The organism is Luteibacter sp. 3190 (genome assembly GCF_031456385.1).
Taxonomy (GTDB): Bacteria; Pseudomonadota; Gammaproteobacteria; order Xanthomonadales; family Rhodanobacteraceae; genus Luteibacter.
The window spans coordinates 2,048,775-2,106,445 of record NZ_JAVDUO010000001.1 but is presented as its reverse complement, the minus strand read 5'-3'; the positions used below and the strand labels follow the sequence as shown (position 1 = coordinate 2,106,445).

General features: G+C 67.1%; 47 protein-coding genes (2 of these 47 cut by a window edge). 24 read left to right on the top strand and 23 right to left on the bottom strand.

Going from position 1 to position 57,671, the window contains the following annotated elements; translation table 11 throughout:
• The 7 genes from J2X58_RS09515 to J2X58_RS09485 all read left to right on the top strand — a co-directional run.
• Nucleotides 1-1,408: the 3' portion of a chemotaxis protein CheA gene (locus J2X58_RS09515; protein ID WP_310047789.1), read on the top strand. The gene continues 635 nt to the left of window position 1, outside the view; only the last 1,408 of its 2,043 coding nucleotides appear in the window; its start codon lies beyond the left edge, outside the window; it ends in the stop codon at nucleotides 1,406-1,408.
• A 1-nt stretch (nucleotide 1,409) separates the two neighbouring features.
• Complete coding sequence (locus tag J2X58_RS09510) at nucleotides 1,410-2,150, top strand: flagellar motor protein (RefSeq protein WP_090176706.1); 741 nt, start codon at nucleotides 1,410-1,412, stop codon at nucleotides 2,148-2,150.
• Nucleotides 2,147-3,151, top strand: a complete 1,005-nt coding sequence (gene motD, locus J2X58_RS09505; protein ID WP_310047787.1) for a flagellar motor protein MotD — start codon at nucleotides 2,147-2,149, stop codon at nucleotides 3,149-3,151. Before J2X58_RS09510 ends, motD begins: the two co-directional genes overlap by 4 nt.
• Nucleotides 3,151-3,939, top strand: a complete 789-nt coding sequence (locus J2X58_RS09500) for a ParA family protein (protein ID WP_310047785.1) — start codon at nucleotides 3,151-3,153, stop codon at nucleotides 3,937-3,939. Before motD ends, J2X58_RS09500 begins: the two co-directional genes overlap by 1 nt.
• On the top strand, nucleotides 3,939-4,511 hold the full coding sequence (locus J2X58_RS09495; RefSeq protein WP_310047783.1) for a hypothetical protein: 573 nt from the start codon (nucleotides 3,939-3,941) through the stop codon (nucleotides 4,509-4,511). The genes J2X58_RS09500 and J2X58_RS09495 overlap by 1 nt, the downstream gene beginning before the upstream one ends.
• On the top strand, nucleotides 4,508-4,948 hold the full coding sequence (locus J2X58_RS09490; protein ID WP_310047781.1) for a chemotaxis protein CheW: 441 nt from the start codon (nucleotides 4,508-4,510) through the stop codon (nucleotides 4,946-4,948). The genes J2X58_RS09495 and J2X58_RS09490 overlap by 4 nt, the downstream gene beginning before the upstream one ends.
• A 120-nt stretch (nucleotides 4,949-5,068) precedes the next feature.
• The gene (locus tag J2X58_RS09485; RefSeq protein ID WP_310047780.1) at nucleotides 5,069-5,476 is read left to right on the top strand and encodes a DUF2802 domain-containing protein; all 408 of its coding nucleotides are present in this window, start codon (nucleotides 5,069-5,071) and stop codon (nucleotides 5,474-5,476) included.
• 18 nt (nucleotides 5,477-5,494) lie between these two features.
• Here J2X58_RS09485 and J2X58_RS09480 read toward each other — a convergent pair whose 3' ends face one another.
• Nucleotides 5,495-6,133, bottom strand: a complete 639-nt coding sequence (locus tag J2X58_RS09480; protein WP_090052134.1) for a TMEM175 family protein — start codon at nucleotides 6,131-6,133, stop codon at nucleotides 5,495-5,497.
• A 244-nt stretch (nucleotides 6,134-6,377) separates the two neighbouring features.
• On the opposite strand from J2X58_RS09480, the gene J2X58_RS09475 reads away from it, so the two are divergent.
• A complete protein-coding gene (locus tag J2X58_RS09475) occupies nucleotides 6,378-6,938 on the top strand; it encodes a hypothetical protein (RefSeq protein ID WP_310047778.1) in 561 nt (186 codons plus the stop codon).
• Here J2X58_RS09475 and J2X58_RS09470 read toward each other — a convergent pair.
• From J2X58_RS09470 to J2X58_RS09455, 4 genes are all read right to left on the bottom strand, one after another.
• Nucleotides 6,920-10,669 carry a translocation/assembly module TamB domain-containing protein gene (locus J2X58_RS09470; RefSeq protein WP_310047776.1) on the bottom strand — a complete coding sequence of 1,250 codons (3,750 nt, stop codon included), beginning with the start codon at nucleotides 10,667-10,669 and terminating at the stop codon, nucleotides 6,920-6,922. The genes J2X58_RS09475 and J2X58_RS09470 overlap by 19 nt on opposite strands.
• Nucleotides 10,670-10,680: 11 nt before the next feature.
• A complete protein-coding gene (locus J2X58_RS09465; protein ID WP_310047774.1) occupies nucleotides 10,681-12,447 on the bottom strand; it encodes an autotransporter assembly complex family protein in 1,767 nt (588 codons plus the stop codon).
• 165 nt (nucleotides 12,448-12,612) lie between these two features.
• On the bottom strand, nucleotides 12,613-15,219 hold the full coding sequence (locus tag J2X58_RS09460) for a glycosyltransferase (protein ID WP_177191111.1): 2,607 nt from the start codon (nucleotides 15,217-15,219) through the stop codon (nucleotides 12,613-12,615).
• A gap of 164 nt (nucleotides 15,220-15,383) precedes the next feature.
• Complete coding sequence (locus J2X58_RS09455) at nucleotides 15,384-15,851, bottom strand: Dps family protein (RefSeq protein ID WP_090176673.1); 468 nt, start codon at nucleotides 15,849-15,851, stop codon at nucleotides 15,384-15,386.
• 119 nt (nucleotides 15,852-15,970) lie between these two features.
• On the opposite strand from J2X58_RS09455, the gene hrpA reads away from it, so the two are divergent.
• Nucleotides 15,971-19,987, top strand: coding sequence for an ATP-dependent RNA helicase HrpA (gene hrpA / locus J2X58_RS09450; protein WP_310047772.1), 4,017 nt, complete (start codon nucleotides 15,971-15,973; stop codon nucleotides 19,985-19,987).
• Between the two features lie 19 nt (nucleotides 19,988-20,006).
• Nucleotides 20,007-22,112 carry a bifunctional (p)ppGpp synthetase/guanosine-3',5'-bis(diphosphate) 3'-pyrophosphohydrolase gene (locus tag J2X58_RS09445; protein WP_310047770.1) on the top strand — a complete coding sequence of 702 codons (2,106 nt, stop codon included), beginning with the start codon at nucleotides 20,007-20,009 and terminating at the stop codon, nucleotides 22,110-22,112.
• 105 nt (nucleotides 22,113-22,217) lie between these two features.
• Here the strand turns inward: J2X58_RS09445 and J2X58_RS09440 are convergent, their stop codons facing one another.
• Both J2X58_RS09440 and proC read right to left on the bottom strand, forming a co-directional pair.
• Nucleotides 22,218-22,793 carry a YggT family protein gene (locus J2X58_RS09440; RefSeq protein WP_090052153.1) on the bottom strand — a complete coding sequence of 192 codons (576 nt, stop codon included), beginning with the start codon at nucleotides 22,791-22,793 and terminating at the stop codon, nucleotides 22,218-22,220.
• A complete protein-coding gene (gene proC, locus J2X58_RS09435; RefSeq protein WP_310047769.1) occupies nucleotides 22,790-23,614 on the bottom strand; it encodes a pyrroline-5-carboxylate reductase in 825 nt (274 codons plus the stop codon). Before proC ends, J2X58_RS09440 begins: the two co-directional genes overlap by 4 nt.
• Nucleotides 23,615-23,731: 117 nt before the next feature.
• On the opposite strand from proC, the gene J2X58_RS09430 reads away from it, so the two are divergent.
• Nucleotides 23,732-24,769, top strand: coding sequence for a type IV pilus twitching motility protein PilT (locus tag J2X58_RS09430; protein ID WP_090052157.1), 1,038 nt, complete (start codon nucleotides 23,732-23,734; stop codon nucleotides 24,767-24,769).
• A 100-nt stretch (nucleotides 24,770-24,869) separates the two neighbouring features.
• Nucleotides 24,870-26,033, top strand: a complete 1,164-nt coding sequence (locus J2X58_RS09425) for a PilT/PilU family type 4a pilus ATPase (protein WP_090052159.1) — start codon at nucleotides 24,870-24,872, stop codon at nucleotides 26,031-26,033.
• A 175-nt stretch (nucleotides 26,034-26,208) separates the two neighbouring features.
• Here J2X58_RS09425 and J2X58_RS09420 read toward each other — a convergent pair whose 3' ends face one another.
• The 3 genes from J2X58_RS09420 to J2X58_RS09410 all read right to left on the bottom strand — a co-directional run bounded on the left by J2X58_RS09420 (nucleotide 26,209) and on the right by J2X58_RS09410 (nucleotide 29,385).
• Entirely contained in the window at nucleotides 26,209-26,577 is a 369-nt protein-coding gene (locus J2X58_RS09420) for a BON domain-containing protein (RefSeq protein WP_090052160.1), read from the bottom strand.
• Nucleotides 26,578-26,784: 207 nt separating this feature from the next.
• Nucleotides 26,785-28,533 (bottom strand): hypothetical protein, encoded by a 1,749-nt coding sequence (locus J2X58_RS09415; protein ID WP_310047768.1) that lies wholly within the window; start codon nucleotides 28,531-28,533, stop codon nucleotides 26,785-26,787.
• A gap of 303 nt (nucleotides 28,534-28,836) precedes the next feature.
• A complete protein-coding gene (locus J2X58_RS09410; protein WP_310047767.1) occupies nucleotides 28,837-29,385 on the bottom strand; it encodes a hypothetical protein in 549 nt (182 codons plus the stop codon).
• 583 nt (nucleotides 29,386-29,968) lie between these two features.
• On the opposite strand from J2X58_RS09410, the gene J2X58_RS09405 reads away from it, so the two are divergent.
• Complete coding sequence (locus J2X58_RS09405) at nucleotides 29,969-30,994, top strand: hypothetical protein (RefSeq protein WP_310047766.1); 1,026 nt, start codon at nucleotides 29,969-29,971, stop codon at nucleotides 30,992-30,994.
• Nucleotides 30,995-31,088: 94 nt separating this feature from the next.
• On the top strand, nucleotides 31,089-31,580 hold the full coding sequence (locus tag J2X58_RS09400) for a hypothetical protein (RefSeq protein WP_310047765.1): 492 nt from the start codon (nucleotides 31,089-31,091) through the stop codon (nucleotides 31,578-31,580).
• Nucleotides 31,581-31,634: 54 nt separating this feature from the next.
• On the opposite strand, the gene J2X58_RS09395 is transcribed toward J2X58_RS09400, so the two are convergent.
• The 3 genes from J2X58_RS09395 to J2X58_RS09385 all read right to left on the bottom strand — a co-directional run bounded on the left by J2X58_RS09395 (nucleotide 31,635) and on the right by J2X58_RS09385 (nucleotide 33,630).
• Nucleotides 31,635-32,561 (bottom strand): aspartate carbamoyltransferase catalytic subunit, encoded by a 927-nt coding sequence (locus tag J2X58_RS09395; protein WP_090052170.1) that lies wholly within the window; start codon nucleotides 32,559-32,561, stop codon nucleotides 31,635-31,637.
• A gap of 72 nt (nucleotides 32,562-32,633) precedes the next feature.
• A complete protein-coding gene (ruvX, locus tag J2X58_RS09390) occupies nucleotides 32,634-33,050 on the bottom strand; it encodes a Holliday junction resolvase RuvX (RefSeq protein WP_090052171.1) in 417 nt (138 codons plus the stop codon).
• A gap of 13 nt (nucleotides 33,051-33,063) precedes the next feature.
• Nucleotides 33,064-33,630: a YqgE/AlgH family protein gene (locus J2X58_RS09385; RefSeq protein ID WP_090052172.1), complete on the bottom strand. Its 567-nt coding sequence runs from the start codon at nucleotides 33,628-33,630 to the stop codon at nucleotides 33,064-33,066.
• A gap of 103 nt (nucleotides 33,631-33,733) precedes the next feature.
• On the opposite strand from J2X58_RS09385, the gene J2X58_RS09380 reads away from it, so the two are divergent.
• Complete coding sequence (locus tag J2X58_RS09380; protein WP_310047763.1) at nucleotides 33,734-34,045, top strand: hypothetical protein; 312 nt, start codon at nucleotides 33,734-33,736, stop codon at nucleotides 34,043-34,045.
• Nucleotides 34,046-34,165: 120 nt separating this feature from the next.
• On the opposite strand, the gene J2X58_RS09375 is transcribed toward J2X58_RS09380, so the two are convergent.
• Nucleotides 34,166-35,026: an energy transducer TonB gene (locus J2X58_RS09375; protein ID WP_310047762.1), complete on the bottom strand. Its 861-nt coding sequence runs from the start codon at nucleotides 35,024-35,026 to the stop codon at nucleotides 34,166-34,168.
• Nucleotides 35,023-35,964, bottom strand: a complete 942-nt coding sequence (gshB, locus tag J2X58_RS09370) for a glutathione synthase (protein WP_090052175.1) — start codon at nucleotides 35,962-35,964, stop codon at nucleotides 35,023-35,025. Before gshB ends, J2X58_RS09375 begins: the two co-directional genes overlap by 4 nt.
• A 261-nt stretch (nucleotides 35,965-36,225) precedes the next feature.
• Here gshB and pilG point away from each other — a divergent pair, with 261 nt between their 5' ends.
• From pilG to J2X58_RS09335, 7 genes are all read left to right on the top strand, one after another.
• Complete coding sequence (pilG, locus tag J2X58_RS09365; protein WP_304441822.1) at nucleotides 36,226-36,627, top strand: twitching motility response regulator PilG; 402 nt, start codon at nucleotides 36,226-36,228, stop codon at nucleotides 36,625-36,627.
• Nucleotides 36,628-36,662: 35 nt separating this feature from the next.
• Nucleotides 36,663-37,037 carry a response regulator gene (locus J2X58_RS09360; protein ID WP_090052176.1) on the top strand — a complete coding sequence of 125 codons (375 nt, stop codon included), beginning with the start codon at nucleotides 36,663-36,665 and terminating at the stop codon, nucleotides 37,035-37,037.
• A gap of 7 nt (nucleotides 37,038-37,044) precedes the next feature.
• On the top strand, nucleotides 37,045-37,590 hold the full coding sequence (locus J2X58_RS09355) for a chemotaxis protein CheW (RefSeq protein WP_090052177.1): 546 nt from the start codon (nucleotides 37,045-37,047) through the stop codon (nucleotides 37,588-37,590).
• A 177-nt stretch (nucleotides 37,591-37,767) separates the two neighbouring features.
• Complete coding sequence (locus J2X58_RS09350) at nucleotides 37,768-39,801, top strand: methyl-accepting chemotaxis protein (RefSeq protein WP_090052178.1); 2,034 nt, start codon at nucleotides 37,768-37,770, stop codon at nucleotides 39,799-39,801.
• A gap of 4 nt (nucleotides 39,802-39,805) precedes the next feature.
• Nucleotides 39,806-46,105, top strand: a complete 6,300-nt coding sequence (locus J2X58_RS09345; RefSeq protein WP_310047761.1) for an Hpt domain-containing protein — start codon at nucleotides 39,806-39,808, stop codon at nucleotides 46,103-46,105.
• Complete coding sequence (locus tag J2X58_RS09340; protein ID WP_310047760.1) at nucleotides 46,098-47,822, top strand: chemotaxis protein CheB; 1,725 nt, start codon at nucleotides 46,098-46,100, stop codon at nucleotides 47,820-47,822. Before J2X58_RS09345 ends, J2X58_RS09340 begins: the two co-directional genes overlap by 8 nt.
• Complete coding sequence (locus J2X58_RS09335) at nucleotides 47,819-48,289, top strand: chemotaxis protein CheW (protein WP_090052182.1); 471 nt, start codon at nucleotides 47,819-47,821, stop codon at nucleotides 48,287-48,289. Before J2X58_RS09340 ends, J2X58_RS09335 begins: the two co-directional genes overlap by 4 nt.
• Nucleotides 48,290-48,341: 52 nt before the next feature.
• Here the strand turns inward: J2X58_RS09335 and J2X58_RS09330 are convergent, their stop codons facing one another.
• From J2X58_RS09330 to J2X58_RS09300, 7 genes are all read right to left on the bottom strand, one after another.
• Nucleotides 48,342-49,223: a hypothetical protein gene (locus tag J2X58_RS09330; protein WP_310047757.1), complete on the bottom strand. Its 882-nt coding sequence runs from the start codon at nucleotides 49,221-49,223 to the stop codon at nucleotides 48,342-48,344.
• The gene (locus tag J2X58_RS09325; protein WP_310047756.1) at nucleotides 49,220-50,431 is read right to left on the bottom strand and encodes a hypothetical protein; all 1,212 of its coding nucleotides are present in this window, start codon (nucleotides 50,429-50,431) and stop codon (nucleotides 49,220-49,222) included. The genes J2X58_RS09330 and J2X58_RS09325 overlap by 4 nt, the downstream gene beginning before the upstream one ends.
• A 69-nt stretch (nucleotides 50,432-50,500) precedes the next feature.
• A complete protein-coding gene (locus J2X58_RS09320; RefSeq protein ID WP_310047754.1) occupies nucleotides 50,501-51,145 on the bottom strand; it encodes a hypothetical protein in 645 nt (214 codons plus the stop codon).
• Between the two features lie 146 nt (nucleotides 51,146-51,291).
• Complete coding sequence (locus J2X58_RS09315) at nucleotides 51,292-52,008, bottom strand: hypothetical protein (protein WP_310047752.1); 717 nt, start codon at nucleotides 52,006-52,008, stop codon at nucleotides 51,292-51,294.
• A gap of 123 nt (nucleotides 52,009-52,131) precedes the next feature.
• Complete coding sequence (locus J2X58_RS09310) at nucleotides 52,132-52,833, bottom strand: hypothetical protein (protein WP_310047750.1); 702 nt, start codon at nucleotides 52,831-52,833, stop codon at nucleotides 52,132-52,134.
• Between the two features lie 132 nt (nucleotides 52,834-52,965).
• The gene (locus tag J2X58_RS09305) at nucleotides 52,966-53,655 is read right to left on the bottom strand and encodes a hypothetical protein (protein WP_310047749.1); all 690 of its coding nucleotides are present in this window, start codon (nucleotides 53,653-53,655) and stop codon (nucleotides 52,966-52,968) included.
• 15 nt (nucleotides 53,656-53,670) lie between these two features.
• Nucleotides 53,671-55,488: a type IV secretory system conjugative DNA transfer family protein gene (locus J2X58_RS09300; protein ID WP_310047748.1), complete on the bottom strand. Its 1,818-nt coding sequence runs from the start codon at nucleotides 55,486-55,488 to the stop codon at nucleotides 53,671-53,673.
• 317 nt (nucleotides 55,489-55,805) lie between these two features.
• On the opposite strand from J2X58_RS09300, the gene J2X58_RS09295 reads away from it, so the two are divergent.
• The gene (locus tag J2X58_RS09295; RefSeq protein ID WP_090052189.1) at nucleotides 55,806-56,003 is read left to right on the top strand and encodes a hemin uptake protein HemP; all 198 of its coding nucleotides are present in this window, start codon (nucleotides 55,806-55,808) and stop codon (nucleotides 56,001-56,003) included.
• Between the two features lie 94 nt (nucleotides 56,004-56,097).
• Complete coding sequence (locus J2X58_RS09290; protein ID WP_310047747.1) at nucleotides 56,098-56,691, top strand: hypothetical protein; 594 nt, start codon at nucleotides 56,098-56,100, stop codon at nucleotides 56,689-56,691.
• An 84-nt stretch (nucleotides 56,692-56,775) separates the two neighbouring features.
• Here J2X58_RS09290 and J2X58_RS09285 read toward each other — a convergent pair whose 3' ends face one another.
• Nucleotides 56,776-57,671 carry the 3' portion of a hypothetical protein gene (locus tag J2X58_RS09285; protein WP_310047744.1) on the bottom strand. The gene runs 292 nt beyond the window's last position, so only the last 896 of its 1,188 coding nucleotides appear in the window; its start codon lies off the right edge, out of view; its stop codon occupies nucleotides 56,776-56,778.

Genomic DNA, 57,671 nt, shown 5'->3' with positions numbered 1-57,671 from the left:
GGCTCCGGCGCCAGCCACCGACCCGAACGCCATCAGCGACGACGAATTCGAGGCGCTGCTCGACAGCCTGCATGGCACGGCCGCGCCCGGCACCACGCCGATTGCGGCGCCCGAGCCGCTTGCGCCGGCGGCGGTGGCAGCGACCGCGGCGCCCGTCGCCCCGGCTCCCGCGTCCAGCACCGACGACACATCGGCGAAGCCGAAAGCCGCGACCGAAAAACGCGGCGCCCAGACGGCCGACACCACCGTCCGCGTCGACACGCACCGCCTCGACGGTCTCGTCGACGCCGCGGGCGAACTCGTGCTGGTGCGCAACCGCCTGAGCAACCTCGCGCCACGCGGCACGAACGATCCCATGGAGCGCGCGATCGGCGAGCTCGAGCGCGTGGCCGAAGATCTGCAGAACGCCGTGCTGCGCATGCGCATGCAGCCGGTGGGCAAGCTGTTCTCCCGCTTCCCGCGCATCGTGCGCGATCTTGCCCGCCAGCTCGGCAAGGAGATCGAGCTCGTCACCGAGGGCGAGGACACCGACATCGACCGCACCGTGGTCGAGGCCCTGGCCGATCCGCTGGTGCACCTGCTGCGCAACGCCGTCGACCACGGCATCGAGATGCCCGACGCGCGTGCCCGCGAGGGCAAGCCGCGCGCCGGCACGGTGCGCCTCGCGGCGGGCCAGTTCGGCGACCGCATCGTCATCACCGTCACCGACGACGGCAAGGGCATGGATCCCGAGGTCCTGCGCCGCAAGGCGGTCGAAAAGGGGCTGATGGACGAGGAGCAGGCCGCGCGCCTCGACGAGCGCGAGTGCTACGAGATCGTGTTCCGCCCCGGCTTCTCCACGGCGAGCCAGGTTTCCGACATCTCCGGCCGCGGCGTCGGCATGGACGTCGTCAAGACCAAGATCGTCGAGCTCGGCGGCACGTTGTCGATCGACTCGCGCGTCGGGCACGGCAGCACGGTCCGCCTCTCGGTGCCACTCACGCTCGCGATCCTTCGCGTGCTGATGGTGCGCGTGGGCGACCGTCTGCTCTCGCTGCCGATGTCGAACGTCGCCGAGGTCTTCGAACTCGTTCCCGGCCAGATCCAGGAACTGGACGGACGCATCGTCGCGGCCCACCGCCAGCGCGCGCTGCCGCTGGCCGACCTCGGCCGCTGGGCCGGCGCGGCGGGGAAGGGCGGTCACGTCGTCGTGGTGCAGATCGGGCACCAGACGCTCGGCTGCCTCGTCGACGAGGTGCTCGGCCGCGAGGACGTCATGGCCAAGCCGCTCGGTCCGTTTCTCAAGGATGTTCCCGGCGTCGCCGGCGCGACCATCACCGGCGACGGCCGGATCGCGCTGGTGCTGGATCTCGCAGGCCTCGCCGACGACGGCGGCCAGGTGCTGCCCTCGCTAAGGATGGCTGTCTGACATGGATATCGTGAGCGTCGTCGGGACGATCCTGGCCTTCGTGGTCATCATCGTGGGAACCATCCTCAAGGGGTCGAGCCTCGACGCCCTGTGGAACCCGGCGGCCTTCGTGATCGTCTTCCTCGGCACGTTCGCCGCGCTGCTCGTGCAGACGCCCGGGGCGGTGCTCAAGCGTGCGTGGAGCATGCTGCCCTGGGTGTATCGTCCGCCCGACATCGAGTCGGAGAACCTCGTCAGCCGCATCGTCGGCTGGAGCGAAATCTCGCGCCGCACGGGCCTGCTCGGTCTCGAGCCGGCCATCGAGCGTGAGACCGATCCGTTCATCCGCAAGGGCCTCCAGCTGCTGGTCGACGGCACGGAACCCGACGCCATGCGCTCGGTGCTCGAAGTGGAAGTGCTCGCGCGCGAGCACACCGACATCGAAGCCGCCAAGGTCTTCGAGAACGCCGGCGCCTATTCCCCCACGATGGGCATCATCGGCGCCGTGATGGGCCTGATGTCGGTCATGCAGAACCTCGCCGAACCGAGCAAGCTCGGCCACGGCATCGCGGCGGCGTTCGTCGCCACCATTTACGGCATCGGCCTCGCCAACCTTTTAGCGCTGCCGATGGCCTCGCGTCTGAAGGGCCTCGCCCGCCAGCGCTCGCAGATGCGCGAGATCCTCGTCGAGGGTCTGGTTTCGATCGCGCAGGGCGACAACCCGCGGCACATCGAGAGCAAGCTGCAAGGGTTCCTGTCGTGAAGCGACGGCACCACGAAGAACACATCAACCACGAACGCTGGGCGATCCCCTACGGCGATCTGATCACGCTGCTGCTCGCCTTGTTCGTGGTGATGTACGCGGTGTCGGCCGTGAACGAGACCAAGTTCCGCGTGATGGCGCAGTCCATCAACGAGGCATTCAACGGCACCGGCAAGGTGATCGAACCGATCCGCGACGCGACGCCGGCCGCGCAGGTGCCGCTGCCGAACCAGTCGCGCTCGCCGACGGCAGCGCCGATCGCGAAGATCGACGTACCGATCCCGCCGCGCAACCTGCCGTTGCCGGGACACGAAGGCGCGGCCGCCGAGCGCCAGGACGCCGCCAACGTCAATACCGCCACCGCGGCGAACACCACGGTGGGCAAGACCGAGAACGCCAGCCTCAGCCAGATCTCCGATGAAGTGAAGCGTGCGATGAAGCCGCTGATCGACAAGAGCCTCGTCAGCGTCCGGCAGACCCCGGACTGGCTGGAGATCGAAGTGCGGACGGACATCCTGTTCCCCGTCGGCGTGGCGAAGCTGCAGCCCGCCGCGGAAGACGTCCTTCGCAAGCTCGCGGGCATCCTCGCGCCGTTTCCCAACGCGATGCGCATCGAGGGCTACACCGACAACACGCCGATCGCGACCGCGCTCTTCCCGTCGAACTGGGAACTGTCGGCCGCGCGCGCGGCGACGGTGGCGCGACTGATCACCACCACGGGCGTGGATCCGCATCGTGTCGGCATCATCGGCTGGGGCGAATTCCGTCCGACGGCCAACAACGCCAGCGAAGAAGGGCGCAATCGCAATCGGCGCGTCCTGATCGTGGTGATGAGCGACAAGGCCGCGCCGGCGCGTTTCTACAGCGACGCCGACCGCGTCGATCTCGCCGGAGCGACACCGTCCACCACGCCACCCCCGGCCGCCACGGCCGCGACGGAGGTCGAGGCGCCCACCGCCGGCGCCGCGCGGCTCGCGGCCCCGGCCGGAGGAGCACGCTGATGCGCGTATGGGCGATCTCCAACCAGAAGGGCGGCGTGGGCAAGACGACCACCGCCGTCGCGCTCGGAAGCCTGCTCGCCGCCTCGGGCAAGCGCACGCTGCTGATCGACATGGATCCGCACGCGTCGCTGTCGGGATACATCGGCGTGGAAGGCGGTGCGCATGGCAGCGTTTACGATCTCTTCGGCGTGGGCGGCAACCCGCTGCCCGTCGGTACGCTCGTGCACGCGACCCCGTGGGATCGCCTCAGCGTGCTGCCGGCGTCCGCCGCGATGATCACGCTCGACCGCCAGCTCGGCACGCGAGCCGGGATGGGCCTGATCCTCTCGCAGGCGCTCGCGGAACTGGCACCCGATTTCGATCACGTGCTGCTCGACTGCCCGCCGACGCTCGGCGTGCTGATGGTCAACGCCCTCGCCGCGAGCGACCGCCTGCTGGTGCCGACGCAGACCGAGGCGCTCGCGCTCGCGGGCCTCGAGCGCATGCTGCGCAGCCTGTCGATGATCGAACGCTCGCGCGGCAAGCCGATGCCGCGCACCATCGTGCCGACCCTCTTCGACGCGCGCACGCATGCGTCGCGCGCCTGCCTCGCGCAGTTGCGCGAGCAATACGGCGACGTCGTCAGCGCAGCCGTCATTCCGACCGACACCCAGATCCGGGAGGCCAGCGCCGCGGGCGTGCCACTCGCCTCGTGGCCGGCCGCACGCCGCGGCGGTCTCGCTTATCGTCAGCTCCTCGAGGAGCTGCTGGCGCTGCCGGCGACCTCCGTCACGGACGCCGCCGCGTGATGCGCGCGATGCAGGACGCCGAGCAGATCGTCGCCGACTATTTGGCGGAACTGCTGACGCCCGTCGCCGCCGCCGCGCCCGCACCCGCCGCGGACGTGCAGGTCGTCGCCATCGAACCATGGAAGGCTGCTCCCCTGGGCGAGCCGATCGCCGCCGGCGATACGCGCTATCTGCTCTGCGTCGCCGCCGGCGTCAGGCTCGCGGTGCCCATGGCCGACGTCACGCATCTGCTGCCCATGCCGCCGTTGTCGCCGCCGAACTCGTCCAACCCCATCTGCCTCGGCCGCTGGCGCCATCCGAGCGGTGAGGCGCGTGTCGCCGACCTCGCCGCGGTGCTTTCGCCCGACATGGCCGGCGCGCCGGTCAGCACGCTGGTGATCCTTCGCGATCGTGTCTGGGCACTGGCCTGCGTGGTGGACGACGAGCCGGTCGATCTGCTGCCGGAAGCCATCCAGTGGCGCATCGGCGCCACCACGCGTCCGTGGCTGGCCGGCATGTCCCTCGAACCCAAGTGCGGCGTGGTCGGTACCACGGCGCTGGTGCAATGGCTGGAAAAGGAGCTGGGTCCGTGACCGAAACCCAAGGTGGCGCGTGGCTGGGCTTTTCGCTGAAAGGCCAGCGTTATGCGGTGTCGCTTGCGAGCGTTCGCGAAGTCATCCGTCCGGGCGACATCACGCCCGTTCCCGGTAGCCCCGACGACGTCCTCGGCATCGTCAACCTGCGTGGGCAGATCGTGCCGGTGCTGGACGGTCGCCGCCGCTTCGGCCTGGACGCCGCGACCGAAGTCGGCGCCGCGGAGAGCCAGCGCGTCATCGTCTTCGACGACAGCGGAAGCGTGGTGGGCATGCGCATCGACGTCATCGGGGACATGCTCACGTTCGCCGCCGACGAGGTCGCACCGCCGCCGCCAGGACGCGCCGAACGCCGCGACGACCCGGTCAGCGGTGTCATCACCCGCGACGACGGCTTCATCGCCCTGGTGGACGTCGCACGACTCTGCCGAGCCTGACCACGCACCGGATTCTTCGGCTGGGCCTTTCGGACAGCGCGGCGGCGTGCCGGCGACGATGCTTCGAAATCGCTCGGCATTGCGTTACCGTGTGCCGCGACCCAACGGAGTGCCGCCTGCATGAACGACGTCATCGGATACGTGTTGATCGCCCTGGCGATCCTCAACCTCTCCGGTCTGCTGTTGCTCTTCCGCCGTCTCGGTCATGCGTCGTCGCCGGCCGCGACCAGCGAACCCGTCGTCGCCGCTGCACCGGAACCGCTCGCGACCGACGAAGCGACCATCCCGACGGAGGCCCTCGCGGGCATGCTCCGCCGCCTCGACCACCGCCTGGGCGACATCGAGGATCAGGTCCGCCACACGCCGGCCGTCAGCATGGCGAGCGACGCCGGCGCCACGAACGACCGCGCCCTGGCGCTGGCGCAGCGCCTCGCACGGCAGGGTGCCACCCCGCAGGACATCGCCGAGACCTGCGGCATCTCGCTCACGGAAGCGGAGCTGCTGCACCGGCTGCATTCGCCGCGCTAGGCGGCGGCACCGACACCGCTATCCGGCGTTATCGAGAGCGGCGCCTTCCGCGGCGCGCTTCCTTCCACGCGCGAACAGACGCACGGCCAGCGGCATGAGCATGAGCGGCAGGTTGCTCGGACCGGGCCAGCGAATGGCCAGGAGTCCGGCGATCAGCGCCATCAACGGCAGCGCCAGCGTCCGGCGCAGCGTCATCGCGACCACGTCGGGGCTGACGTCCTCGCGCAGGAACGGCGCACGCAGGGCCCGCCGGATCAGGAGGTGCTGGAACAGTCCGGCGACCAGCAGGTTCCCCGCGTAGAACCATTCCGGGACCCGCTCCGCGGGATGCGTGCTCATCAACGCCGACGAGAACGGCATGAACGCGACCGCCATGAGCAGCAGCAGGTTCGGCCATACGATGCCCGGGTCGTAACGACGCAGCAGGCCGAACACACGATGGTGGGCGACCCACAGCGCGCCCACGACGAAGAAACTCAGCACGAAACCGATGAAGTGCGGCACCAGCTCGAGCAGCGCATGCGCCCAGGCGCCATCCGAGGCGTCGGCCGGATGGGGAACGTGGATTTCGATCACCAGCAAGGTGATGGCGATGGCGAAAACCGCATCCGAGAAAAACGTCAGCCGTTCGAGCTGCTGCTCCTGCGCGTGCGACATGCGATGACTCCCCCTGAGGTCAGCGCAGATGATCGCGCCGACGCCGGCCGAGGGGAAGTGCTGGCAGCCCGTGGGGCGCCTTCATCGACCGACGGAGGCACGCTTACGGAGAGCCGGCTCGGTGTGTCCTTCGTCACGGTGTCCGGCATCTGGAGCACTTTTCAGAATCCTTCCATATCGACCGGTCGTGCCCGCCGCTAGCTTCCGAAACCCTCGCGATGGGCGATGTGAAGGAAGGTGCATCATGCGGCAGATCATCACGGTCATGGCGGGCGTCGCTCTATCGGCCAGCGCGGTGGCGGCGGGCGCGCCGCGTGTCGACCTGACGCTGCAACACGTACCCATGGACGGACGACCGAACAACCTCCGGGTGGTGGCGACAAACCATGGGTCCGGCGATGCCTACGTCTTGACCTATCATTCGGTGTTCGCTCAGCCGGAGGGGCGTACGACAGGGCGCTGGATTGTACTGACCGACGAATCGGGCGCCGAAGTCCGCTATACCGGCCGCTCCGTACTGATCCGAAGTCCGGGGCCGATGAGCTACATGCGCATCCCACCAGACGCCAGCATCACTGCCGATGTCGATCTCGGTCGCGAGTACGCGCTATCCGAGGGTAGCGTCGTAAGTGCACGCGCGATGCTCGACGTGCTCGAAAGGGTTCCGATGCTTGATCGAGATGGCGAGCCGGAAGATGTACCGCATGAGCACGTGGATAGCGACGCGGTGGCGTTCCGCGTCGAATCGCTGCGCCAGGGCGGCGCTTCAGCGGCGCCGGTCGTCGGTCAGCGCTCCAGACGGTAGTTGAGGCTCGCCCGGCTGAAATCCGTGGCGTTCTGCGCTTCGAAGTTCCAGCGGTGGCTGAAGAGGTAGCGCAGGGTGATGACCTGGCCGGGGTCGAACAGGCCGACGCCGTAGCTGAGGTAGAGGCGGGGCGAGAGGTATTTGCCGACCGTGAAGGCGGACGTGCCGCCGAGCGCGTCGTTGTTGCTGACGCCGATGTCGTCGACGCCGATCTTGCTGCCGACGCTCTTGGCGAGGAGGTCGCCCGCGGCGGAGCCGAGGGCCTGCGCAGCGGCGCCCACCATGTTGCCTTCGCCGCCCTTCACCTGCGACAGCGGCTTGCCGGTGACGAGGTAGGAGAGGGCGTCGGATTGCTCCATCACCGGGTTCGAGAACACGGTGAGGATCGGCCGGCGAGCGGTGCCCGAGACGTAGAGGCCGACCTTCTGCCCGTCGTCGATCGTGGCGTTCGGATTGAGGGTGCGCGCTGCGCGGATGTTGATGCCGGGGTTGTCGATCGGCGTGCTGGCGAAAAGCAGCTGGCCCTGCTCGATGCGCAGGTCCTGCCCGTACGCCTTGTACGTGCCGTCGACGCCGATCTGGCCCTGGCCGGTGGTGGCGCGGCCCGGACGCTCGCGCACGTCGAGCTGGCCGGTGATCCGGCCGTCGATACCGAAACCGACCAGGTGCACCTTGTTGCCGAGGTCGACACGGATGTCGGCGCTGATCGGAGCGGATTCCTCGGCCGCTTCACGCTGCTTGTCGTCGAGCACGACGACGTCGGGCGACGCCTTGGTGGCACCGGCGCCGGGCAGGCGTTCGACGTTCACATCGGCCATCTCGACCTTGACCTTGCCGCCGACGTTCATGCCCTTGGCGTCCTGCACGATCGTGAGGTCGGGGGAGATGACCGCCTTGGCGGCGGGGATGTCGACCGCGGTGAACTTCGAGCCCTCGATGCCCAGGCGCATCTGCGCGCCGGCGCCGAGCGCGGCGGAGCCCTTGATCGACAGCGTGCCTTCGCCCGAGCGGATCGTGCCATCGACCAGATAGTTCTTCGCGTCGCTGGTGTCGATGCTGATCCGGCCATCCTTGAGCTTCAGACCGGCGCTGGGGACTTCGGCCGCGAAGCCCCCGACGACGGCCTTGCCCGTGATGGCGGGCGCCGCGACGGTGCCGCCGAGGTTGAAGTTCGCGTTGAGCGCGCCTTTCACTTCGGCCAGCTCGGCGGTGAAGAGTTCGATCAGCGAGAGGTTCTTCAGGTGCAGCGCGACCGTTCCGCCCAGCGCCTGCTGCGCGCCGGTGATGGACACGTTGCCGTCGAGCGTTCCGCCGTCGTTGAGCGCCGCGCGGAGCGTCAGCCGCTGGTTGCCGGGTGCGAGCTGCGCGTTCGCCGAGAGATTGTCGTACACGAGCAGCGGCTGTTCGCTGCGATCGGCGTACGCGACGGAGCCATGCGCCGAGGTGATGCTCGCCTGGCCCGAGAGCGCGCCCGCGGACGTGCGACGAATGGTGCCGTCGCCTTCGAGGATGCCCTCCGCGCGCATGGGGCTGTTCGACGCCTCCGCCGCGGACATCAGCAGGGCGATGGACACGCGGCGCAGGCGATAGCTCGCATCGAGGTTGCCGGCCTTGTCCTGCTTCGCGGCGACGCAGAGCAGCGGATCGCCCGCGGTGAGGCAGAGGTCGCTCATGCTCGCCGCGCCATCCTTCCAGGACAGCTGGCTGGGATTCTGCAGGCGCCAAGGCGGAATGCCCTGGTAATCGATGTTCAGCGCGGAGAGCGTGCCGTTCCAGGCGCCGCCCTTCATCGATCCGGAAAGCTTCAGGTCCGCCGCGAGCGGACGTCCCTTCGCATCGATGCTGAGCTGGTGGCGCTCCTGCGTGCCGTCGGCGGCGATGGCGACGCTGCCGAACACCAGTCCACCGCTGACGAGGTTCGTGCCGGTGATGTTCACCTTGCCACCGGGCGTGCTGATGTCGGGCACGTTGGCGTCGACGGCGAGCGCGTCGATCTTCTGGTCGGCATAGAGGATCGCGGCGCCGCGCAGGTTCGCGGTCACGGCGAGCTTCGGCAGGTTGCCCCTCGCCGTGATGTCGCCCGTGACGCGGCCGCCGGCATCCGGCAGCCAGTCGCCGAGCGATGCGATGGCGAGCTTGAGCGTCGCGTCGTTGGCGGTGTCGCCACGGGCATCGAGGCGGATCGTGCTGCCGCCCGAGGCGAGGTCGAGGTTGCCGTTGATCACCTGTTTCGGCTTCAGGGTCAGCATGCCGTTGCCGCGAAGCGGGCGCTTGCGCAGCGTGCCGTCGAGCTTGCGCAGGTCGAGCGTTCCCAGCGGTTCGTCGTTCACCAGACGACCTTCCGTGCCGAGGTCGAGGTCGAGCGCGCCGGGCCATTCGGCGAGCAGCTGGCCGGGATCGAATCGATCACCCTTGAGGTCGAGCTTCCAGGCGAGCGCCGGCTTCAGCGTGAGCGTGCCGCTGGCCGCGAGACTGCCCTTCGGCTGTGCGAGTTTCACCGAGCGCAGCGTCACGACGTCCGGTTTGCCGTCGACGTCGAGCGTGAACTTGCCGAGGTTGCCGGGCGGCCCGATGTCGACGTCGCCGTCGGCGTGGTAAGCCTCGGCGCTGCCCTTGAAGCGCAACTGCCCGGCACTGGCGAGATCCTGGCCGGCGAGGTTCGCGGGCACGAGCACGTCCTTCCAGCGCAGCGTCAGATCGGCCGACACCGGATTCGCCGCGAGTTCGACACTGCCGCTCGCCGATAGCGCGCCCTTGACCTGTAGCGATCCGACCGTCGCCTCTTCCAGTACCAAGCGCTTGTACTCGTGGTCGAACGCGCCCTTCAGCGGAGCCAGGCGGACGCGGTAGTCGTCGAGGTCGACATCGCCGGTGAGGTTGGCGCTGTACCGGTCGCCCGTCCCCTTGAGGGCGACGCCGAAGGTGTCGAGCGTACCCTCGCCGAGCAGGGGTTTGGGGTCGAAACGTGGCGCGTCGATCGACGCGCTCCAGGCATAGTCGCCGCTCTGCACCAGGTTCGCGTCCACCTGCGCGACGAAGGGCAGTGTCAGCTTCACGATCGTGTGGGCCTTCGCGCCATCGCTATGGGCCTCGATATCGCCGGCGTAATCGACGTCACCCACCTTCCAGCGGAAACTCGCCTTGCCGTCGCCCTTGTAGCCGTCGCCGACGGCGAGCGTCCCGCCGAGGTCCGCCTGCCCGTCGGGCGCGCGCAGGGCGAGCGATTTCAGCGCGACGCCGGCACCGGTCCAGGAGCCGGCGAGATCGAGCGAGTTCGATTCGAAAAGCGGCTTGCCTTCCTGCGTCACGCGCACATGGCCGACCTTCACGGCATCGAGCACGATATCGAGGGGCGGTTTCAGCGAGAAGGGCTCCGAAGGCGTCTCCGGCTCCGGCTGCGGCGGCCCGAGCTCCACGTCGATGCCGTCGGTCGTAAGCGAATAGACATGCGCACGCTTGCGCAGCAGCGAGCCGAACGAGAAATCCAGATGCGCGGTGGCGACGCGCACGTCCATGCCCTTCCCATCGCGATAGCGCACGCCGGAAAGATCCAGCGGACCCGCCAGTCGGCCTTCGGCCTTGTCGACGGTGAGCGCGTTGTCGGTGAAGGCCTGGGCGCGGGCGAGCGCGAATCGAAGGCCGGAGGCGCTCCCGACGAGCCACCAGACGCCCAGGACGATGACGAGCAGCACGACCGCGAGGGCCGCGCCGATACGGATGAGCCATGTCATGCCGGCGCCCCTCACAGGTCGGGTCCGATGACGACGTGGAGATGGATGCCGTGCTCGTTCTTGTCGCCGACGGGCACGCCGATGTCCGCGCGGATCATGCCCACCGGTGACAGCCAGCGTACGCCCAGACCGGCGCCGACACGTGGGCTGTAGTCGGTACCGGTGAATGCGTTGCCGGCGTCGACGAACGCGGCCATGCCCCAGTTGCGCGTGAAGTAATGCTCGACCTCGGTGCTGCCGACGAGCAGGCCTTCGCCGCCGATGACACGGTTGAAGGCGTTGCGTGGGCCGATGCTCTCGAAGTCGTAACCACGCACGGAGCGATCGCCGCCGGCGAAGAAACGCAGCTGCGGCGGCAGGTCGCTGAAGTTGTCCGTCCAGATCTTGCCCGCGGTGCCGCGCAGGATCAGGCGATTGCGGCCCCAGAAGGAGTGGATCCACTTCGCGTCGCCGATCACCTGCGAGAAGCTGGCGTCGGACAGCAGCGTGCCTGCCGTGCTGCGGCCCGTCAGCGTGAGCGACCAGCCGTTGCGGACGAACGTCGGGTTGTCGCCCTTCTTGCGGCTCAGCGTGACCTCGGGGTAGAGCAGGGTGCTGCGGCCGCGTTCGAGGCCTTCGGCGTTATCCCCCTCGCCGCCGCGCTTGCCGACGGTGAACGTGCCGGAGAGCACGTTCACGCCGATGGTCCGCGTCCAGCCGTGCCACAGACGGGTTTCGTTGGCCACGAGCTGCACCGTGCGCGATTTCGACGTGACGGTGTTCGCATCGCGGAAATTCGCGCCGAAGTTGAAGCTGCGCTGGTTGGGGCCAGGCATCGGAATCTGGTAAAGCGTGGAAACGGTCTTGAGTCGTTGCGCCAGCACGAGCTCGTTCTTCCATTTGTGCCCGCGATCGTTGATCCAGCGTTTTTCGATGCCGCCACGCAGGCCCGCGCCCGTGTCGGTGCCGAAGAACGGGCCGCCCGTGTAGATGGTGCGCTTGGCCGGTGCGAGCTCGACGTTGATGTCGATCGTGCCGTCCTTCGCGTCGTCGGTATCGGGGATGACGTTGACCACCGCGAAGTAGTCGGCGCCGTTCAGCGCCTGCTGCAGCTCCAGCAGCTGGCTCTGCGAGAAATAGTCGCCCTTCCTGAAGGGCACGTAGCGATCGAGGAAATCCTCGCGGAACTGCGAATTCTTGAACCGCACCACACCGTATCGGTAACGCCGCCCGGCCTCCCATTTCAGGTTCACGGCGGCGGTGTGTTCGGCGCGGTTCACCTCGACGCGCCGCGTGACGATGCGCGCGTCGAGGAAGCCGGTCGCGGTCAGGGCGCCGCTCACCGCGTCGCGCGCGCCATCGTAGACGCCGTCGTTGAGCGGCTGGTCCTTCAGGTTCTGGATGCCGCGCACGGCGCGGCGGATCGCAGGCACCTTGCCCGCCTCCTCGTCGATCTCGACGTTCACGGAGGTCACCTTCACGGGAACGCCGGGCACCACGTGCAGCGTCACCTGCCAGTCCTTGCCGACCTGGCGCATGTCGCCGGTGGCCGTGGCCTCGTAGTAGCCGTACGGCCGCAGCGCGGCCTGCACTTCGTCGGGAGCGTTTTCGTAGAGGCGGCGCACCTGGGCCGCCGTGACGTCGCGCGCCGCGTACTGGCTGAGCTCCACACCCGAGACGACCGCGTTGCGCAGGTTTTCGTCGACGCCGTCGACAGTCAGGACGATGCCGGCCTGGGCGATCGTGGGCACGAGGAACCACGGCAGAAGCAGCAGTCCATGGCGTCTGGTTCGGCGCATGAGCGTCCCGTTCCGGTCGTGATCCAAGGCCGTGGTCACGGCCGGCTTACGGGGTGCCTCCGGCGACCCCTGACGTTATGTCTTGCCGTAACTTACCGCGCGGCGTGTGAGAGGTCGATACACGAACGTGAACGACGGCTCAGAAAAGGGCGTGCCAGCGAGTCCTCAGCCCGCCTCGTCACCCGCGCGGTGCGCGATCCAGGCGCCGACGAGCGCCGAAACATACGGGATGGACTGCGCCGCGAGGATGAACATCCACAGCGTGCTTTCGACGTAGTTCGTGCCGTAGTGCAGCGCCATGCCGACGATGGCGCAGAGCAGGGCGATCGCCATCAGGCCTTCCTCGCGCACCGGCGCGAAGGCGGCGAAGCTGCTGCCACCCATGCGCCGGCTCTTCGCCGTGACCACGAACGCGGTCTTCTCGCGCGTGAGGCCATGGAGGATGCCGCGCGCGATCGCATGAGACAGGCCCATGCTGGCCACCGAGGCCATGATCGTGTCGTACCAGCCACATGGGACACGCGCCCGATAGAGCACGACGCCGAAGATGGCCTTCGCGAAGAAGAACCCGATGACGGGAATCAGGAACAGCTGCATCGGCAGGTTGAAGTATTCCGGCGCGTAGATCATGCCGGCGGTCCACAACAGGCCCATCATCGTGAACACGAAGTGCAACGCGTCGGCGAACCAGCTGAACCAGCCCGTCAGGAAGTGGAAGCGCTGGCCGGCGGAGAGCGGGCCCTTGCGCGTCATCCAGCTCCAGCGGCCCTTGAGGATCTGCATCGCGCCGAAGGCCCAGCGATAGCGCTGGCTCTTGTATGCCTTGAAGTCGGCGGGCGTGAGGCCCTTGCCCATCAGTTCGTCGACGTAGACCAGCTCGTATCCGGCGTGCATCAGGCGCAGGCCGAGCTCGGCGTCCTCGCAGATCGTCCACTCGGACCAGCCGCCGGTGCCTTCCAGCGCCGAGCGGCGGACCATGGTCATCGTGCCGTGCTGGATGATCGCGTTGCGCTCGTTGCGATGGTGCATGCCGATGCGGAAGAAGCCGTCGTATTCCCACGCCGTCATGCGGCGGAAACGGTTCTTCTCGAAGTCGCGATGCGCCTGCGGGCACTGCACCACGGCCACCTTCGCGTCGTGGAAGTAGCCGGTGAGCGTCGAGAGCCAGTCCTCGCGCACCACGTAGTCGGCGTCGATGACGGCCACCACTTCGGCGCGCTCGTCGGTGGCGGTGAGGCCGAAGTTGAGCGCGCCCGCCTTGTAACCCGGCCACGGCTCGAGGTGGAAGAAGCGGAACTTCGGGCCGAGCTGCTTGCAGTACTCCTCGACCGGCTGCCACACCGCCGGATCCTTGGTGTTGTTGTCCAGCACCAGGACCTCGAAGTTCTCGTAATCGAGCGCGGCCAGCGAGTCGAGGGTGATCTGCACCATCTCCGGCGGCTCGTTGTGGCACGCCAGGTGGATGGACACGAACGGCTGCTTCTCGACGGGATCGGGCGGCAGCATGCCGGCATGGCGTACCCAGCTGCGCCGCCAGAGCACTTCGGTGAACTCGAAGCCGTTGATCAGCAGGATGCCGAGGATCGCGATCTGCGCCGGGAACAGCAGGATCAGCATCGCCCAGTCGAAAGGACTGAGGTAGAAATTGAAGGGCAGGGTGGCCGACCACACGATCAGGCCGCAGGCCAGCTGGATCAGGGCCATGAAGAACAGGCGTCCGGTCAGCCTGAAGCGGCTGAAGCGCATGCCGAACCAGAGCATCGGGACGAACGCGAGCAGCGACGCGGCGATGGCCTTCCAGGGCCAGTTGACGTCCTCGGTGACCGGGCCGGTGAAGGGGAACTTCAGCTGGCGGTCCGCGTTGAACATGCCCCAGTAGGCGCCGGTGCGGCCCTCGCCGAGGTTCTCCTTCCACGGCTGGTCGATGGCCTCGAGGACGTAGTAGTCGTCGATGCCGTTCGTCTTCGCGGCGTTGAAGAACGAGCGCAGGAAGATCGCCTCGTTGGAAACGCTGGGATAGGCGTACTTGTAGCGGTCGCCGTTGGAAGGCCAGCCGATTTCGCCGATGGCGATGTGCTTGCCGGGGAACTGCTGGCGCAGGGCCTTGTAGCTTTCGATCGAGTCGGTGACGCCCGCCCGTGCCTCGATACCGTTCCAGTAGGGGAACAGGTGCACGGTGATGAAGTCGACGTGGTCCGCCAGTTCGGGATTCTGCAGCCAGATGTGGAATGGCTCGGCCACCGAGACCGGCTGATGGACGGCGGCACGCACGCGATCGAGGTAGGACATGACCTGCGCCGGCTTCAGATCGCCGCGGAACAGGACCTCGTTGCCGACGATGACGCGGGTGACCGTCTTCGGGTAGCGCCGGGCCTGGGCGATCAGGGCCTCGATCTCGCGCTCGTTGTTCTCCAGGCGCGTGTCGATCTGCGCGCCGGCCATCACGTCGAGGCCTTCCTTGTCGGCGAGGCGGATGACCTGGGGGTTCTCCAGCACGGAATAGGTGCGGATGCGCGGCGAATAGCGCTTGATCAGCCGCAGGTCGCTGTCGATTTCCGGGTCGGTGGAGACATCGCCCTTGATCGGGTTCTGGTAGCGCTGGTATGCCGTGAACGCGAACCCGGGGATGGGGCCGTGCCAGTCGTCGGGGCCGTTCGGGAGGTTGGCGACGAACCAGAGCCCCACATTCAGGGCCGCGACGAGGATCGCGAGGATCAGCGCGGCGAGGATCGGGTGGCTTCGTTCGGTCTTCGTGGCAGCGCTCAAAACAATCCCCGGACCGGTCGGCCCCCGAGTGGCATCAATGAGGTAACCGGGGGAGCTTAACGAACGGGGCGTGACGGCTCAACGCATGAAGGGTCGCACGGTCAGGGATAGCTCAGTTCGGGCGGGGTGGGAAGGGGGCGGCGCGACGACGGCCGCCCCCCATCCAGCACTCACTTCAGCAGGGAGCGCAGCATCCAGGCCGTCTTCTCGTGATCCTTCAGGCGGCCCGTGACCATGTCGGCCGTGCCGTCGTCGCCGACCGACTCGGCAGCCTTGATCGTGTCGCGCGACGTGGCGGCGGCGATCTCGTGGCCTTCCACCAGCTGGGCCACCATGTCCTTCCAGTCGGGCACGCCCGTCTCTTCCTTGATCGAGGTCAGCTTGCCGAACTGGCTGTAGGAGCCCGGGGCGAAGACGTCGAGGATGCGGATGCGCTCGGCGACCTCGTCGGCGGCGAGCCACAGGGCGTTGTACTGGGTCTCGAACATGGCGTGCAGGCTGTTGAACTGCGGGCCGGTCACGTTCCAGTGGAAGCTGTGGGTCTTCAGGTACAGCGAATAGGTGTCCGCGAGCAGCTTGGACAGATGCTTCGCGACGGTTTCGCGATCTTTCTTGGCGATGCCGATATCGATGGCCATGTTGCGACTCTCCTTGGTGTTTTTCGTTGTTTCAGGTGAAATTTTAACGAGCGGACCGGCGGACGAGAAATGAAACGTTCCGATGTGGCCGATAGGCGCACGCTATTATTGGGGTTCCCATGAGTACGCCCACAACCCCCGCCCGCCCGTCCTCCCCGGATCCCCGATTGCGTGAGCTGCGTCACGCGCTGGATCAGGTCGCCAGTCGCGACTTCGGCCGCCTCCTCGGCCGCTGGCGCAACCTCTCGCGCAAGCCCGACGCGGGCAAGCTGGATGCCCTCGCCACCGAGATCGCCGCCTCGGCCGCCCGCCGCGCGGCGCGCAAGGCGGCCAAGCCGACGATCACGGTCGACGCCTCGCTGCCGATCGCGGCCCGCGCGGACGACATCGTGAAGCTGATCCGCGAGAACCAGGTGGTGGTGCTGGCGGGCGAGACGGGATCGGGCAAGACGACGCAGCTGCCCAAGCTGTGCCTCGCCGCCGGTCGCGGCGAGGCCGGCCTGATCGGCTGCACGCAGCCCCGCCGCCTCGCCGCGCGCTCCGTCGCGACCCGCGTGGCCGAAGAGCTGGGCACGCCGATCGGCGACAAGGTGGGTTTCCAGGTCCGTTTCACCGAGAAGGTGTCCGACCAGGCGCTGATCAAGTTCATGACGGACGGCATTCTGCTGGCCGAGACGCAGTCCGATCCCTGGCTGTCGGCGTACGACACGATCATCATCGACGAGGCCCACGAACGCAGCCTCAACATCGATTTCCTCCTCGGCTACCTGAAGCGCCTCGCGGCCCGGCGGCCCGAGCTGAAGATCATCGTCACGTCCGCCACCATCGACACGGGGCGCTTCGCCGCGCACTTCGGCGACGCGCCGGTGGTCGAGGTCGAGGGCCGCACGTACCCCGTCGAGGTGCGCTACCGCCCGCCGGGCGAGCGCGTCGAGGGCAATGTTGCCCAGCAGGTGGCCGACGCCATGGACGAGATCACGCGCGACGACCCGCGCGGCGACGTGCTCGTGTTCCTCCCCGGCGAGCGCGAGATCCGCGATACGCACCTCCTGCTCTCGCGCAAGCAGTACCGCGAGACCGAGGTGCTGGCGCTGTACGCGCGCCTGTCGGCGAGCGAGCAGGATCGCGTGTTCCGGCCCGGTCCGAAGCGGCGCATCGTGCTCGCCACCAACGTGGCCGAGACGTCGCTCACCGTGCCGCGCATCCGATTCGTGGTGGATTCGGGCACGGCGCGTGTGAAGCGGTACAGCCAGCGCGGCCAGCTGGAGCGCCTGCACATCGAGCCGATCTCGCAGGCCGCCGCCAACCAGCGCAAGGGCCGTTGCGGGCGCGTGGGTCCCGGCGTCTGCTACCGCCTCTACGAAGAGGCCGATTTCGCGCTGCGCCCGGAGTTCACCGATCCCGAGCTGCTGCGCTCGTCGCTGGCCAACGTGATCCTGCGCATGCTGGCGCTCGACCTGGGCGAGGTCGACGATTTCCCGTTCCTCGAAGCGCCCGATCCCCGTGTCGTGGCCGATGGTTATCGCCGGCTCGCCGAGATCGGCGCGATCGACGACGACCGCCGCCTCACCGAGGTCGGTCGCACGGTCGCGCGCCTGCCGATCGACGTCCAGCTCGCGCGCATGATGGTGGAGGCCCGCCGGCTCGGCAGCGCGGCGGAACTGACGACGATCGTGGCCTTCCTGAGCATCCAGGACCCGCGCGAGCGCCCGCCCGAAGCGCGCGGCCAGGCCGACGCGGCACATGCGCAGTTCGCGGATCCGAAATCCGACTTCGTCGGCGTGCTCAACCTGTGGCGCGCCTACCTCGCCGCCGCGGAGGAGCTCACCTCCTCGAAGCTCCGCGACTGGTGCTCCCACCATTTCCTGAGCTTCATGCGGATGCGCGAGTGGCGCGAACTGCACCGCCAGCTGGTGCTGGTGATGCGCGACCTTGGCTGGTCCGACGACGCCCGCGCCGCGAGTCAAGCCGCTCCGGTAGGAGCGGACCCGGCCGCGACGGCTCCTCGCGACGCGCAACAGGGCTCAGGCGGACGCCGCCGCCGCCCGGATCGCGCCCAGTTGCGCTCCAACGGCACTCCGGCCGTTCCCGAGGGCGACGCGCTCTTCGAGGCCGTCCACCGCAGCCTGCTCGCCGGCCTGCCGACGCAGGTGGGGCACAAGGACGAAAAGGGCGTGTTCCGCGGCACGCGCGAGCGCCGCTTCCAGGTGTTCCCCGGTTCCGCGCTGGCGAAGGCGCCGCCGGCGTGGATCTTCTCGGCGCAGATCCTCGATATCGGCGGCCGCGTCTGGGCGATGATGAACGCGCGCGTCGATCCGGCGTGGATCGAAAGCCAGGCGGCGCACCTCGTCCGCGCGACGGCGCGCGACGCGCACTGGTCTCGCAAGCGCGGCACCGTCGTCGCCTACGAGCAGGTGACCCTCTTCGGGCTCGTGCTGGTCGAGCGTCGTCCGGTGACGTTCCAGCGGCAGGACCCCCGGCTCGCGCATGAGATCTTCCTGCGCGAAGGGCTGGTGCGCGGCGACCTCGACAGCCGCGCCGATTTCGTCCGGGCGAACGCTCGCGTGCTCGAACAGGCGCACGACATCGAGGCCAAGCAGCGCCGCGCCGGTCTTCTGAAGGCGGACGAGGAACTCGCCGCGTTCTTCGACGGCAAGCTGCCGGAGAGCATCTCGGACACGCGCGCGCTCGACTCCTGGTATCGCAAGGCGTCGCCCGGCGAGCAGGCCGCGCTGCGCTGGACGCTCGCCGACGTCATGGATGCCGGTGCCGGGCTCGACCCCAAGGCGTTCCCGGCATCGCTCGCCATCGGCCAGCACACTTACCGCCTCGAATACCGCTTCGTGCCCGGCGATCCGGCCGATGGCGTGACCATCCACGTCCCGCTCGCCTTCCTCAACGCGTTGCCCGCGGCACGTGGCGACTGGCTCGTCGGCGGGCTGCTGACGGACAAGGTGGCGGAGCTGATCCGCTCGCTGCCGAAGGCGCAGCGTCGCAACTTCGTGCCCGCGCCCGATTTCGCGCGGGCGTTCGCCGAGGCCGAAGCGCCGCGCGACCAGCCGCTGGTCGTCGCGCTCGCGGCGTTCCTCAAGCGGACGACGGGCGTCGACATCGACGCGTCGGCGTTCGAGGGCGCCGAGCTGCCGCCCCACCTGCTCATGCGTTATCGCGTGCACGACGAGAATGGCCGCACCGTCGCGGAGGGCCGCGACCTCGCCGCGATCCGCGCGCAGTGGGAAGGCAAGGCCCGGGAGGCCTTCTCGCGCAAGACGGATGTCGAACTCACGCGCGAGGACATCGTCGCCTGGGACTTCGAATCGATTCCGAAGGCGGTGCGTTCGGAGGGCGGCCTCGAGGCCTACCCGGCGCTGGTCGACCTTGGCGAGGCCGTGGCGCTGCGCGTGTTCGAACGCGCCGACGAAGCGGCCGCCGCGCACGTCGGCGGCGTCGAGCGGCTGCTCCGCCAGGCACTCGCGCCGGAATTCAAGCGGGCGCGGCGGCAGCTACCGATCGCGAATCCGTTGTCGCTGAAATACGCGCCGATGGGAAGCGTGGACGGTCTGCGCGACGACCTCGTCGAGGGCGGTTTCGCCGATCTGATCGCGGGGCGCCGCCTCGATGCCCGGACCCAGGGCGAGTTCGAGGCGCTGCGCACGGAACTCGGCCGCGAGCTCTTCGGTGCCGCGATGGCACGGCAGAAGCTGGCCGAACCGATCATCGAGGCGCAGGCGGAACTGAAGCCGTGGATGGACCCGCCCCTGATGGGCTTCGCGAAGGCCAGTTACGACGACCTGCGCGAGCAGCTCGCCGCGCTGCTGCAGCCGGGTTTCCTGCGCGAATTGTCCCCGGCCCGTCTCGCGCACATCCCGCGCTACCTCAAGGCGATGCGCCTTCGCGCAGAACGTCTGCGCCAGGACCCGGCGCGCGACCAGTCGCGTATGCTGCAGGTGCTGCCGTACTGGCGGGCCCTGCTCAACGCGGGGGGCACGGGACTCGGGGACACGACCTGGGGCGAATTGCGCTGGCTACTCGAAGAGTGGCGCGTATCGCTGTTCGCACAGGAGCTGAAAACCGCCGAGCCGGTGTCCGCCAAGCGGCTGGCCCGAGCGCTGGAAACGGCGCAGGCCGCACGATGAATCCACCGGAGACAAGGCGATGAGCGAGGTCCGCTCCCCCGACGCGAAGGCGCAGCCGATGCCGCTGACCGAGCGTGCGCGGGAAGCCTGCGCGCCGCTCCCGGTCGTGGCCCGCGCGGAAGTCGAGACGGTGATCGAACTCCTGCGCCTGCTCGGGTGCGACGACGAGACCTGCGCCTCCGCGCTCTGGTTCGCGCTGGCCCGGGGCCTGCCCGGCGCCACCGACGAGGCGGAGAAGACCTGGCCGGCCTCGTTGCGGCGCCTGATCGAAGGGCAGGGCGAGGCCGAGAAGGTCTGGGCGTTGCATGCGCAGCGCGGTCCGAGGAGCGGCGCCGAAGGCCTGCGCCGTCTTCTGCTGGCGATCATCCGCGACCTGCGCGTCGTGTTCGTGTTGCTGGCGCGGCAACTGGCCGCGATGCGCACGGCGATGGCGCTGCCGGACCACGAACGCCGCGAACTCGCGCAGCTCACGTCGGACATCCACGCCCCGCTCGCGAACCGGCTCGGCATCTGGCAGCTGAAGTGGGAGCTCGAGGACCTCGCGTTCCGCTACCTCGAGCCCGACATCTATCGGCGCATCGCCCGGTTGCTCGACGAACGCCGCGCGGACCGCGAACACTTCATCGCCGCCAGCCTCGCCGAGCTGCGCGCGGTGCTCGACGGCGCGGGCGTCCGCGCGGATCTCGCCGGCCGGCCGAAGCACATCTTCTCCATCTGGAAGAAGATGAAGAAGAAGGGGCTGGAGTTCTCGGATCTCTACGACATCCGCGCGGTGCGCATCCTCGTCGACAGCGTGGCCGACTGCTACGCGGCGCTCGGTCTCGTGCACAGCCTGTGGCCGCACCTGCCCGGCGAGTTCGACGACTACGTGGCCCGGCCGAAGGGCAACGGCTACCGTTCGCTGCACACGGCCGTGATCGGACCCGAGGGGAAGACGCTCGAGGTACAGATCCGCACGCACGAGATGCACCGCGCCAACGAACTCGGCGTCGCGGCGCACTGGCGTTACAAGGAGGGTGGCGGCGCGGATGCCGAATTCGAGGCGAAGATCGCCTGGATGCGCAAGCTGCTCGAGCCGCGTGGCGAGGACGAGGCCGAACTGGCCGCGGGCTTCGAAACCGAGCTGATGGAAGATCGCGTGTACGTGCTCTCGCCGAAGGGCGAGGTGATCGACATGCCGCGCGGCGCGACCGTGCTGGATTTCGCGTACCACATCCACACCGAGGTCGGGCATCGTTGCCGTGGCGCCAAGGTCAACGGGCGCATCGTGCCGCTGACCACCGCGCCGCGCAGCGGCGACCGGGTGGAGATCCTCACCGCGAAGCTTTCCGAGCCGAGCCGCGACTGGCTCTCGTCGCACCATGGCTACCTGCACACGTCGCGCGCGAAGGAAAAGGTGCGCGCGTGGTTCCGCCGCGAGGCGCACGACGCGAACATCCTCGCCGGCAAGGCCGCGCTGGAAAAGGAGCTGCGTCGCCTCGCGCTCGACGACGTCGACCTCGCCAAGCTCGCGGCGCACTTCCGCCTCAAGGGCGTCGACGACCTGTACGTCACGGTCGCGCTCGGCGAGGTCACGCTGGGGCAGATCGCGCGCTCGCTGCAGGAGCCGGTCGAACCGGAGATCACGCAGTCGGGCAATCCGGTCGCCTCGCGCGCCGCGCAACACGACCGTGGCGCCCTGTCGATCGAGGGCGTCGGCAACCTGCTGACGACGCTGGCGCGCTGCTGCCAACCGCTGCCGGGCGATCCCGTGCGAGGGTTCATCACGCGGGGGCGCGGCGTATCCGTGCATCGCGCCGATTGCGCGTCGCTGGCGAGGCTCGCCCGGCGCAATCCGGAGCGGGTCATCGACGTGAACTGGGGCCGGGTCGACGTCCAGAGCTACGAGGTCGACGTCGAGCTGCGCGGCTACGACCGCAAGGGACTGCAGAAGGACGTCGCGACCACGATCAACAACGTGGGCCCGCACATCGTCGCGTCGTCGAGCCGCGTGCACGTGCGGACGGGCGAGGTCGAGATGCGTTTCACGCTTCGCGTGAAGGACTACGAACAGCTCTCGACGCTGCTCGGCAGGCTGAGCGCGCTGCCGAACGTGACGGACGCCCGGCGCCTCGGCGGGCGGTGACTTCCACGTCGTGGCGGGCTTCTGTGGGAAGCCCGCTGGCGGGCGAATGGGTGCTTGTCGCGAGCACCCGTTCGCGAGCGAGCGCGCTTCCCACACCGTTACCCATCAACCGCCCATCAGCAGCCGGGTGCCCCAGTCCGACAGCGGCTGGGCGACGAGGATCCGCAGCAGGAAAAGCCCGAGCAGCACGACGGTGGGCGAGAAATCGAGTCCACCGATCGTCATGCGGCCACGCAGTGGACGCACCAGCGGCTCCGCGAGGCTCGACACGAGGCGCGCGACCGGGTGGTAACGGTCGGTCGAGAGCATGCTCATCAGCGACCAGACGAAGACCAGCACGATCCAGGTGAGCAGGAAGAAGTCGACCGTTTCGGCGATGCCGGCGACGATCACGCCCGCGATGGCGGGTGCGAAGCCGGCCAGCGCGACGATCAGCACGACCTTCAGGCATTCCAGCGCCAGGATGATCAGCAGCGCCGCCGTGTTCACGCGGCGGACGTTCGGCAGCGCCCTGCGCAGCGGACGCAGCACCGGATTCGTGAAGCGGTAGAGGAACTGGCAGATCGGGTTGTTGAAGTCCGCGCGGTGGGCCTCCGCGAGCAGGCGCAGCACGAACAGGGTGACGACGGCCCCAAAGACGAACTGGAGGATCAGTGCGCCGGCATTGGTCAGGTAGTTCACGTTCTGGATTCCATGTCTTCGGAGAGTTCGACGCCGCGGCGGCGTGCGGCGTCCACCGCGCGTGCCACGATCGTGGGGAAATGGTCGGCCCGGAAGCTGTCGAGCGCGGCCTGGGTGGTGCCGTTCGGCGAGGTCACCCGGGCGCGCAGCGTCGCGGCGCTCTCGCCGCTCTCGATCAGCATGCGGCCGGCGCCCAGGGCCGTTTGCGCGGCCAGCGCGCGAGCGGTTTCACGCGACAGCCCCTGCGAGAACGCGGCGTTCTCCAGCGCCTCGACGAGCAGGAAGAAATACGCCGGGCCGGAGCCGGACAGGGCCGTGACGATGTCCAGCTGGTCCTCGTCGGGCACCCAGACCGTGAGCCCCGCGGCGTTCAGCACGTGCTGGGCCTCCGCGCGCTGCGGCGCGCTGACGCGGCCATTGGCGAACAGGGCCGTGGCGCCGGCGCCGATCATGGCCGGCGTGTTGGGCATGCAGCGGACGACGGGCAGGGCGGCGTCGAGCCAGCGTTCGATCTGATGGATGCGGATGCCGGCCGCGATGGAGATCACCAGCGGCCGGTACTTCTGCACGGCGGGACGCAGGCCGCGGCAGACCTCGGCGAGCATCTGCGGCTTCACGGCGAGCACCAGGATCGACGCGCCCTCGGCGGCGTCCAGGTTGTCGGTGTACGTGGCCACCCCGTATTCGCGGGAGAGTTCCTGGAGGGACTCGGCGCGGGGCTCCGCCACGGCGATGCCGCCCGGCTGGGCGCCGTGGCGGATCATCCCGGCGATCAGCGCGGTAGCCATGTTGCCGCCACCGATGAAGGCGATCCGATTCATGGGTTTTGCAGACTCCGTAGGCGACGACGTTCACAACGTGCAGAGCATATACGGTGCCGCGCCTTGCCGCCGACCCCCGGGCATGGTTACCTATGCCGACCAAGACAGGGGACCACCATGGATATCGCCGAACTCCTTGCCTTCTCCGTGAAGAACAAGGCCTCCGACCTGCACCTTTCCGCGGGTCTTCCGCCGATGATCCGTGTCGACGGCGACGTCCGGCGCATCAACATCCCGGCTCTGGAGCACAAGCAGGTCCACTCGCTGATCTACGACATCATGTCGGACAAGCAGCGTCGCGACTATGAGGAATTCCTTGAAGTCGACTTCTCCTTCGAGATCCCGGGCCTGGCGCGTTTCCGCGTCAACGCGTTCAACCACAACCGTGGCGCGGGCGGCGTGTTCCGTACCATTCCCTCGGAAGTGCTCACGCTGGAAGACCTGGCGGCGCCACGCATCTTCCGCGAGCTGATCGAGCAGCCGCAGGGCCTGATCCTCGTCACCGGCCCGACGGGATCGGGCAAGTCGACGACGCTGGCGGCCATGGTCGACCACATCAACAAGAACGAATACGGCCACATCCTCACCGTCGAGGATCCGATCGAGTTCGTGCACACCTCGCAGAAGTGCCTGGTGAACCAGCGCGAAGTGCACCGCGACACCCATGGCTTCAACGAGGCCCTGCGTTCCGCGCTGCGCGAAGATCCGGATTACATCCTCGTGGGCGAGCTTCGCGACCTGGAGACCATCCGCCTCGCGCTCACCGCGGCGGAAACGGGGCACCTGGTCTTCGGCACGTTGCACACGTCGTCGGCCGCCAAGACGATCGACCGCATCATCGACGTGTTCCCGGCGGGCGAGAAGCCCATGGTCCGCTCGATGCTCTCGGAATCGCTGCGCGCGGTGATCTCGCAGTCGCTGCTGAAGAAGGTGGGTGGTGGCCGCACGGCGGCGCACGAGATCATGGTCGGCATCCCCGCGATCCGTAACCTGATCCGCGAGGACAAGGTCGCCCAGATGTACTCGTCGATCCAGACGGGCCAGCAGCACGGCATGCAGACCCTGGACCAGAACCTCAGCGACCTGGTCAAGCGCGGCCTGATCTCCCGCCAGGAAGCCCTGATGTACGCCAAGAACAAGGAAGGGTTCCGCTGAGCCCGCCTTAACGTGAAGGCAGTCGCTGCACCCGCCCGCGTGGCGGGTATATGATCGCGGCACAGGGGACGCCGGCCCGGTCCGGCATGGGATACAGGCCATGAGCGACTTCGACTTCACTTCTTTCCTCAAGCTGATGGTGCACAAGCAGGCCTCCGACCTGTTCATCACCGCCGGCGTCGCGCCCTCGCTCAAGGTGCAGGGGCGCGTCGTGCCCATCACGCAGAGCCCGCTGTCCGCGCAGCAGTCGCGCGACATGGTGCTGAACGTGATGACGCCCGCCCAGCGCGAGGAGTTCGAAAAGACCCACGAATGCCAGTTCGCGATCAGCGCGTCGGGCATCGGGCGCTTCCGCGTGTCGTGCTTCTACCAGCGCAACTGCGTCGGCATGGTCCTGCGCCGCATCGAGTCGAAGATCCCCACGCCCGAGGAACTCAGCCTGCCGCCGATCATCAAGCAGCTGGCGATGACCAAGCGCGGCATCATCATCTTCGTGGGTGGCACGGGCACCGGTAAGTCGACCTCGCTCGCGTCGATGATCGGTTACCGCAACCAGAACTCGACGGGTCACATCATCACGATCGAGGACCCGATCGAATACGTGCACAAGCACGAGGGCTGCATCATCACCCAGCGCGAGATCGGCATCGACACCGACAGCTGGGAGAACGCGCTGAAGAACACGCTGCGCCAGGCGCCCGACGTGATCATGATCGGCGAAGTGCGCACGCGCGAGACGATGGAGCACGCCATCAACTTCTCCGAAACGGGCCACCTGTGCCTGTGTACGCTGCACGCGAACAACGCCAACCAGGCGCTGGACCGCATCCTGCATTTCTTCCCGGAGGACCGTCGCCAGCAGCTCTTCATGGATCTGTCGCTGAACCTCAAGGGCATCGTGGCGCAGCAGCTGATCCCCACGCCCGACGGCAAGGCGCGCCGCGTCGCGGTGGAAGTGCTGCTGGGCACGCCGCTCGCGCAGGATTACATCCGTCAGGGCGAGATCCACAAGCTGAAGGAACTCATGCGAGATTCGAATCAGCTCGGCATGCGGACCTTCGACCAGAGCCTCGTGGAGCTGTATCACGCGGGCGAGATCTCCTACGAGGACGCGTTGCGCCACGCCGACAGCTCGAACGAAGTGCGACTGCGCATCAAGCTGGCGCAGGGCGGCGACGCGCATACGCTGTCGCAGGGCCTCGAAGGCGTGGAGATCGACAAGACCACCGATCGCAACACCTTCGGCGGCATGCTGCACCGCTGACGCCGACGCGTCCAACCGATGTAGGAGCGGACCCGGCCGCGACAGCTTCTCGCCGCGGTTCTCGAGCTCACGCGCCAGCTCGCAGGGAGGGGCGAAGAGCTGTCGCGGCCGGGTCCGCTCCAACAAAAAAAGGGAGCCCGAGGGGCTCCCTTTTTTGTCCTGCGCTAAGCGACGCTTAGTTCGCGGCGGCAGCCGAGACGGTCAGGCCGCTGGCGTCCACGCTCTTCACGCCCTTGATCTTCTTGGCGATGGCTTCGGCGTGGCTCTTCTCCTTCGCCGTGGCGACCGTACCCGTGAGGGTCACGACGCCTTCGGTGGTGCTGACCGAGATATCGGTGGCCTTGACCGACTTGTTGGCGGCGAACTCGCTCTTCACCTTGGTGGTGATCCACGTATCGTCGGCCTTGCCGGCGACCGTCTGGTTGTCGCCCTTGGACGCGGCGGCAGCGGAGTCCTGAGCATATGCCTGCGCGAACGGAACCGTGCCGAGACCGGCGACGAGGGCGGCGGCGAACAGGGCCTTGCGGAGGTTGGCGTTGATCATGATCGAACTCCTTCGTTACACGCTGAATGGGTCTGGCGATGGCGCCACGCTCTGTGGCTGCCGTATCGCGGGGCCAATGGAAACAGCGCATCCGTGAACGATTCGTGCCGGGAAATTTTCTCCGTTCAGGTAGGTCAAGAAGTCATGGGGCACGAAAAAAGGGGCACCCGAAGGCGCCCCTTTTTTAATGCGGTCTTGCGCGGATCGTTACTTGTATTCGACGGCGCCGGAGAGCACGAGACCCTTCTCTTCCATGTGCGATTCGCCGGAGACGCGCACGATGCGTGCGGCCTGTGCCTTCATGGCATCGAACTGCGCCTTCGAGCGCTCCGCCGCCATGGCCTGCGCCTGCTGGTCGTCCGGGGCGCCATCCGCACCCGCGGCTTCGGCCATCGACGCGGCGTACGACGTCGCCTTGTCGGCCATCACGTCGACCCAGGTGCGGTACATGTCGCCCGTGAGGTGCAGGCGGCTGAAACGGCCGGCATCGCCGACGGAACCCATGAGCATGTCGTCGAGCTTCGCATCCTCGCCTTCGCCCACGCCGATCACGATCGCCTGGCCGTTCATGGCCGCCCAGCCCGGCATGCCGAGCATCGCGGTGATGTTCTGGGGCAGGGGAGCGGGCTTGCCGTCGCCGGCGAGCTTGAAGTCGCCGCCGAGCATCGCCTGACCCATGGCGAGCAGGCCCGCCGGGTTGCGCGTGGCGAGCAGCACGCGGCCGGTGAACGACGGCAGCTGCTGGCCAGCGGCGGCCGGCTTGAACGAGTCGAGCGCGATACGCACGCCGCGGATGTCGCCGAACGGCGGAATCGCGGACTGCTGCATGGTGGAACCGAACTTCGCGAAGCTGTCGTTCATGCTCGCGAAGGCGGGGCATTCGAACGGCTTCGCCGCGACGGCTTCCGCCTGCGCGGTCGCGAAGGTGCGCAGCTGCTCCATCGGCAGCGCGATGCTGAGGTCGAACGGATCCTTCGCGTCCTGGCCCAGGCCCGGCAGCTCGACCTTGAGACCCGAGAAGGCCTTCGTGATGTCGTCGGCGAGGGCGATGTCGACGCGCTGTTCCTGGTGGTGGAGGTCGAGGCGCGTGTAGCCGAAGCTGATCGACGGCACGCGCGCGGCGATGCGCGACGCTTCCGGCACGCAGCTGGCGGGAAGCGGCGGGATGGGTTCGCCGGTCTTCGCCGACTGGTGCTTCAGGAAGGTGGAGAACAGGGGGTCCTTGCCGGCGGCCACGAGGGGCAGCAGGCGGACGAGGTCGAGCTGGCCGACCACGTAGTCCTTATAGCCCTTCGCCTTGGCGAGGTCGGCGAGGCGGCCGTCGTCCTGCAGGCTCTTTTCCGGACGGTCGGCGCCGAGCGCCTGGCGGACCATCGGCTGCGCGGCATCGGCCGGGAGCAGCGACACGACGGCCTGCTTACCGACCGTCGCGATGATCAGCTGCACGCCGGTATCGCCGAGGGTCACGTGGCGATACGCCTGGCCACCGGCGTCGGCGGCATCCAGCTTCTTGCCATAGGCGGCTTCGAGGCGGCCGAGGAAAGCGTCCCAGGCGGCCGTGTCGGCCAGCGCGACGCGCGCGACCGGGCTGAGGCCGAGGCCGTAGAACGCCGAGCCGGTCTTCACGTCGAGGCCCATGTTCTTCAGCGCCGCCTCGGCGGTCTTGCCGTCGAACTCGGCGGCGAAGGCACGCAGCAGGCGGGCGCCTTCGACGTTGCCCTTCGTTTCGAGATCCTGCGCGACCGACTTCATCTGGACCACCTGGCCCGGCAGCTCGCTGTTCGCCTGGGCGATCACCGCCTCGTAGGCGTCGTCGTCGAGCTTGTCGAGGTTGGCCAGCACGTACGGCGTGTCCGCCGGTACGAACGCCAGCGGGGCATCCTTGTCCTTGTGGCCGCAGGCCGCCAGCAGCACGCTGGCGAGGCCGAGCGCGATGAGTCGCTTGGTCGGTCGCATCTTGTATCCCGTTGAGTTGGTCCCTGGAGCGGCCATTATGCCGGATTGGACCGAGGGGCGCGGAAGTCCGATGCATACCGGCACGGCGCCGGATGCCTTGCCCGCGCATGGGTAACGGGGGCGCTAGGGGGGGGGCACGGGGTCACGGAATCCTGTGCGTGCGACGATCCGCGGGGGCGCAGCGGGCGGTGAAACGACTCGGCAGGTGCGAAAAAATGCCCGATCGACAGCCCGGAACAATTCGGCGGCTGCCGCGCCGCGAGCGCGGCAACCGGAAGCGGAGAGGTCAGCCTGGCGTCGCCCTTATGCCTTCGTTCTCTTCGTGACCTCGAGATACTTGAGTTTTACCTCCGCGAAGGTGGTGAAACCGAGCCAGCGGATGTGCTCCAAGGCGTCCTTGTTCTCCGGCGGATCCTTGTCTCCGTACAGATGCTGCCAACGTTTCCTCGCCTCCTCGCTCGGGGAACTGTTCGGGGTGGAGTCCGGCAGAGTCGCAGTCGCGGTCATCTCCGGGCCGTCCACGATGGGCACCGAATAGTAGTCGCCCTCGCCGTCGAGATAATCGACATAAGTCTCTTGAATGTTTGCCTGAAAGCCCACCGTCGCGACGACCACGTGCGAGTCGTCGACATTGAAGTCCTCGGTGAAAAAGACGAGAGCCTGATCGGTGTCGTCCCCGGACAAGATGACGAGGTAGTCCCCGTCCTTCTTCAGCTGGGTGTTGGCTTGAGGCTCAATGTAAACCGTCTCGCCTTCGTCGTTGGTAGCCGACCAGTAATTCCTGCCGTCGACCTGCTGGAAATTCTTGAACTCATGCCTTGCCATGATGGGTTCTCCCTGAATGAACGGCATCGTCCGTCGATGCCGGCGTGCGAATGCGACGCCTCGAACATCCTGCGCCGCCATCACGGCGCAAGCCATCCCTCTTCGGTCGTAGGGCACGCTTGCGAAGGGATCGGGCCTTCAGTTGCATCGCGCGCAGGCCGCCGCGTTTGTACATTCCTGCGACAGTGATCGAAGCCGATCCGGCAAGCGGGGAGCGGATGCGGTTCATCGACCAGAAGAAGACGTGAGCGCCCTACAACGAATGGTCGAGAGCAACGTCGGGTGGCTCACCGTTAGGATCGTCGGGCACATGGCGCGTGGCCCAGAGGAGTCTAGCCAATGGAAGGCACTCACCGAAGCGCAAGCAGGCACGAAAGCGTCTCGCGGCCCGGAACGCACCGGGGTCGCCAATCTATAGACATCACTTCGATGAGTTCGAGAGCATCGATTACAAGGAGTACTCCATACTCGGTCACCGTCTACGCCTACAGGTCGTGATGCGCTGAACGCTTATCGCTGTCGCGAAGGAGGTGCCCGCGTCGCGTGTCGTCGCGATCCGGGCAACCGGTATCGCCGCATCGATGGGAAGCACCTTGCCATGGAAGGCGACATGCACATTCATTTTTTCGAAGCCGGACGGTTCGCCATCGAAGGTGGCCGCGCGATACATCGGGGTGAGCCCGGTTTCACGATCACGGTCGACGAGGTCGGCGAGCCACAGGCCGTCTGGGACGTCGCGGTGCCGGCATCGGGTCCACCGGTGCTGCGTGCCGTTCGGCACGGCCTTTGGGCGTTCGACCTTGCGTTCGACGAACCGGTCGAAGACGCCGCGCTGACCTACCTCGCGGACACGCGCCATCAGTTGTACTGGACCGACGAGCGCGGCACGGTGCACCCGCAGGAAGTCGGGCCCTCCGACCTCACGGGGTTCCGCACGGCGCGATGGGCGGTGGGCGGAACGCGCGTGGCGAGCCTGCGCTGCGAATTTCCACTGCGGTCGCCCGCGATCGTGTGCCTGCGCAGCCTGGAGGTGCCGGCGGCGTCGGACCGCGGCTGGGTGGGGCGAGCGTCCCAGTGGATGCGCGGCATGGCGGCGACGCCGGCACCCGCCAGACCCTACACGCCGCGCCCCGCGATGTACCTCGACCTGACCGACGACCTCCTCGTGACCGCCGAAGGCTCGAGGGCGCTGGTCGTGTCGGAAGGCCTGCGCGTCGACATGGTCGTCGACCGTCCGGGCCCTCGCGGTACGCAGGTCATCGTGCCCGCGTTCGGCGACGGGGCGACGTTCCTGCGGCTCGAAAGCGAAGGCATGCAGTCGTTCGCCCTCGACTTCGCCGATCCCGTCTCGACGGTCGAACTGGAATACGCGACGACGTTGCCGCATCGACTGGAATGGACGTATGCCAACGAGTCGTTCATCGAGTGCGAAGACGTACCGGCCGCGTTGTTGACGGGCATGCGCGTGGCACGACGTGACGCCGGCGACGTCCGCATCCGCCGATTGCGCTGCGTCTACGAGAACACCCGCGGGGACGTCGCACTTCTGAAGTCGCTGACGGTCAGGCCATGGGCGAATGCGCGTGGGGAAGGCGATGTCTATATCCCCTGGACGCTTTCGCCCTGGCGTATCTGACCTGGCAGGAAATTCCTTTGGTGGCGGTGCGTGCGCCGCCGCTACTCACCGCGGCCCTGGCCGCCCTTACTTTCATAATCTACGGGAGACAGGTATGGATACCTACGCATTTTCAGACTTCTCGCTGGTCGGTAACGAGTTCGTTCTGACCCGGGGCGACGCGATGATCAAATGCAATGTCTTTGATCATGACGCTCAGCGGAACTTCTCCTTCCTTGGCGGAAGGTACCTCGCACTGAAGAACACCGCGGGGATTGGCAATATCGCCGAGCTTACGTTCTACGGCAAGGATGAGGAGCCCGTGGTCACGCAGGCGGAGTTGAAGTACATATCTTTCACCAGCTCGTTCCTGCGGATGTACACGAACGACGGCAGTAGCGAAGACAGCGAGGACGATGATCGCCTGGGCGTTTGCGCCGTGAAGTTCAGCGCGCCGGTAGGCATCAAGTCGATCACCCTCGATGCGTGGCACGAGGCTCCCCACCTCGTGCTCCTGGAATCGATCAGTGTTTCGTGGATCGAGAACGGAGCCAGGCGTTCGACGTCGCCGTGGGCGCACAGCAGGGCGCAGTCGCCTCGTCGATGATCGCATCGGGCGCCGGGGTGATGCCCCGGCGCTTTTGCAAACACCTGTGTCGCGTCAGCGCCCCATCACTTCCGCCAGCACCGCCATGCGCACGAACACGCCGTTGCCGACCTGTTCGAGGATCCGCGACTGGGCGCCGTCGGCGACTTCCGGCGCGATCTCGATGCCCCGGTTGATGGGGCCCGGATGCATCACGAGGCAGCCTTTTTCGGCGAGCGCGAGGCGGCGGGTGCAGAGACCGAAACGGTCGAAGTACGCCGCTTCGTCCGGCAGATCGGTCGCGGCCATGCGCTCCTTCTGCAGACGGAGCATGATCACCACGTGCGCGCCCTTGATCGCCTCGTCGAAGTCCTCGTGGTAGCTGACGTTGGACAGCTCGCTTTCCGCCGGAAGCAGGGCCGACGGGCCGACGATGCGGATGTCCTTCGCCCCGAGCGCGCTGAACGCGTGCACGTCGGAACGCGCGACGCGGGAGTGGCGCACGTCGCCGCAGATGACGATGCGCAGCTTGCGGAAATCGGGGTGGTGGTTGCGGATCGTCAGCGCGTCGAGCAGGCCCTGCGTCGGATGCGCGCGGTTGCCGTCACCCGCGTTCACCACCGAGACGCCGCTCATGGCGTGCTTGACCAGCGACTCCGGCGTGCCGGATTCCTTGTGCCGCACGACGATCGTATCGAGGTGCATGGCTTCGAGCGTGTGCAGCGTGTCGAAGAGTTCCTCGCCCTTCGCGGTCGACGAGAAACCGATGTCGAAGTTGACCACATCGGCGCCGAGGCGTCGGGCGGCCAGCTCGAACGACGTGCGCGTGCGCGTCGACGGTTCGAAGAACAGGTTCAGTACCGTGCGGCCCGCGAGGAGGTCGAGCTTGCGGGTTCCGTGGGCGGTCGCGTCGCGCATGCTGTTGGCCCGATCGAGCAGGCGCTCGATCGCTTCGCGCGGCAGGTTTTCGAGGGTGGTCAGATGGCGCAGGCGTTGTGACATGACGTCCTCAAACGGAGGGGAACGGTTCGGATTCGGATGCGATGCGGGGGACGATACACGGAACGCGCGGAATCACGATACGAGGTAGCTTTCCAGGATGACGGCCGCGGCTTCGGCGTCGATCGACTTCGCGTCGGAGCGCTTGCGCGTGCCCGCCGCCCGACCCGCCGCGAAACGCCGTGCGGCTTCCTGGGAGCTCATGCGCTCGTCGGCGAACGCCACCGGCAGGGCGTAACGCGCGCCGATGCTCTCGGCGAAGCGTCGCGCCGTCTTCGTCATCGGCTGTTCCTTGCCCTCGTTGTCCAGCGGCAAGCCCACGACGAGTTCGGCCGGCAACCATTCGCGGCGAAGGGTGTCGAGCGCCTGCCAGTCGGGCTGACCGTCGCGCACGGGTATGGCGGCGAGCGCGCGGGCGGTGCCCGTGAGGCGATTGCCGACGGCGACGCCCACGATCTTCGTGCCGACATCGAACCCGAACAGGCAGCTCATGGTACCGGCGGCGTCAGGCGTGGCCGGCGTAGCCGGTCAACTGCGACGGGTCGCGCACGCCCATCTTCTTCGTCGCGGCGAACCAGCGCTCTTCGAGCGGGGTGTCGAAAACGATGCGCTCGTCGGCACGCGTCGTGAGCCAGGCGTTGTCCATCACTTCCTGCTCGAGCTGACCGGCCTCCCAGCCCGCGTACCCGAGCGTGACGATGGCGCGTCGCGGGCCTTCGCCCTTGGCCATGGCCACGAGGATGTCCCGCGACGTGGTGACGGACCAGTCTTCGTTGACGCGATAGCTGGAATCCCAGTGTCCCGGCTCGCGATGGAGCACGAAGCCGCGCTCCTGCTGCACGGGTCCGCCGATCAGGACGGGGTTGTCGGCGATCTCCGGATCGTCGCAGGGAAGCTTCATCTGGGCGAGGACGTCGCCGAGGCGGTATTCCGAGATCTGGTTGATCAGGAGGCCGACCGCGCCGTCCTCGCCGTGCTGGCAGAGAAAGGCGACACCGCGGGCGAAAGGCGGCTCCGCGAGCGAGGGCATCGCGATCAGGAACTGGCCGGCGAAGGTGTTGGCGAACGTCATGGCCGCATTGTAGCCGCTCCCGCCGTCTGTCGTACGCGAACGTTCAGCCGGCGATGCTTACCGTGTGGACCGGATCACAGGAGGAAAGCCGATGAGGAAGCACATGTTTGCAAAGGGTTTTGTCGTCGCGGCGATGGCATTTTCGGGCGCGGCCCTGGCCTCGTCGCCGGACGCCTGGACGGACTACAACCAACGGCTGACGCGCGCCTGCGTGGCGGCGAGCGGGCTGAAGGACGTCAAGCCGGTCGGCGGCCCGATCCAGTACGACGACCGCGTGCCCGTGACCGCGCTGGTGCTCGCCGGCCGATACCCGCAGAAGCACATGAACAACCGGCCCGGCCGCGAGCTCTGCGTCTGGGACCGCAAGGCGAACAAGGCCTACGTGAGCGAGGCCGATCAGCTGCTTCCGAAATAACCGACGAGCCGATGTTTTGTTGGAAGCCCGCTTGCGGGCGAATGGGTGCTTGCCGCGAGCACCCATTCGCCCGCGAGCGGGCTTCCCACATGAGTTTGCTGTAACGGCGAAACGTCCGTTTCAGTAATTACGCAGCATATTGCCCGGCAGGAACTGCCACGTGCGCGTGATGTAGAGCTCGTCCACCCGGGTCTTGTCCGGTGGGAGCGCGGGGAAGGGCGCCGCGAGGCGCACGATCCGCTGCGCGGCGTCGTCGAGCAGCTTGTGGCCGGAGCTCTTGATGACGTCCATGCTCTTGATCGAGCCGTCGCGGTTGAGCCCGACGGTGAGCACCAGTTCGCCGTAGACGCCCTGGCGGCGCGCCTCGTCGGGGTAGTTGAGGTTTCCCACCCGCTCCACGCGACCGACCCAGCCTTTCATGTAGGCGGCGTAGACGTACTCGCGCGTGTTCGAGGAGATGAATTTCTTCTTCGGGCGCTTCGCGTACGCTTGCGACTGCTCCCGTACCTCGGCGGCGAGCCGCGCCATTTCCTCGCGCCGCTGCACCTCCTCGTCGGAGACCGGGAGGGGGCGCTCCTTCCGTTCGCTGTCCTTGCGCGACGTGTCGACCGCGAAGGCGGTCTCGCCGGAGGTCGTCAGCTGCTGTTCCGGGACCGCCTCACGGGGTGCCGGTGCCTGCGCTTCCTTCGGCTCGGCCGCACCGTGCGCCACCGGCGTGGGCAGGAGACCCGACACTGGTTCCGAGGGGCGTGCCGCCTTGTCCTGGTCGCCACCGCCGGCGTTGTTCGCCTGCGCCAGGAAATCGGCCTTGTCCGGCGCCTCCTGGTTCGCGACGTCCACGAGCGTCACGTCCAGCGTGGGCACGGCGGGACGCGGCTTCTCCATCTCGAAGGTGATGCCGAGGATGACGACGCCGTGCAGGAGCAGGGAGAACAGCAGGGTCGCGCCGAACAGGTCGGCGCCGGTGGTGCGGGTCGTCATCGGGCCTCGATCGCGTCGAACAGCAACCCCGCGATGTTAATGCCGAACCGCGCGTCGAGTTCGCGGACCCCCGTCGGAGATGTGACGTTGATCTCGGTCAGGTAATCGCCGATGACGTCGAGGCCGACGAAACGCAGGCCGCGGCGCACCAGCTCCGGGCCGACCTGGGCGGCGATCCAGCGGTCGCGGTCGGAGAGGGGAATGCCCTCGCCCTTGCCGCCGGCGGCGAGGTTGCCGCGGAACTCGTCCCCCTGCGGAATGCGCGCGAGCGCATACGGTACGGGCTCGCCGTCGATCAGCAGGATCCGCTTGTCGCCGGAGGTGATCTCGGGGATGTATTTCTGGGCGATGGTGAAGGCGTGCCCGCCGTCCAGGAGGGTTTCCAGCATCGAATTGAGGTTGCTGTCCCCAGCGGCCACCTTGAAGATGCCGCGGCCGCCCATGCCGTCCAGCGGCTTGAGCACCGCCTGGCCGTGCTCGGCGACGAAGGCCTTGAGTTCGGCGCGGTCGCGGGACACCAGGGTCGGCACGATGCACTGCGGAAAGTCGAGCGCGAAGAGCTTCTCGTTGCAGTCGCGCAGGGAGCGCGGATCGTTCACCACGTTGCAGCCGGCACGCTGGGCGCGCTCCAGCACCATGGTGTCGTAAACGAACTGCGGATCGACCGGCGGATCCTTGCGGGCCAGCACGATGTCGACCTCGGCCAGCGGGCGCCACTGCGGCTCCCCCAGGGTGAACCAGCCCGATGGGTCCTCCTTGACCGTGAGCGGGCGCAGGCGCGCCCAGGCCTCGCCGCCACGCAGCGCCAGATCGCCCTGTTCCATGTAGAGGAGGGCGTGGCCCCGGCGGGAGGCCTCCAGGAGCATGGCGAACGTGGTGTCCTTGGCGATCTTGATGGCGCGGATGGGGTCCATCAGGACGGCGACGGAAAGCGGCATGGGGCGGGTCCCGAAAGGCAGGAAAGGGGTCAAGTCTAGTGAAGGCGGGGCCCGTTCGGGAATGTGAAGGCGGCCTTTAAGAACAATTCATCTTGACGGGACAGGGGCCAACCATTAAACAGCGAACGGGAGGAACGCCAAAGAGCGTGCCGCCGGGACGTCGCCGTCCCGGACATCGACCTGGCGCACGGAACGACCGGTGCAAAACCGGCTATCCTGCGAGGGGATTTGCGGTTTTTTGTGCGTGGTGACGGGGGCGTAGTGAACGAAAACGGACGCGGTAACGACCTGGCCGGCTTGCGGGTCATGGTCATCGACGATTCGAAAACCATCCGACGCACGGCGGAAACGTTGCTGAAGAAGGAAGGCTGCGACGTGCTCACCGCGGTCGACGGCTTCGAGGCGCTGGCCAAGATTTCCGACCAGAAGCCGAACATCATCTTCGTCGACATCATGATGCCGAGGCTGGACGGCTACCAGACCTGCGCGCTGATCAAGAACAACGCCCACTTCCGCGGAACGCCCGTGATCATGCTGTCCTCGAAGGACGGCCTGTTCGACAAGGCGCGCGGGCGCATCGTCGGCGCGGAGCAGTACCTGACCAAGCCCTTCACCCGCGACGAACTCCTCGGCGCGATCCATCGTTACGCGAAGGCGAGCTGACCTTCATCACGGTTTCAAGGCGTCCAGGGGGACGTGTGGCAAATATTCTCATCATCGACGACTCGCCCACCGACGTCCGCGTGTTCACCACGTTGCTCGAGAAGGCGGGTTTCTCCGTTGCGAGCGTGGACAACGCCGAGGCCGGCATCGACCGCATCCGCGCGGCCAAGCCCGACCTCGTGATCATGGACGTCATCATGCCCGGCATGAACGGCTTCCAGGCCACCCGAACGCTGAGCCGCGATCCGGCGACGGCGGACGTGCCCGTGGTCATGATCACCACCAAATCCATGGAAACGGACCGCGTGTGGGGTCTGCGGCAGGGTGCGAAGGCCTTCATCACCAAGCCGGTGAACGAGAAGGAACTGCTCGCCACCATCGCCAACCTCCTGCCGAACAAGACGCACTGAGGCGGCCATGAGCGAGATCGCGACCCTTTCGCCTTTCGAGCTGCTGGCCCGTTACGAGCGCGCGTGTCTCGCCCATTCGGCCGACGCGCCGGAGCGCGTCGAATCGCTCGGCCTGTGGCGCGGCATCGGTTTCCGCGTCGGGCGCCGCGCGTTCGTCAGCGGCATCGAGGAGATCAACGAACTGCTGGCCGTCCCGCCGCTGACCAACGTGCCGGGCACCCAGCCCTGGCTGATGGGCGTGGCGAACGTCCGCGGCAACCTGGTCCCGGCGATCGACCTGGGCCGGTTCCTCTTCGACGAGCGGACGCCTTCGTCGGAGCGTACCCGCCTGCTGCTGGTGCGCCAGCACGGCGGCACGGTCGGACTGCTCGTGGACGAGGTGTTCGGCCAGCGTACGATGGACGACGAGCAGCGCGGCACCGGCGAGGACGAGCGCGATCCGCGTCTGGCGCGTTTCGTCACCGGCAACGTCCAGCTGGGCGAGCAGGCGTTCGGGTTGTTCAGCATGAGCCGTCTGGTTCGTGCGCCGGATTTCCGGCAGGCGGCGCTGTAAGGCGTCTCCAGGGGGAAGGGGAACGGTCGTCCGGCCGGTCCCCTCACAGGATGGGCGCGGCGGTCCGAGCCGTCCGCGCGATGGGAACGGAGGGGCGGTCGTTACGACCGTTTCGTCATGCCGGCGACCTCGTCGAGGCGACGGCGGCTGGTTTTGCCAGGTTTGGATGAGGTGGATATGAGCACGACAGCAGGCGGCGCAGGCCGGGAACGTGGCTACACGATCGTCATCGTGTTCCTGCTCCTGGCGATCGGTTTGGCGTCGGTCGACTTCTGGTGGCTGAACAACAAGAACGGCGAGGATCGCGAAGCCATCGCGCTGACGACCCAGGTGCAGGTGCTTTCGCAGCAGACCGCGAAGTACGCGCTCGAGGCGTCCGACGGCAACCGCGACTCGTTCCGCGAACTGTCGGCCACGCGCAATACCATCGATTCGGCCGTGCAGCGCCTGGTCAAGGGCGACGAGAAGAGCGGCATGCCCGCCTACGCCGACGACAACGCCACCCAGTCCGGCCGCGCGATCGGCGCGCTCGCCAACGCCTGGCACCAGCTCGATGCCGACATCGGCAAGATCCTCTCGAACAAGGACCTCGTGCTGTCCTCGGGCGAACGCGCGGACCTGTTCTCCCGGCAGATGCCGCTGCTCAACGCCCGCACCGACGAGGTGCTCAACATCGTCCAGCAGAAGAACGCCTCGGTGGAGCAGACCTTCACCATCGCGCGATGGATGCTCATGGCCGACCGCATGATCCGCCGCGTGCAGGAGATTCTCCAGGGCGGCGACGGCGCGCAGTCCGCGGCCGACGGCCTCTCGCGCGACGCGCAGTTGTACGGCGCCGTGCTCAAGGGCCTCGTGGACGGCAATCCGGATGGCGGCGTGCGCGCGATCAGCGACGCGAACGCGCGCAAGATCCTCGAAGGCATGCAGACGTCGTGGGGCGACCTGGTCGATCCCGTCGGCCAGCTCGTCGCCGCCTCGCCGAACCTGCAGGACGTGAAGCGCGCGGGCAACCAGGCCTCCCTCGATTCGCAGACGGTGCTGCTCCGCGCGAACGAGTCCGCCGACCAGATCGCCAAGCTGCCGCTGACCCGCCTGTTCCCGAACGTGTGGTGGGGCCTGCTCGGCGCCATCGGCGCGGTGCTCTTCGCGCTGCTGCTCGTCTACAACCTCGTGCGCGACCAGCGCCGCCGCTTCGAGACCACCTCGGAACTGAACCAGCGTAACCAGACCGCGATCATGCGGTTGCTGGACGAGATGGGCACGCTCGCCGAAGGCGACCTGACCATCAAGGCCACCGTGACGGAAGACATCACGGGCGCCATCGCGGACGCCATGAACTCCGCCGTGGACGAGATGCGCAACCTCGTCACCACCATCAACGAGACGGCCGTGCGCGTCTCCGCGGCGGCCCAGGAAACGCAGGCGACCGCCATGCACCTCGCCGACGCGGCGGAGCAGCAGGCGCAGCAGATCACCTCCGCGACGTCCGCGATCAACCAGATCGCGACCTCGATGGACACGGTGTCGAAGGATTCGGCCGAGTCGGCCGACGTGGCGCAGCGCTCGGTGCAGATCGCGTCGCGCGGCGCGGAAGTGGTGCGCGAGACGATCCAGGGCATGGACTCGATTCGCGACCAGATCCAGGAGACATCCAAGCGAATCAAGCGCCTCGGCGAATCGTCGCAGGAGATCGGCTCGATCGTGGAACTCATCAACGACATCGCCGAGCAGACGAACATCCTCGCCCTGAACGCGGCCATCCAGGCCGCGTCGGCGGGTGAGGCGGGCCGCGGCTTCGCGGTCGTCGCGGACGAAGTGCAGCGCCTCGCCGAACGTTCGGCGAGCGCGACCAAGCGAATCGAAACGCTGGTGCAGACGATTCAGTCCGATACCAACGAGGCGGTCAGCTCGATGGAACAGACCACCGCGGAAGTGGTGGCGGGCGCCCGTCTCGCGGAAGACGCGGGTACGGCGCTGGGCGACATCGAACGCGTTTCGAACGATCTTTCGGCGCTGATTCAGAACATCTCGGCCGCCGCCCGCCAGCAGTCGGCCGCGGCGACGGATACGTCGGCCACCATGAACGTCATCCAGGAGATCACGTCGCAGACGTCGCTCGGCGCGAGCCAGACGGCCGAATCGATCGGCAACCTGGCCCAGCTCGCGAACGACCTGCGCCTTTCCGTCGCGAACTTTAAGCTGCCGGGCTGATGCGGTGAGACTTCAAGACCACAACGATTTCACCACGCTGCACTGGGTCAAGGCCGAGCTCGACGACGCCCTGTCCAAGGCACGCCAGGCCCTCGAGTCGTACGTCGAGGACTCTCGCGACGCCTACGTCATGCACACCTGCGCCGCGGATCTTCACCAGGTCCACGGCACCTTGCGCATGGTGGAGCTATACGGCGCCGCGATGGTCGTGGGCGAAATGGAGCAGCTGGTCGCCGCGCTGATCGACGATCGCGTGGCCCATCGCGACGACGCCTATGCCGCGCTGATGCGCGGCATGATGCAGATGCCCGATTACCTGGAGCGCCTGCAGAGCGGTCACCGCGACGTGCCGATCGTGCTGCTGCCGTTGCTCAACGACCTCCGCGCCAGCCGCGGCGAGCAGTCGCTGCACGAGTCCGCGCTGTTCACGCCGAACCTCGACACGCTCTTGCCGGCCGCCGCGCCGGGCGCGAGCGATCCCGCGATGGCCGAGGCCAATCGTGCCGAGGTCGCCGACCTGCGCGTGCGCTTTCAGCAGCAGTTGCTGGCCTGGTTCCGCGGGCAGGGCAACGAGCGACAGCTTCTCGGCATGCGGGCCACGCTCGACAGCCTGGCCGCGCGTTGCTACACGATCGCCGGCCGTCGCCTCTGGTGGATCGCCGCCGGCGTGCTCGAAGGCCTCGAGCGTGGCGTGCTGCGGGCCCATGAAAAGGACGTGCGCCAGCTGATCGGCCGCGTCGACCGCGTCATCCGCGAACTCGTGGAGGGCGGCGAGGAAGCGTTGCTCAGCGGCGATTCCGACGAGCTCGCGCGCAAGCTCCTGTACTACGTCGCCCAGGCCAAGCCGGGCAGCGAGCGCATCGAGGAGCTGCGCCAGACCTACCGTCTGGACGGACTGCTGCCCCAGGCGGCGGAAGTGGAACACGCGCGTGGCTCGATGTCGGGCCACAACCGCGCGCTGCTCGACACCGTGTCGGCCGCCATCAAGGACGACCTGCTGCGCGTGAAGGAAGCGCTCGACCTGTTCCTGCGTCGTCCCGACGGCGATCCGGCCCAGCTCGGCCAGCAGACCGACGTGCTCGACCGCGTCGGCGACACCCTGGGCATGCTGGCGCTCGGCGTGCCGCGCCGCGTGGTGGGCGAGCAGCGCCGGATCCTCGGCGAGATCGCCACGGGCGCGCGCGCGCCGGACGAGGAATCGTTGCTCGACGTCGCCGGCGCGCTGCTCTATGTCGAAGCGTCGCTCGACGACCACATCGAACGCCTGGGCGCCGAAGGCGAACAGGTTTCCGCCGCGGACCTCGGCCCGTCGCCGCTGCCGCGCAGCGAGGCGCGCCACATCCTTTCGACGCTGATGCGCGAGGCGACGGCCAACACCTCGAAGGTGAAGGATGCGATCGTCGGTTTCGTCGAATCGTCCTGGGACCACGAGCAGCTGGCCGGAACGCCCGAACTGATGGCGGAGATCGGCGGCGCGATGCGCATGCTCGGCGCCGGCCGCCCCGCGGAACTGGCGGACGGTATCGGCCTGTTCATCCACCGCGAGCTCCTCGGCGACCGCCGCGTGCCCAACGGCACGCAGATGGATCGCCTGGCGGATGCGCTCGCGGCGCTGGAGTATTACCTCGAGGCGGCGCGCGAGCACCGCGGCGGCCTCGAGCACATCCTCGACGTCACGCAGCAGAGCCTCGCCGAGCTGGGTTACTGGCCGGTGCCGGTCGACGCGCAGCCGGCGCACGACGAAGCCGGTGACGAACTCGGCCGGATCGCGCTCGACGACATCGAAGCGGAGGCCATCGCGCATATCGTGCTGCCGTCGACGAGCGTCGACGCGGGCGAGACGGTGTCGAGCTTCGCCGACAGTTTCGACCTTGTCGACGAACCGCCCACCGAGGCGGAGATCGCCGCGGCTCATCCGGAAGCGCCCGCCGTCGCGGACGAGGACGACTGGGTCGAGATCGAGGAAGAGATCGAGCAGGAAGTGGGTGGAACCGGCATGGCCGAGTTCGCCGGTTTCCAGATCACGGTCGACGGCATCGACGACGAGATCCGCGAGATCTTCCTGGAGGAAACCGAGGAGGAGATCGGCAACCTGCGTACGGGCCTGGCGAACTGGCTGGTCGAGCCGGAGCGGAACGACGCGCTCGTGCCGATCCGCCGCTCGTTCCATACGCTGAAGGGTTCCGGCCGGCTGGTCGGCGCCCGTCTTCTGGGCGAATTCGCCTGGAAGGTCGAGAACATGCTCAATCGCGTGCTCGACGGCACCATCGGCGCGCACGACGGCGTGCAGGCGCTGGTGCGTCACGCTGTCGACGCCTTGCCGCAGCTCAAGGCGGCGCTGGAAGGCGACGCGACGCCGGCGGCACCGATCGCCGCGATCATGGAGACCGCCGATCGACTCGCCATGGGCGACACCGCCTACGTCGAGGACATCGCGCGTCATTCCATCCATCGCGTCCGCAGCAAGGTGAAGCGTCGCGTTCCGCGCGACACGATCGCCGCCGTGCCGGTCGCGGGTTTCGCGGCCTATGGCCAGGCGCCGGTCGAAACCCCCGTCGAGTCGACAGCGGAAGCGTCCGTCGAGCCGGAGCCGTTGGAAGCGTTCCAGGCCTCGGAAGCGGTGGCCGCCGAACCGGCGTTCAACGCGCCTTCGCTGCCCCCGGTCGATGCCGTCCTGCTCGACATCCTGCGCACGGAAGTCGGGCAGTACCTCAATGTCATCCGCGCGCACCTCGCGCGCGCCGGCGAGGAAGCGCTCCCGGTCGACGACGGCCTGCTGCGCGCCGTGCACACGCTGCATGGCGCCATCGGCATGGTCGACATCCCGGTCCTGATCCAGGTGCTCGCGCCGCTGGAGGGTCTGGTCAAGCGCGTGCGCGCCACGGGTCTCCCGCTCGGCGCCGACGGCGTGGCCGCGCTCACGGAAGCCGCCGACCTCGTCGACCACGTCATGGCGCTGTTCGACGAGCCCGATCCGCGTGTTCCCGACGTGTCCGGACTCGCCGCGCGTATCGCGGCGTTGCGCGACGAACAACCGGAAGCGACGGTCGCGCACATCCTCTACGAGGCCGACCCGGTCCTGTCGGAAGAGGACGCCGAGGCGGACCTCGCGCTCGACGAGCCGGTCGCTTCGTCGGTGGAGACGGACGAAGCGGACGTTTGGCTGCCCGAAGACCAGCCCGAGCCGGCCGCGCCGACGCTCGACGAAGCGCTGCTCGAAGACGAGTTCGCCGACGAGGCGATCGAGGCCGCGCCTGTCGACGCGGAACCCGAGGAGGAATTCGACGAGCTGCCGCCCATCGACGTGGCCTCGCTCGAACCGTCGCAGTCGGCGGACGACCTGACCGCTGAACTCATGGCGTCGATCGAGCGCTTCGAGGTCGAGAAGCCCGAGGGCGAGGTCAAGCCGATCCTCACCTACGACGCGAACGAAGAAGCGGCCTGGCGCGCGCTGGTCGGCGACATCGAAGGGACGACGCCCGTCGTGCCGCACGACGAGCCGCTGCCGCAGCCGATGTCGCACGACGGCGAGGTGCTGCACACGGACGACGGCATGGTCGAGCCGCGTGTCGACGCGGAAGCGATCGACGAGACGGTGTCCGAGGAGGAGGGTTTCCTCGTCGACGAGCTGATCGCCGCGGACATGGCATCCACCGACGATGCGGCGGCGCTGGACGAGCCCTCGTTCCTGGAAGACACCGCGGCCGACGCAGAGCCCGCCTTCGAACCCGTCGCCGAGGTGACGCCCGAGGCCGAGCCCGAGTTCGAGCCCGAGTTCGAGCCCGAAGTCGAGGCGGAGCGGGTCGACGAGGCACCCGTCGTCATCGAAGACCAGTCGCACGAAGCCGTCGCAGAGCCGGTGCACACGCCGATCGACGAACCCGCGCCGGCACTGGTTCCCGAACTGTCGCCGTACGCGGACATCGACACGGACCTGCTCGAGGTCTTCATCGAGGAAGGCCGCGAGATCCTCGATCACGCGGACGCGTCGCTCGCGTCGTGGCGCGCGGAGCCCGAGCAGGCCGAGCACGTCACCGCGCTGCAGCGCGATCTGCACACGCTCAAGGGCAGCGCACGCATGGCGGGCATGGCCGCGGTGGGCGACCTGTCGCACGCCATGGAGGCCCTGCTCGACGCCGTCGCCGGTGGTCAGCGCGAGAGCGATCGCGCCGCCATCGAGGCGATGGAGGTCGGCTTCGACCGCCTGCACGGCATGATCCAGAGCATCGCGCAGGGCAGGGCCATCGGCCTCGTCGACGCGGACATCGAGCCGTTCGCGCGTCTGGCGGGTGCGCCCATCGCGCCGGACACGCTCACCGCGGAGGCGTACCGCGAGGAACGCGAGGCCGCCGTCATGGTGCCGGCCCCCGCGTACGAAGCCACGCCCGAGCCGGAACCGCCGGTGCTCGACCGCGAGCTGCCGGACCTGCTGCCGGAGTTCGAGGAAGAAGAAATCCAGCGCGCGTCGCAGGAGCAGATCCGCGTCCGCGCGGACATGCTCGACACGCTCGTGAACCATGCGGGTGAGGTCTCGATCTACCGCTCCCGCCTGGAGCAGCAGACCGCGAGCTTCCGCTCGGCGCTCACCGAGCACGAGCAGACGGTCAGCCGCCTGCGCAGCCAGCTGCGCATGCTGGAGATCGAAACGGAAGCGCAGATCATCGCGCGCTACCACCAGGAGCATCGCGATACGGGCGTCACGAGTTTCGACCCGCTCGAACTCGATCGCTTCTCGCAGCTCCAGCAGTACTCGCGCGCGCTGGCCGAGTCGGTCTCCGATCTCGTGTCGCTGCAGACGATCCTCGACGAGCTGACCCGTCAGTCCGAGAACCTCCTGCTCCAGCAGCAGAAGGTCAACGCGGAACTGCAGGAAGGCCTCATGCAGACGCGCATGCTGCCGTTCGACGCGATGGTGCCGAACCTTCGCCGCACGCTGCGCCAGGCCGCCTCGGACGTGGGCAAGCGCGCCCAGCTCGTGGTGGAGGGCGCCAACGGCGAAATGGACCGCAACATGCTCGACCGCATCAAGGCGCCGTTCGAGCACATGCTGCGCAACGCCGTCGCGCATGGCATCGAAACCCCGGACGCCCGCGAGGCCGCGGGCAAGACCGCCGAAGGCACCGTCCGCATCCAGGTGGCACGCGAAGCGACCGAGGTCGTCGTGCGCCTCTCGGACGACGGTGCGGGCATGGATCGCGACGCGATCCGCGCCAAGGCGATCGAACGCGGCCTGCTGCGTCCGGACGCCCGCGTTTCCGACGACCAGATCTTCCAGCTCACGCAGGTGCCCGGCTTCTCCACGGCGGAGAAGGTCACCCAGGTGGCGGGCCGTGGCGTCGGCATGGACGTCGTGGCCAACGAGATCAAGCAGCTCGGCGGCACGCTGGCGATCGAATCGCAGAAGGGCGAGGGCACCACGTTCGTGATGCGCCTGCCGTTCACGCTCGCCGTGACGCAGGCCCTGATCGTCCGCATCGGCGAGACGAACTACGCGATCCCGATGACGTCGGTCCACGGCGTGGCGCGCGTCGAACCGAACGAGCTCGCCCATCGCATGGCGGACGAGTCGCCGTCGTTCGATTACGTCGGCGAGGAATACGCGATCCACGACCTGCCGCAACTGCTCGGCGTGCATGTGATCTCGTCGCCGGACGAAGGGGACATCCCGCTCCTGCTCGCCCGCTCCGGCGACCTGCGCGCCGCGATCCGCGTCGACGCCGTGCTGGGCTCGCGCGAAATCGTCGTCAAGCCGGTGGGTCCGCAGGTCAGCTCGGTGCCGGGTGTGCTCGGCGCGACGATCATGGGCGACGGCTCGGTGCTGATGATTCTCGACCTCGCGCCGCTGGTGCGCCACGGCGTCGCCCGCCGCGCGTTCGAGGCCGAGGCGCAGGTGCCGCACGCGCCGCGCGCCCAGGACGAGGTCCGCGTGAAACCGCTGGTGATGGTGGTCGACGACTCCATCACGATGCGCAAGGTCACCGGCCGCGTGCTGGAGCGCCACGAGTTCGAAGTGATGACGGCGAAGGACGGCGTGGACGCGCTCGAGAAGCTCAACGAACGCGTGCCCGACCTGATGCTGCTCGACATCGAGATGCCGCGAATGGACGGCTACGAACTCGCGACGCAGATGAAGGCCGACGAACGGCTGGCCGGCGTGCCGATCATCATGATCACGTCGCGCACCGGCGACAAGCATCGCCAGCGCGCGTTCGACATCGGCGTGGATCGCTACATCGGCAAGCCGTACCAGGAGAGCGACCTCATCGTGCAGATCAACGACGTGCTCGGAGTCCACCATGGTTGACCGGCAGGCGACGGTCGCGCTGCTCTTCGACGATGAAGGACTGTCCGCCCACCTGCGCGAGGCGCTCGTCGCGCAGGGCGCCCGCATCGTCTACGAGTCCGACCTCAAGTCGTTCGCCCCGGCGGAGCTCGTCGGCTCGTCGGCGGACGTCGTCGTGGTCGACCTCGACGATCCCGGCGACGACGATCTCGATCGCCTCTACGACACCGTGGAAGGAGGCCACCCGCGCCTCGTCTTCAACGATGCCGACGCCAGTCGCCAGCTGCAGGGATGGGATCGTGCCCGCTGGGCGCGTCACCTCGCGGCCAAGCTCGTGGGCGAGATCGCGCTCGATCCGCCCCGGCCCGACGACGCGCGCGCCATCGAGCCGCGCGTGAGCGCGATCGCCGGCATCGCGGCGCCGTCCGAAGAGCTCCTGGCCGAGCCGCTGGTCGACGACCTCGCGATCACCGGCAGCCACGGCTACCCCGACGCGCCGGCGCCGGCGCCGGCGCCGGTCGACGCGGCCGCCGATGTCGCGTTCGACGAGGTCTCCGGCATCGAGGCCGACCGCATGGACGACCTGGACTTCTCCACGCCGCTCGATGTCGTGGACGACGAAGGGCAGGGTGCGGACCCCACCGAACTCGCCGCCGAACTCGAGGCGTTGCTGGCCGACACCGGTCCCGGTCCGATCGACGGCGACGATATCGAGTCCATCGCTTCGTCGCCGGTCGAGCTGACGGAACTGGCGTCGCTCGATCTGTCCGGTTTCGAGGTCGTCGAGGACGAACCGTTGGCGGCCGCGCCGGTCGAGCGCGAGTTCGACGTGAGCCGCTTCAGCCTCGCGTCGATGGAAGAATCGGCACCGCCGCCGACCGACGCCGCGCTGCCGACCGTCGACATCGAATCCCGTGCGACCGAATACGTGCCGCCGCCGGTCCCCGAGTGGGACCTGGTCGACCACGACGCCGTGGTCGTGCAGCCGGTCGATCGCGCGCCACCGGCCGAGTTCGGCATCGAGACCTTGAGTGCCGCCGAGTTCCTCGCGCAGGACGTCGTCGACGACGGAACGCACGGGCTCGAGGCCGGACTCTCGCTCGAACTGGTATCGATGGAGGAGGCGGTCGCGCCCCCCACCGACGGTGCCTTCTCGCACGAAATGTTCCTCGAAGGTGCCTCGCGCGCCGTGCGCCGGGTGGTCGTGGTCGGCGGTACGCACGAGAGCGAAGCCTCCATCGCGAGCTTCCTGGCGGCGTTGCCCTCCCGGGTTCCCGCCGTGCTGATCGTCGCGACCCATCACGACGGCGACGCCGACGCGCTCGTCGCGCGGCTCGGTCGCGGCCGTGTCGCCACCGATCGCAGTCACGTGAACCACGGCGACTGCCTCGTCGTGCCACGCGGTTCGCATGTCCAGGTCCGTCGCGACGGCAGCGTCACCGTCCACGACGATGGCAGTTCCGCCAGCGCCAGGGGCCCTTCGATCGACGGCATCCTGAGCACCCTCGCGGGTGGCTTCGGCGCGGATGCCCTGGCGATCGTGTTCGCCGGACAGGGCAACGACGCGGTCGCCGGCGCGCAGGCCGTGTACGACGGCGGTGGCCGCGTTTGGGTCGAGACCGTGCCGCCCGAGTTCGAGGCTGGGCACATGGTCACCGGCATTCGCGAAGAGCGCGTGGCCGGGTTCGCCGGGGACGCACGTGCCCTGGCGCAGAAACTGATCGAGGAATTCCCATGAGCGAGCCGTTACCGCGCGAAATCCGCTGCGTCCTGATTCCCAGCGGCGGCGTGCGCCTCCTGCTGCCCAACGCCGCGGTGGCCGAAGTGATCACGCTGGCCGGCGTCGAGCCGGTGGCGGACGCGCCCTCGTGGCTACTCGGGCGCATCGCCTGGCGCGGCTGGAGCATTCCGCTCGTCAGCTTCGACCACGTCGCCAGCCTGCCGGAGGACGCCCCCGCGCAGGCGTCGCGCGTCGCCGTGCTGAAGTCCGTGAGCGAGCACGCAGAGCTTCCCTACATCGCGGTCCTCACCCATGGCTTCCCGCGCCTGACGACGCTCAACGCCGAACTGCTCCTGCCCACCCACAACGGGCACGAGCTGCCGTTCGGCGTACGCGCCCGCGTCCTCGTGCGCGACGACACGGCGATCATCCCGGACCTGGAAGAGCTCGAGACCACGCTCGTCGGCATGCTCGCGGAAGCCTGATCGCGCCCCCACCGTTGGAGCGCACCTGGGCGCGATAGGGCGCCGTCAACCGTCAACCGCCGGAACGCACCGCGAAGTACACGTTCCTGTCATCGACGTGCGCTTCGGCGAGCGCGTCGTGCTCGGCGAGGAGCGACTCCATGCGTTCCTTGCCGCACTCCGCCACGGTGGTCGCCACGGCATCGCCGACATTGACCGACAGCTGGTGCAGTACGTGCGCGAAGAGGAGCAGCGCCACCGCTTCCACGTAAAGGGTGTCCGACAGGTCGCGTGCCGTCCGGTAGCGCGACGCGGCGGCAAGCTCGGATTCCGGTAGCTGTTCGCGTTCCACCGCGTTGATGAATTGCCGCGTAGCCGCTTCGCTCGCGCCGCTCGCGGCCGAGAAGATGGGGTGAACCCATGAGTCGAGGCCTACGGCTTCCGCCCGCGTGACGAACGACGGCCATTCGGGCGCTTGGGCATACCAGGGCGACCGGCGGCAGAGATCGTCCAGTCGCCTGAGGCACGGACCTGGCTGGGTGTCTTCGGGAAAGGCGCGCTTCCAATGGGCGAGCCGCTCCCGCTCGGCATCCAGCTGATGGCGTATCAGCGCCTCCAGACGGCTGCCCTCCGGATCGCAGAACACATAGGTCGCGTCCACCGCGAGGCGAATGCCCTCCTTCGCCAGGACCATCGCGCCGACGTCGCGTCCCTGCTCGAGGTCCGAGATCGCCGCCGCGTGCAGATCGCTCAGCGCGGTGACTCCGTACACCGACTGCTGCAGCGCCGCCGTACCGGTGAGCACCTGCAGATGGGCGACACCGTGCGCGAGTTCATCCGCCGTCGTCCGCATCGCGGGAAGGTGACGGCGCAGCGCCGTCAGTTCGGTGGTGCGCACGTCGTATCGAGCGATGCGCTTGGCGCTCTCGTCGCGTCCGAACAATGGCCACCTCATCGCGTCGGCCCCTGCCGGCCGAGCTGCGCGGTCTGCGCGATGTACTGGTCGATCGCCTGCTGTTGTTGGTCGACCTGCTGGATCTGGCGGACCGAATGCTCCGGCTCGGGGGATGGCTTCTTCAGATCGATGACCGTCGGCACCGCGAGCCAGCTCTTGCCGTGGAACTCGATCGTCATCGCCTCTTCATTGAGATAAACCCGATCGAGGTTCCCGGCCGTGATGCCGTTCTCATGACACGCCGCGGTGAACTGCATGAGTCGCTTCGGCCCCGCGTCGGGAACGCGTTCCTGCAGGGCGCTGTACAGCGCCCGCGTCTCGTCACCGAGGTGACCGACGCCGTGGGGCGTCGCGCCGGGTGCCCATGGCCGCGATGTCGCCGGCGACACCGGCGAGCGCTGCTGTTCGCCCAGAATGTTCCACGGTGCCGACAGGTCGAGCGGGACGCCGGACGGAAGGTCGTCAAGCGGGCGATGCTGCAGATCAAGCATGTAGTTGTGCGCGAAAACCGCTCCCGGCTGGTTGCGCTCTTTGTCCCAGAAGTTGCCGATGCCGTGCGCCGCCGCGGTCGAGACGGCCTCGCCAATGGGAAAGAGGCTGCCCTCCTTGTGCCGCGGATAGTCGCTCTGGTCCATGTAGAACTTGTCGGAGCCGATATGTCCCGCAAACTTGGACACTGGATCATGAAGCATGCGGTGATTGACGACGCGAGTTCTCGCTGAAGCGACGTCGAGGGGCTGGGTTCTGGCGAGGGCGGTCGCCATGGCTTCCGCACCGTAGGCGTTGAACGTTTCCGCTCGGATACCGGCAGCCTCGGGAAGGCTGGCTTGCAGCTGGGCAAGCGCCCCGCCGAGGGAATGGCCGGTAATGCTGATGTGGCCCTTCGGAATATGGTTTTGCTCCGCGTAGTCCAGCGCCCATCGCATGGTTCTCGCGGCCTCGGGCCACTGCGTGGGCGCACCCATCATGCCCATGCCAAGGTCGGCGATAAGGTCGTGAACATTTGTTGGATCTGTGCCCTTGTTTACGACGACAAGCTGCCCGGTCACAACGTCCTGCACCACCATGCCGCGATAGTTTGTGGAGGATGGTGGCGAAATGTATCGAACTCTGAACTCGCGCGTATCGCTTCGGAGCTTGCTACCAACATCTAGCGACTCGTAGATCGTCTGCGACAAAAATGCATATTGGTCGGAGGAGAATGTCATATCCGATTCCTTGGATGGTTGTGGTTGTGGATGGTTGCCGTTCACCGGTGTCGGCGATGGAACGTCGGCTTACGGCACGGGTCGAACGAAATTCTCGAAGTGACTCGTCGGTTCAGGGTGCAGCGGCGCGGAATCCTTCGATACACGAAGGGTCACCGGTATGCGCCTCTCTGTAGGGATACTGTTGTAGAGAGGCGTGTTCGGTATCGGCTGGCTACCGAAGCATCGCTGTGCATACTCGGAATCGCTGAACGGACATATCGCTCTATACGTCTTGCCGGGAGAAAGGTCTTTGCGCGTTCCCCACTCCCCAGTCAGCACCTTCCCCGTGTAGTTGTCACGCACTGAGAAGTCTGGCCACGCGAGCTCCCAGTTACAGGACGCCCGGTTATATCTGTCGAGATAGATGTCGAACTTCGCCTGTCCCGAGTAGCGCGCAGTGGCCGGAATCTCGAACGATCCCTTCGGATAGATGAAGCGACGGTTCCAACTGCCCTCGGTGTAGCCGCATTCGCTCTGTTGATTCTGGTAGAGCGCCTCCATGATGATCGTGTAGCGATTGGCATCGTCTGGACGATCGAAAGAAACGGTGACGTGGAGTGCCTCCGTGGGATGGGGGTTTAGTGGTGGTGGGCTCAGATCCTTCTTTTCGGTGCAGCCGAAGAGCATCGAGTGCAGGATGAGTGAGATGGCCATCTGTTGACGAGCGTTCATGTGACCGTTCTTCCTCTCACCGGCATCGCGTATGCGGTGGACTGCCTGCTCGCTTTGCTCGTAGGGTGCGACTCCCTTTCCGCCCGGGCGCTCTGAGTTCCTTGATAATGGGGCAAAGGCATATCCGATTCCTTGGATGACTGCGGTTAGTCTCTGCCGCCAGGCGCTGGCGGCACGGTCTGTGTATCGAGTTGTGGCAACGGACTCACGAAATTGTCGAAATAGCTCGGGCTCCTGGGTCGTAACGGTGCGGAGTCTTCTCGAACATGTACGGTGATTCGGATGCGTCGGCTCTGGGGGACGGCCTCGTAAAGGGCTGTCTCGGGCACAGGGTGTTTACCAAAGCACTGTTGCGCGAACTCGCTGTTTCGGAACGGGCATGTCGCCCGGTATGTCGTGCCGGGACGTAGGTCTTCGCGCCCACCCCAATCCGGAATCTGAAATTTGCCTGTATAGGTGTCGAGCACTCGAATCTGTGGAGAGGTGAATTCCCAGTTGCACTGCTCTCGGTTGTAGCGATCGAGGTAGACGTCGAACTTTGCCTTTCTTGGGTTGCGACTCTTGTTTTGGATCTCGAACGTGCCCTCTGGATAGATGAACAGCCGGTTCCAGTTGTCCTCGACATAACCGCACTCGCGCTGCTGGTTCTGATAGTGCGCGCTCAGAATGATGGAATAGCGATCGCCGTCCTCCGGTCGATCGAACGAAACGGTGATATGCAACGCTTCTCTCGGATGAGGATTCAGAGGGGGAGGCGTAAACACCTTTGTCTGCGCGACCGCACTTGCGCCCGGAATGGCCATCACCAGGATTGCAGCTGCAATGCCGTGTCGAAATGACTTCGGAGATGTCATTCCCATCATGCTCTCTCGTGCCATGTGCCCAGATGGCGCGTGGGTCTGGCGAGGCTTCGGACTCAGGTCCCCGATGGGGTCGAACCGTTTATCGCGTGGTCGATGCATATCCGATTCCTTGGATAGTTGATATCAGTCTGCAGGATTGGCCTGCGGTGTAGTCCGCTCATCAGTGGATGGGGATGGTCGAGCAAAGTTGCTGAAGTGACTTGGCATGCGAGGTCGTAGCGGCGCCGAGTCTGCGGATACTTCGATAGTGATAGGTATACGGTTGCTTGCAGGTATGCCGCGGTAGAGCGGCGTTTCAGGCACGGCTTCTCCGCCGCCAAGGCAGCGCCGCACGTGTTCGTTGTCGAGGAAAGGACAAACCGCTTTGTACGTGGAGCCGGGTACCAAGCTCTCACGAAGCCCCCAAAACGTGGTGACGAGCTTGCCAGTCAGGCTGTCCTTAACCCAAATTGACGGCGAAGCAAACTCCCAGTTGCATTCGTGCGCGTTGTATCGGTCCAGGTAGATGCTGAACCTTGCTTGCACCGGGTCCGAGCTCTCATTGGAAATGTCGAACACGCCTTCGGGGTATATGAAGCGCCGGTTCCAGTCAGGCTCGATGTAGCCGCACTCGGTTTGTTGATTCCGGTAACGCGCTCTCATGAACACGGTGTAGCGTCTGGCGTCTTCCGGGCGATCGAAAGTCACCGTGATGTGCAACGCCTCCTTCGGGTGAGGATTCAGAGGGGGTGGCGTAAATACCTTTGTCTGCGCGACCGCGCTTGGAAGGGCCGTCATCAGGATTGCAGCTGCAATGCCGTGTCGAAGTGACTTCGGAGATGTCATTCCCATCGTGCTCTCTCGTGCCATGTGCCCGGATGGCGGGTGGGTCTGGTGAGGCTTCGGAATCAGGTGCCCGATAGGGTCGAACCGTTTCTCGCGTGGTCGATGCATATCCGATTCCTTGGATGGGTGCTTCTATAAATGCGTTTCGCTTGGTGATGCCGAGGAGGTTGGTTCGCTTGGCGTCACTGGTTCGAGGAAGTCGTCGAAGAAGCCCGGAACTCGCTGACGAAGCGAGGTGGAATTCTGCGAGACCCGAACTGTGATGGGTATGCGGTTCTCGGCGGGAATTTGGTTGTACCAAGGCGAATCCGGGACCGGGTGCCTGCCGAAGCAGCCCTTCGAATACTCACTGCGCCGAAAGGGGCAGATCGCTCTGTATTCGGCGCCGGGATTCAGGTCATCGCGGAGTCCCCAGTCGCCCGTCAGTTCGATGCCCGTATAGGTGTCACGAATGGTGAAGTCGGGGGATGCAAACTCCCAGCTGCAGGTTCCCCTGATGTAGCGATCCAGATAGATGTCGAACTCTGCCCGGTCTGCTCTGCGGCTCTGATTGGGAATATCAACGATCCCTTCCGGATAAACGAAACGACGGTTCCAGTCAGGCTCGACGTATCCGCATTCCCTTTGCTGATTCCAGTAGCGCGCTTTCATGGCTACGGTGTATCGACTTGCATCTTCCGGGCGATCGAAGGACACCGTGACGTGCAGGGCCTCTTTGGGATGCGGGTTCAACGGGGGCGGGCTGAAATGCTTCGTTGGCGCGGTGGAAGCCGGTGTCGAAGGCTGGAGCAGAAAAAAGAGGATCGATGTGAGAAGACTCATGCGCATCCTTGATCGTCAGCTGGCCAGCGCGACGCGCGTGGCCTCGGTCGCCGGCTTCGCCGCGAACTCGGACTGGGTCGCGGGAGATGCCGCATGCTCCGTGGGCCGCACGATCCGCGCGGGCGGCAGGCTCGCCCGTTGCCGGTACACCTTGTCCTTGAAGAACCAGTTCTTCTGCGCGCGGATCGGCTTGCAGCCTTCGTAGAAGATCAGTTCGTCGTCGGACGGTAGTTCCTTGATCTCCTGCGGAAGGAGCAGGGCGCGGCGCTCTTCCGAGTGGCTGGTCGACACCTGGTGCCCGCTGCCGCCACGGCTGGTGCTGCGCTGGCTCCTGCGGACGGTCCGGTAGCCGAGCATTTCACTGTACGCGTTGGCGTCGGCCTGCTCGCGCGGGGCGAAGACGATCTGCGCGCCATGGTTGGTGATGAAGTTCTGTGCGTCGTTCTCGCCGTAGGTGCCGTCGAGCTGGGCGCGGCTCTGCACGATGCAGAGGTCGCGCACGCCGTAGCTGGCCGAGATCGATATCCGCTTCGCCCAGACGTCGACCCTGCCCATGGCCGTGAACTCGTCCATCAGCATGAGCATCTGGTGCTTAAGTTCCGGCTCTTCGCCCAACTGCTTGTCGAGGTTGTTGCCGATGACGCTGCTGAAGAAGATGTTGAGCAGCTTCGCGCTCTCGTCGAGCTTGTTGGTCGGAATGATCACGTACAGGGTGGTGAGCCGGCGGCGCAGGCTGGTCACGTCGATGTCGGTGGCGTTCGTCGCCGCCGCCAGGATGGGACTCAGGAACTGCTGTAGCGGCGCCTGCATGGATGCGATGACCGACGAGAAGGTGTCTTCGGAGAGGCTTGCGAGGTTCCGGAACACGGTGCGCGTCTGCGTGCTGACGAAGGCGAAGCAGGGCTTCTTCAGGATCAGCTGCAGCATGGCCTTCGTGCCGCGTTCGCCGTCGCCGCTGGAGAGCCGCAGGATCCGTTCGAAGGACGGGAAGGCATCGGACGTGTTGACGTCGGGCCTGGGCCCAAGCGTGGTCGCCAGGCCGTGGTCCCACGCTTCGAACAGGTACGAGGCGAACGCCGTGAACGCCGCGCGGGCCTGCGATATCCAGAACGGATCCTGCCCGGGCGCGTCGGGATAGAGGATGGCCGCGATGGTCTGGATCTCGCCGATGCGCTTGCCCGGGACCATGCCGTCGAGCACGGTCATCGGGTTGAAGCGGTGGGTGTTGCCTGCGTCGTCGTACGGTGCCCACACGCGGATCAGCTGGCCCTGCGCTTCGCGCCAGCCGCTGGTGTCCTGGTACAGCTCGCCCTTCACGTCGAGCACCACCATCGACTCCTCGTACGAGAGCGCAACCGGCTTGGCGACGCTCGCGGTCTTGCCCGAGCGCGTCGGACTGATGGTGATGACATGCTGGGCGCCGCCCAGCCACAGCTCCCGGCCTCGGTACTTGCCGATGAGGATGCCTTGCCTCGTGCGGGTCAGGAGGCCGGCTTTCTTCAGGTCGGCCAGCGTCGCGAAGCGGGCGTCGCCATGCGTCGACTCCGCGCCCGGGCCGTCCCGGAAGAGCGACCGCACGACGGGCCACAGCAGCGCGCACCAGGCGAGAAAGGGCAGGGCGCATCCGAGCCCGATGCCCAGTTTGATGCGCCATGCAAAGGCCCGGTACGGTGGCTCATCGAGCACCCGCGCGTAGCCCCACGCGGTATCCCAGTGCACCGGCGCGTCGATGGACAGGAGCAGGTAGATCAGGAAGCCGGACCCGTAGGCCGCGGCGGCGGACGCGACGAGCGTCGCGAGGACGATGACCAACGCCTTCCAGGCGAGCATCATGGAAACACTCCTTGTGAACGACGCGGAATGCTTACCCATGAGGTGGGCTTATGACAATCGGAAGATGTCGAACGATGCTGTGGGCCGCTGGCTACGTGGGTTCTGTAGGCCCTTCATTTCATGGCTTGATCGTTCCAGGCATGAGAAAAAGCACAAACGGGGTGACAAGAGAGGCTGTTGGAGCGCACCTGGGCGCGATCCCGGAGCCTCGGCAAGACCGAATCGCGCCCAGGTGCGCTCCCACGCGGAGAGGATCGCTTGACGCGCAAGTGAGAATCATTATCATCAACTCCGCACCCATCAGCGGAGTCAAGACCATGCTTCTTCGTACGCTCCCCCTGACCGACAACGGCGGCCGTGACAGGGTCGTGCCGCTCCGTCCGGCGCCGGTCGCCGCACGCCGCATCCAGAGCAAGAACCTGCTCGATGGATCGCGCGAACTCGTCATCGAGCACGAGGGCAGCGAGTACCACCTGCGCCTGACGCGCAACGACAAGCTGATCCTCACGAAATAAGCGTCACCCTCTCCCCGACGCCAAGCCACGCGGGTTCTCCCCGGACCGCCCAGCCAGGCACCCTTCGCAACGCTTTCGTCTTCGGGAGACGTCCATGTTCGGTTGGCTCGCATCCTTCGGCGTGCAGTCGCGCGCCCGTTCCAACGCCACCACGCGCTGGCTGCGACTGAAGCCTCGCACGCTCTTCGAGGGGCTCGGGCAGCTCGGTGGCGTGCTTTACCTCGCGCGGCAGGACATCGCGACGTCGGCCGAAGCCGCACGACCGCACGGCTGCTTGGTCGAATCCGCGGGACTCGCGCCGCTGCTGGCGACCCACCATGTCGGCCTCACGTGCGCGATCACCGCGGAAGGTCCACGCGAGTGGATCGACTGCGTGAGCCGCGACGGCGACACGGTCGCCCGCATCTATCTCCTGCCGGACACCGATTACCTCGCGTGGGACGGCTTGTTCGCCGGCGCGATGCCGTCCGATGCGCCCGTTCACCGCGCTCCCGATCGCGACTGGCTCCGGGCGTCGCGCGCCCGCGTGCTCTGCTTCACGCGCCGCCGCATGGCGGGCTTCACCGTGCTCGGTACCTGCGACGCGCCGATCTCGTCCCTCGGTCGCGGAGTCGCGCGCGACATCGCCGTGTCGGTGGCCGCGGAAGTGAGCTACGGTTCCTCTTGCGCCACCACGGAACAGCGTTGATGCGAAGGGCGCGCAAGAAGCTGATCGCGGATCGCAGCTTGGTGCCTCCAACGTATAACGTATGGTGAGTCGGCGCCGCGCCCCTCACTCCTTCAAGACTGATACGAAGCCATTAACAACGATTGGTCCCGTGCTTTTGTCAACGAACACGGTGACGGCAGTCCCCGCTTCGAGTGCCACCGCATCGTGGACAACACAGGACAAGACCACCCGGCTGCCAGGCGTGGCCAACTCTCCCGTCAGCATTTGCACTGTGCAGCTAACGTCGAAATGCCACACCCGAAGTCTGGCGGAGATCGCCCGCGTGTCGGAGATCAGGGGTAGGCCATACCCGCCGGTGTTCTCTGCCTTTACCACGTACGCGTGGATCTCCACGGAGGTGTGAGCGTCCATAGACTGCGCCCCGACCACAACCGGACCCGAGCGGTTCATGACCGCCAAAGGCTGGTCGACCGGGATACTCAGACTGCAGGTCACGTCACCCGGCGATGCTTCGGTCACCTCTTCGCCATATCGGATGATTCTCGTTACATTCGCCGTCTGTCTTGCGCGAGGGCCTACGAGATCAACGGCCTGTCCAGTCCTAAGGGTTCCGCGCCGGACTAGGCCCCAGAAACTGCTACCGTCGGTCGAAACATCTTTCAGTTCCATGATCAGCGGCTTGTTCGCTTCAAGCGTCACTGCGACATCGAAGGCGTCCATGCATGCGGCCACCGCTTCGGCGCCAAGGGCGGGTTCTATATCGTTCAGAGCGTCCTGCGCCGATCCTCGAATGACAGGTGTGGAATCCGCCGCGAAACCAAGCTCCTGCAGCATCGAGCGAATCGCTGCCTCCACATTGACCAGTTGTCGTTCGGATGCGGTCTCTGCCTTGCCAAGGAAGACGACGATGTCGCGGATAGCGGCTACGCGCAATAATTCCAGCTGCTTCCGCGCCGTTTCACCAGGATATTCCAGAGCCGAGCAAACCCAGAGGGCAC

Coding starts and splice junctions, on each gene's coding strand:
- J2X58_RS09510 (WP_090176706.1), top strand. CDS start 1,410: ATGGATATCGTGAGCGTCGTCGGGACGATCCTGGCCTTCGTGGTCATC.
- J2X58_RS09500 (WP_310047785.1), top strand. CDS start 3,151: ATGCGCGTATGGGCGATCTCCAACCAGAAGGGCGGCGTGGGCAAGACG.
- J2X58_RS09495 (WP_310047783.1), top strand. CDS start 3,939: ATGCGCGCGATGCAGGACGCCGAGCAGATCGTCGCCGACTATTTGGCG.
- J2X58_RS09485 (WP_310047780.1), top strand. CDS start 5,069: ATGAACGACGTCATCGGATACGTGTTGATCGCCCTGGCGATCCTCAAC.
- J2X58_RS09480 (WP_090052134.1), bottom strand. CDS start 6,133: ATGTCGCACGCGCAGGAGCAGCAGCTCGAACGGCTGACGTTTTTCTCG.
- J2X58_RS09475 (WP_310047778.1), top strand. CDS start 6,378: ATGCGGCAGATCATCACGGTCATGGCGGGCGTCGCTCTATCGGCCAGC.
- J2X58_RS09470 (WP_310047776.1), bottom strand. CDS start 10,669: ATGACATGGCTCATCCGTATCGGCGCGGCCCTCGCGGTCGTGCTGCTC.
- J2X58_RS09465 (WP_310047774.1), bottom strand. CDS start 12,447: ATGCGCCGAACCAGACGCCATGGACTGCTGCTTCTGCCGTGGTTCCTC.
- J2X58_RS09455 (WP_090176673.1), bottom strand. CDS start 15,851: ATGGCCATCGATATCGGCATCGCCAAGAAAGATCGCGAAACCGTCGCG.
- hrpA (WP_310047772.1), top strand. CDS start 15,971: ATGAGTACGCCCACAACCCCCGCCCGCCCGTCCTCCCCGGATCCCCGA.
- J2X58_RS09445 (WP_310047770.1), top strand. CDS start 20,007: ATGAGCGAGGTCCGCTCCCCCGACGCGAAGGCGCAGCCGATGCCGCTG.
- proC (WP_310047769.1), bottom strand. CDS start 23,614: ATGAATCGGATCGCCTTCATCGGTGGCGGCAACATGGCTACCGCGCTG.
- J2X58_RS09430 (WP_090052157.1), top strand. CDS start 23,732: ATGGATATCGCCGAACTCCTTGCCTTCTCCGTGAAGAACAAGGCCTCC.
- J2X58_RS09425 (WP_090052159.1), top strand. CDS start 24,870: ATGAGCGACTTCGACTTCACTTCTTTCCTCAAGCTGATGGTGCACAAG.
- J2X58_RS09420 (WP_090052160.1), bottom strand. CDS start 26,577: ATGATCAACGCCAACCTCCGCAAGGCCCTGTTCGCCGCCGCCCTCGTC.
- J2X58_RS09415 (WP_310047768.1), bottom strand. CDS start 28,533: ATGCGACCGACCAAGCGACTCATCGCGCTCGGCCTCGCCAGCGTGCTG.
- J2X58_RS09410 (WP_310047767.1), bottom strand. CDS start 29,385: ATGCCGTTCATTCAGGGAGAACCCATCATGGCAAGGCATGAGTTCAAG.
- J2X58_RS09405 (WP_310047766.1), top strand. CDS start 29,969: ATGCACATTCATTTTTTCGAAGCCGGACGGTTCGCCATCGAAGGTGGC.
- J2X58_RS09400 (WP_310047765.1), top strand. CDS start 31,089: ATGGATACCTACGCATTTTCAGACTTCTCGCTGGTCGGTAACGAGTTC.
- J2X58_RS09395 (WP_090052170.1), bottom strand. CDS start 32,561: ATGTCACAACGCCTGCGCCATCTGACCACCCTCGAAAACCTGCCGCGC.
- ruvX (WP_090052171.1), bottom strand. CDS start 33,050: ATGAGCTGCCTGTTCGGGTTCGATGTCGGCACGAAGATCGTGGGCGTC.
- J2X58_RS09385 (WP_090052172.1), bottom strand. CDS start 33,630: ATGACGTTCGCCAACACCTTCGCCGGCCAGTTCCTGATCGCGATGCCC.
- J2X58_RS09380 (WP_310047763.1), top strand. CDS start 33,734: ATGTTTGCAAAGGGTTTTGTCGTCGCGGCGATGGCATTTTCGGGCGCG.
- J2X58_RS09375 (WP_310047762.1), bottom strand. CDS start 35,026: ATGACGACCCGCACCACCGGCGCCGACCTGTTCGGCGCGACCCTGCTG.
- gshB (WP_090052175.1), bottom strand. CDS start 35,964: ATGCCGCTTTCCGTCGCCGTCCTGATGGACCCCATCCGCGCCATCAAG.
- J2X58_RS09355 (WP_090052177.1), top strand. CDS start 37,045: ATGAGCGAGATCGCGACCCTTTCGCCTTTCGAGCTGCTGGCCCGTTAC.
- J2X58_RS09350 (WP_090052178.1), top strand. CDS start 37,768: ATGAGCACGACAGCAGGCGGCGCAGGCCGGGAACGTGGCTACACGATC.
- J2X58_RS09340 (WP_310047760.1), top strand. CDS start 46,098: ATGGTTGACCGGCAGGCGACGGTCGCGCTGCTCTTCGACGATGAAGGA.
- J2X58_RS09335 (WP_090052182.1), top strand. CDS start 47,819: ATGAGCGAGCCGTTACCGCGCGAAATCCGCTGCGTCCTGATTCCCAGC.
- J2X58_RS09330 (WP_310047757.1), bottom strand. CDS start 49,223: ATGAGGTGGCCATTGTTCGGACGCGACGAGAGCGCCAAGCGCATCGCT.
- J2X58_RS09325 (WP_310047756.1), bottom strand. CDS start 50,431: ATGACATTCTCCTCCGACCAATATGCATTTTTGTCGCAGACGATCTAC.
- J2X58_RS09320 (WP_310047754.1), bottom strand. CDS start 51,145: ATGAACGCTCGTCAACAGATGGCCATCTCACTCATCCTGCACTCGATG.
- J2X58_RS09315 (WP_310047752.1), bottom strand. CDS start 52,008: ATGATGGGAATGACATCTCCGAAGTCATTTCGACACGGCATTGCAGCT.
- J2X58_RS09310 (WP_310047750.1), bottom strand. CDS start 52,833: ATGACATCTCCGAAGTCACTTCGACACGGCATTGCAGCTGCAATCCTG.
- J2X58_RS09305 (WP_310047749.1), bottom strand. CDS start 53,655: ATGAGTCTTCTCACATCGATCCTCTTTTTTCTGCTCCAGCCTTCGACA.
- J2X58_RS09300 (WP_310047748.1), bottom strand. CDS start 55,488: ATGATGCTCGCCTGGAAGGCGTTGGTCATCGTCCTCGCGACGCTCGTC.
- J2X58_RS09295 (WP_090052189.1), top strand. CDS start 55,806: ATGCTTCTTCGTACGCTCCCCCTGACCGACAACGGCGGCCGTGACAGG.
- J2X58_RS09290 (WP_310047747.1), top strand. CDS start 56,098: ATGTTCGGTTGGCTCGCATCCTTCGGCGTGCAGTCGCGCGCCCGTTCC.